Here is a 57,671-nt window from a genome sequence, read left to right as displayed (position 1 = left end):
ACGCCGTCTCGGTGGTGACCGCGGCCTCCACCTCCCGGCTGTCCACGCTGACATCGCCCCGGACCTTCGGCCACTGTCCGGAGCGCAGCCTGCTGTGCTTGTCGAGCGCCGACGGGGTGGCGAAGGTGAGCTTCGGGTCCAGCCCGTTGGGCCGGTCCAGCCACCGCTCGGTCCCGGCGGCGGGGTCCGTGGTGTGCACCCCGTAGGAGGAACGCGGGAGGTCGGGCCGTACCGGCTCCGGCAGCATCTTCCTCAGCGCCGCGTCGACCTCGGCCAGCCCGGCGTCCCGCACCGCGGCGTCCTGCATCTCCGGGCCCAGTTCGGGATCGGGGAGCGGCGAGGTCACCTCCAGGACGCTGCGCGCCGGTGCGGCCGAGACGATGTCGTGCCGCAGCCCCCGCGTCTCGTACGCCTCCACCGAACGCGGGAACGCGGCGGCGAGGAACGAGGTCAGCAGCACCAGCCCCGCGAGCGCCGCCGCGGCGCCCGGAGCGGTACGCAGCCGGGTACGGATCCAGGGGGCGCAGGCCGCGCCCCGTGCGACGGCCCCGGTCCTGTCCGTGCCCCCCGGGGTTCCGGGGGTCTGGTTCTGGTCGTCACTCATGTCAGTTGTCCCCCTGGTGGCGCAGCGATACCGCCGGGTCGGCGCGGCGCAGCGCGATCGCCGCGACGGTCAGCAACGGCAGCGCGGCGACCCCGGCCAGCAGCGCGGCGACCTGGCCGGCCGGCAACTGCACCAGGACCTCGGGCACCGGCTGGGCCGCCTGCCTGGTCAGCACGATGAGCGGCACGACCGCCCTGGTCAGCGCGGCTCCGAGGGCCAGCCCGACCAGCAGCGCGATGGTGATCAGCACGCCCTGTTCGGCGGCGATCATCCGGGCCAGCCGGCGGCGCGGCGCCCCCAGGGCCCGCAGTACCGCGAACTCCGCGGACCGTTCGCGCTGCGAGCCCGCCGCGCTGACCGCGAAGCCGACCGCCGCCAGCGCGGCGGCCACCACCGTCACGGCGAGCAGCGCGGACTGCGGCCCCGCCCCCAGCGGGTCGTTGACCAGGTCCTGGGCGGTCTCGTCGCGCACCTGGACCTGGGCCGGGTCGGTGTCGGGCAGCTCGCGCAGCGCGGCGGCCGCCTTCGAGGAGCCGCCCGGGTCGGTACTCATCCACCACTCGGTGGGGGAGATGGTGGCCCCCGCCCGTTCGGCGAGCAGTTCGGTGACGGACCGCAGGTCGAGCAGCATGCCGCCGCCGTCCTTGGCCCGGGACGCGGAGTCCCCGGATTCCGTCAGGGCATCGGCGCCGGTCGTGGGCAGCTGGCGTACGGACTTCACGAGCGCCACCCGCACCACGTTCCCGGACAGGGTGACGTCGACCTCATCGCCCAGCTTCGCGCCCGCGGCCTTCAGATACGCGTCCGTCACGACCGCCTTGAGCGGTGCCGCCTTCGGGCGGACGGTGGCGATCCGCAGGGTGCTGGTCGCGGGGATGTACTCCGACAGCCCCTCCTGGGAGATCCCGGTGTTGTAGTCGAAGACCGGTGCGTCGCCGGACGTCTTCGCCTCGGCCGGAACCGGACCCGGCCGCTCCTCGCCGAGTTCGTTGATCGTCGTGCCGGCCTGCCAGCGCAGTCCGTCCTGCGCGCGCAGCGGCTGCCGCCCGCCACCGGCGGTCGTGGCGCCCAGCCCGCTCACGGTGAACCGGCGCTGCCGGGTGCGGTCCCCGGCCGGCTGGTCGTCGATCTCGAAGCCGGTCACGGCCAGTTCGGCCGCGGCGGCCACGGGGAGCGAGAGGGGGTGCGGCTTGCCGTCGATGGGTATCTGCCCGGCGAGTATCCGGTACGGAAGGCCGTAACGGTCCTCCAGCAGCACGGTGACCGTCGGCCCCGGATCCGGGGCTCCCGAGGCCGGCTTCCCCGCCGCCCGGCCGTCGATCCGCGCGTCGAACGTCAGCCGCTCGCTGCCCTTGGGCAGCAACAGCCCGGTACGGACGGCCTTCGCCGGGGCGATCGCGTCGAACAGCTGCCGCGGCTTCCCGTCGGCGAGGTCGGCGCGGATCAGCATGCCCTCGTCGGCGTGCCCGGTGTCCAGGGCGATGACCTGGCCCATGCGCCCGCCGGAAAGCTCCACCTCCGTGCGGTAGGCGGGCGCCGCCTCCCGTACCCCGGGAAGTCCCAGGTACGCGGCGGCCGTCGCCGGATCGCCGCTGAGCCCGCCCACCATGCGGACCGAGGCACCGGAGCGGAAGTCCGCCTGGTCGCCCTGCGAGCGGTTCCACGAAGCGCTCTGACCGATCGCCAGCATGCCCATCGCGACCGAGAGGACGAGCAGCAGCACCGGTCCGGCACCGCGCAGCGGCCGGCGGCTGAACTGCCAGCCGGCCAGCGCGGCGGGCAGCCCGCGGCCGCTCGCCGCGCGGCGCTCCGCGAGCTTCGCGGCCGGGGGCAGCAGCCGCAGGGTCAGTACGGTGCCGGCGAGCAGCGCCAGCGCGGGGGCGGCCACCAGCAGCGGATCGATGCCGAGGTCCCCCTCCCGGTCACCGCTGAGCGCCCCGCCGCCGGAGCCGCCGGTCTGGCGGTCCAGCTGCCAGTACGCCACCGCGGCGATCAGCAGCAGTCCGATGTCGGCACCCGCGCGCACCGGGCCGGGGAGGGAGGCGGCGCGCGCCTTGCGGCCGCCGCCCGCACTGGCGGCCAGCGCGGGCGCCACCACGGCCAGTGCGCAGGCCAGCGCGACGGTGGCGGCGACCAGCCACACCGTGCCTGTGGTCGCCTCCCCGAACCGCAGCCCGATCCGCGAGAGTTCGCTGCGCTCCGCGAGCAGCCGGGTCAGCGGCCCCGCGAGCAGCGGGGCGATGACGGCGGCGGGCACCGCGAGCATCAGCGCCTCGATCGCCGCGAACGACGTGATCCGGCCACGCGAACCGCCGCGGGCCCGCAGCAGTTCGGTCTCGCCGCCGCGTTCGCTGCTCAGCAGCCGGGCCACCAGCAGCAGGGCGTACGCGGCGAGCAGGACGAGCTGCACCGCGACGATCATCAGCGTCGAGCGGGCGACGAGGAGTGCCCGCTCGGTCTGGTCGAGAACGGTGGGCAGCCCGATCCGCGCGGTGGCGCCGTTCTTGAACACCGGGGTGGCCAGCAGGGCCTTCGGCCCGTCGGTGGACGCCGTGCGCAGCGCGTCCATGGAGTCGGTGGTCACCGTCCGGAAGTCGGCCGTGGCCAGCCAGGAGGTGTCGCCGGTGCTGAGCCGGCCGGAGCCGAGCAGCGCGGGATCGGTGAGCAGCGGACCGTAGGTGGTGAAGACGACCTTGCGGACACCGCGCCCGCTGAGCGAGTCCAGCTGCCAGTACGCGTCGGTCTGGTCGGACACCTCGTACAGGCCGGTGATCAGCACCTGCTGCCGGGTCTCGCTCAGCCGGTCGGTGAGGGTGAGCCGGGAGCCCGGCTTCAGCTTCAGGGTCTCGGCGGCGACACCGGGCAGGGCCACCTGTACGGGACCCCCGCCCTTCGTGGCCACCGGCAGCCGGCCCTCGGTGAGCCGGACCCGGCTGCGGTCGAGCGCGGCGAAGTGGGTGAGGTCGGGCTCACCGCGCCGGGCGGCCGGGGACTGGAGGTCGCGCGGCAGTGCGTACGGCCCCGAGCTCTCCAGCTTCCGTACGGTCACGGGCAGCCCGGCGAAGGTCTCGCGGGCCGCCTTGCGGGCGGCCTGCTCCGCCTGCTCGCGCTCCTGCCGGTTCTGCTGGTCCACCTGGGCGGAGACGACCAGGGAGGCGGAGGCGGCGGAGCGGTTGGTGAGCGTGTGACGCAGTGCGGCATCGCCCACGGAACCGGAGAACGCGGTGAGCGCCGCCAGTACCGATGTGGTGAGCAGCACCGCCAGGAGCGCCGCGGCGAGAAGGAGCCGGTGCGCCCTCACCCGCAGAAAGACGAAACCCGTCACCTGACCCCCCAGAACCCCTGAACCCGCACGCCCCCCGACGTCCACGTGATGCTTTCAGAGGGCACAGGGTTATGGAAACCGCTTGCGGGGTTACCTTGATCCGATCGTGACCGTTATCCGGGGATGGAGTGCTGTATTCCGGATATCAGTCCTCGGTGTTGATCATCGAGGCGGCGGCGTAGGTGAGGTATTTCCACAGCTGCTGCTCGTGTTCGGGCGCCAGGCCGAGCTCGTCGAGCGCGACCCGCATATGGCCCAGCCAGGCGTCATGAGCGGCCCGGTCGACCCGGAACGGGACGTGCCGCATCCGCAGCCGGGGGTGCCCGCGCTTCTCGCCGTAGGTCCGGGGGCCGCCCCAGTACTGGATCAGGAACAGCGTGAACCGCTCCTCGGCCGGGCCCAGATCCTCCTCCGGGTACATCGGTCGCAGCAGCTCGTCGTCCGCGACCCCCTCGTAGAAGCGGTGGACCAGGCGCCGGAAGGTCTCCTCGCCGCCGACCTGCTCGTAGAAGGTCTGCTCCTGAAGCGTGCCGTGCGGAATCTCTGTCACCCGTCCATGGTCGCAGACGCACCGGCCGAGGACCCGGGTCCTAGGACCCTCGTCCATACGCCCGCCCCCGCAACGCCCGTACACCCGCCCGGCCGCCCCGACCGCAACACCCGCCACGGAGCCCGTCGCGGTACTCGCCCCCGGAGCGCCGCCGCAGGACAGTGGGGGCATGGGAGCACACCACGAACAGTTCGCGGCCGACGCCGAGGCGGCGCGGTGGTCCCTGGCGCGGGCTCTCGCGGCGGCCGGAGCGCTCGGGGACCCCGCCTGGCGGGCCGCCTTCGAGGACGTACCGCGCCATCTGTTCGTGCCGTACTTCTACACCAGCGGTTCCCGCGGGTACGAACGGCTCTGGGGCGAGGACCCCCACCCCGTACGGCGCGGACGCTGGCTGCGCGGGGTGTACGCGGACGCCCCGCTGGCCACCCGGATCAGGGACGGCGAACTCATCTCGTCGAGCAGCCAGCCCTCCCTGATGGCCCGGATGCTCGACGAACTGGACGTACGGGACGGGCACACGGTCCTGGAGATCGGCGCGGGCACCGGATACAACGCGGCGCTGCTCGCCCACCGGCTCGGCGACCGGGCCGTGACCACCGTCGACCTGGACCCCGAGATCACGGAGTCCGCCGCCCGGCACCTCGCCGCGGCCGGCTACCGCCCGGCGGTGATCACGGGCGACGGGGCGCGCGGCTGCCCGGCGCGGGCCCCGTACGACCGGATCATCGCCACCTGCACCCTGCCGTCCGTACCGCACGCCTGGCTGGCCCAGTGCCGGCCGGACGGGCGGATCCTGGCCCCGTTCGCGACCGGGCTGATCTCCCTGGGCGTACGGGAGACGGCGCACGGCCGGTACGCGGAGGGCCGGTTCCTGCACACCCCGGCGTACTTCGTGCATCTGCGCGGTGCGCTGCCCCCGCCCGGCCGGCGCCGGCCCCTCGGCGGACTGCCGAGGGACGTGTTCGACGATGACCTCTTCCATTTCCTGCTGACCCTGACCGAGGGCAGTCTCGATCCGCACGAAGCACTCTCCCTCTGGCGGCGCGAGCGGCGCCCCCGGAGGGAGAGATACGGCATCACGGTCGGGCCGGAAGGGCAGTGGGCGTGGCTGGACGACCCGGAGGGTCCGTACGCCTGGCCGCTGGCCGAGGGCGTGGACCGGGACCCCCGTTAGTCCCGGCGGACCGTGATCGTCGTCCAGGCGCCGACGTGCACCTGGTCACCGTCCTGGAGGGGGACGGGGACATAGGGCTGGATCGGGTCCTCGGCACCGTTGAGCGTGGTGCCGTTGGTGGAGTTCTGGTCGACCACGGCCCAGCTGCCGTCGGGCTGCTGCACCAGCACCGCGTGCTGGTGCGAGACGCCCGGGTCCTCCGGCGGCACCGAGAGGTCGACGTCGGGCGACTCCCCGGTGCTGTGCCGGCGGCGCCCGATGGTGATCTGGCTGCCGGTGAGCGCGAGGCGCTGCTCCGGGGAGTACGCGGGCAGGTTGAGCCCGGTCGCCTCGGGGCCGCTGCGCTGCATCATCGCCAGGAAGTACTCACGGTCCGGGGCGATCACGGCCGTCCAGGTGGTGGCGGCGGCAGGGGCGGCGACGGGCTGCTGGTGCTGCCCCTGGTCGTGTCCCTGCCCCGGGAACTGCGGTGCTCCCTGCGGCCCCTGGGACGTCCGGGGTGTCTGCGGGACCTGAGCCTGGAATCCCTGCGGCAGCTGCGGGATGGGCGCCTGCGGTGCCTGGGGCGCCTGCGGTGCCTGGGGCGCCTGCGGTGCCTGTGCCTGCGAGGGCGGTGACAGCATCCAGTCGTCCCCGCCGGTCTGCGGGGCCTGCGGCTGCGGCGGCGCGGGCGGTGCCGACTGCTGCTGGTGCGGCGGGAACGGCGAAGGCGCCGACTGCTGCTGGAACGAGGGCGGGGCGGGCTGCTGCTGGAACGACTGCGGGGGCGGCGCGCTCTGCTGGAACGACGGCGGAGGCCCCTGCTGGAACGACGGCGGAGGCGGCCCACCCTGGCCACCGGGACCGGGCTGGCCACCCAGGCCGGGCTGCCCAGGACCGGGATGGCCACCGTGGCCGGGCTGCTCCGGCGCGAGCGGTTCGGCCGGGCGGTTCACCTGCGAGGGGCGCGAGCCCTGGTACTCGAACGGATCACGCGGCTGCTGCGGCGGTGCCGACTGCTGCTGCGGGGGCTGCGGGGGCGACGCCTGCTGCGGAGGCTGCTGGGCCTGGAAGCCGGGCGGCAGATTGAGCCCCGGCACCGGGCTGCCGCTCTGGGCGCCGTGCGGCGGGGCGATCGGGGTGTACGAGGTCGCCGTGTTGGTGAGGAAGTTCCAGCGGCACTCCTCGCAGAACGGCGCCATCGCCTCACGCGGGGTGCGGCACTGCGGGCACAGCTCGGCCTGCACGGTCGGCTGCGAGCCGGGGCCGGGGCCCTGTGGGAAGCCGTAACCGGGCGCGGGCGGCGGGGGAGGCGGCGGCGGTACCGCGCCGGCGGGCGCACCCGCTCCGGCCATGCGGTGTCCGCAGACCTCGCACCAGTCCTCGGAACCCGACTGGTGTCCGTTCGGGCAGGTCGGCATGTCGGCGCTTCCCCCTCTCCTCGTCCGGCCCGCAGGCCGTCATGCTCATTCGGTCGCGGTGTGTTGCGCTCTCGCTACTTCTTGACGCGAACGGTCTTGGTGGAGCGGGTTTCGAGGGTCATCTCGTCCGCCTCCGCGACCTTCGCCTTCAGTCGCACAGTACCGGTCGCCGCATCGACGACGTCGACCACCTTCGAAAGCAGTTTCGCGGTGTCCTCGTTCCCGGAGGCCGAGGCGAGCTGCACCGCGCGGCCCAGTTTCGCGGTCGCGCCGTCGAAGTCGCCCGACTTGCGTGCGTCGAGTCCCTGCTGGATGACTTGTGCCAGTTCGGCCTGTCCCGTGTAGTGCGCGACCTGCGGATTGATCGAGGTGGACGCGGCCATGTCGTCCGTCCACACCGCCCGTACGAGTCCCTGCGACAGGGCCTGCGGAGCGCCGCCCGAGGGGTCGGGAAGGATCAGCGAGACGCGGGCCGCCAGCATCTCCTGTCCGATTCCGGCCTGGGGGACCTGGACGCACACGTGATAGTCGCGGGACTCGTCGCCCCAGGAACCGGTGGGGTAGTCCCCGGCGCGCGGCCCCGCCTCGGTGCGCCTGCCGGTCAGGTCGGCGACGGTGGGCGCCACCTGCTTCACGAACCGGATCTCGACCCCGACGGGCGTCCAGAGCCGCAGCGCCACGTCCGCGACCTCCTTGCCCATCGCGTTCTCCATCATCTGTGTGAAGTCCGCGGCCAGGCCCGCCGGGTCGGCGACGATGTCGGCCGTTCCCAGGAGCGCGGAGGCGATGGCGGTGACCTCCTTCACCTCCCAGTCGGTGCCGACCCCGCGGGCGTCGCAGGTGAAGCGGCCCGCACAGGATTCGAGGGCGGCCCGCAGGTCCTGCGGGGACTCGTGCTCGTTGCGGCCGTCGGTCAGCAGGATGCCGTGCCGGATGTCCGCGTCGGCGGCGGCCAGCAGCCGGTCGGTGAGCCGCAGCCAGGTGCCGATCGCGGTGCCGCCGCCCGCGCTGAGCCGGCGCAGCGCGTCCTTCGCCTGTGCCTTGGTCTGCGCGTCGGCGGTGGCGAGCCGCCCGTTGCCGGGATAGATGTCCTTGGCCACATGCGTACCGGCGACCACCGAGAAGCGGGTGCCCTCGCGCAGGGTGTCGATGGCCGCGGCCGTCGCGTCACGGGCGTTGCGCATCTTCGTCGGCGGGTAGTCCATCGACCCGGAGCAGTCGACCATGATCACCACGGCGGCGTTCGGCGCCTGCCCGGGAAGGTACGTGGGCGTGGCCGGCGTACCGCTCAGCGGTATGCCGCCGGTGGTGCCGCCGCCGGTCGAGGTGACCGTGACGATCGCGTTGACCTCACGGCCGCCGTCGGGCAGGAATTCGTTCTGGTACACCTCGACCGAGAACTGCGGCACGTTCGACTTGGAGAAGTTGGCCATCTGATCGGCTCCTAGAGGCGGGAATCAGCCGGAGGACGGGGATACGGCCGGAGGACCGGTGAAGCGGGAACCGGGGCTCACGCGGTGCTGTGGGCCGATCCTTCCCCCTGCGGAGGTACGGCGAACGGCAGCAGCGCCACTGTGATGTTGTCGTGGCCCCCGCCGTCGAGCGCGTGCCCCACCAGTACCTGGGCGCCGTGCAGCGGCCGCGCGTACGCGTCCGGGGGTACGGCCGCGGCCATCTCCGCGGCGGACTCCGCGTAGTTCCAGAGCCCGTCCGTGCACACCACCACCAGACCCGGCCGGTCCGGCTTGAACGAGGCGGTGTGCGGCTCCAGTTCGTAGCTGTCGGCGCCGAGCCAGCCCGTGATGGCGTGGGCGCGCTCGTCCGCGTACGCCTCCGCCTCGTTCATCAGACCGGCCGCCACCATCTGCGCGGCCCACGAGTCGTCCTCGGTGAGCCGGGCGGGCGGGTTGGCGCGGTCGTCCGGGACCCAGTAGACCCGGCTGTCACCGACCCAGCCGATCACCAGCAGACCGCCCGCCATGATCGCGCCGACCAGGGTGCAGGCCGGGGCGTTCTGATGCCGGTGGGTCTCGTGCTCCGGCACCCGCACCGGCTCCTGGGCCAGCGCGTTGACCGCTTCCGAGGCGGCGATGATCGCGTCGTGCATCGCCTGCTGCGGATGCGTACCGCGCGGCAGCGACTCCAGCAGTGTCTCGTTGGCGCAGCTCGCGGCGGCGGCCGAGGCCTCGTCGGGGCGGCTCGCGGAGGAGACGCCGTCGCAGACGATCGCGACGACGGCCGGTGAGCCGTCCGGCAGGGCGGTCGAGGACACCGCGAAGGAGTCCTCGTTGCGGTGGTGGCGCAGACCCCGGTCGCTGACCGCGGCCACCGAGCCCAGTTCCTGTTCCATGTGGTCCCGCTCGCGGGGCTGCGCGTGGCCGCAGTTCTCGCAGTAGCCGTCGGTGTCCACCCGGCCCGAACGGCAGGCCACGCAGAGCTTGGTGCCCGCCGCCGGGGTGGCGGTGTGCTCCGCCGTACGGGGGTCGGGCGCCGCCAGCGCGAAGTCGCCCGAGTCGTCCGGGGCGGCCGCGCCCGCCGGGCCGCCCGGGACGTCGTGGCGCACCGGGTCCGGGGACGGGCCGGGGTCCGGGGCCGTGGTGGGCAGGGGCTTGCCGCCCGAGTCCGTACCGGGCAGGTCGGCCGCACGGTGCAGGGGGGCGGGCCGATCGGAGCTGTCGACCTCGGACGCGGCCGGCCAGTCCACCGCGCCGGTGCCCGGAGCGGCACCGGCGCCCGGAGCGGCACCGGCACCGGGCGCGCCCGTCACCGGCACGCCGATGGGCATCGTCGGGCGGTCGTCCGGCGGTGGGGGTACGGCCGACAGGTCGTACCCGCACGCACCGCAGAACAGGTCGCCCGACTCCAGCGGCTCCTCGCAGCCGGGGCACCTCGACAAGGAGGTCTGCTGGTGGATCTGTGACATCTTCACACCCACGTCCGGGGGCGGAAACGGTTGGCCCGCTCCACCAGTTCGATCCTCTCGTCGCCCCGCTGGGCGAGCCGGGCGAGCATCCGGTACGAGCGCTCCAGCCCGAACCGCAGTCCCCGCTCGTCCAGTTCGGTGCCGAGCAGTCTGTGTGTGCCCGGAGCACCGGCGGACGGACCGACCGGGGCCGCACCGGGACTACCGGAGAGTACCCAGTCCAGTGCCTTGCCCAGTACCTCGGTCGACAACTGCTCGCGGCGCACCGGGTCCAGTCCGAAGCCGGCCAGCGCCGACACCTGGACCGCGGCGGCCGTCAGGTCCGTCAGCAGCTGCTCCCCGGGGGTACGTTCACGCAGCCGTGCCCGCACGGCGGCGACCCGGGCCGCCGTGTAGTGGATCGACGCCTCCGGCACCGATTCCAGGGTGCGCACCGACCCGGCCCGGTCCCCGGCGGCGATCTGCACCCGGGCCAGGCCGAAGGCGGCGCTGACGAAGCTCGGGTCGGTCGTCCACACGAGGCGGTAGTACTCGGCGGCGTTGTCCAGCTGGCCCAGCACCTCCGCGCAGATGCCCAGCGCCAGCTTGGGCGCGGGCTCCCCGGGAAAGGCGTCGTAGACCGCGTCGAAGGACAGCGCGGCGTTCTCGTTGTCCCCGGTCACCAGTGAGGTGATGCCCCGGTACCAGACGACCCGCCAGTCGTCCGGGTGCTGCCCCTCCAGGGTGCTCAGGGTCTGTGCGGCGGCGTCCGGTTCACCCATCTCCAGCCGGGCCCGCAGCTCCCGCAGCCGGGTCTCCAGGGAAGCGGCGGGTACGGAGTGGAGCGCGGCGATCAGTTCGGCGGGTGCGGAGGCCATCAGCCCGGCCAGGAACCCGGCGTTCGGGTCGGCGGTGTCGACCCGGGGCACCGGCAGCGCGAGCGAGGTGCCCCGCGCGTCGAGCCCGGGGAGCCGGACGCCCTGACCGGTGCCGGCCGCCCCCGGCGGGGCGGGCGCGGCCGCCGCCCGGGGCGCCGGAACAGCGGCCTGTGCCGGTGCGTACGCGGGCGCCTGGACGCCGCCCGCGCCGTAGCCGGGAGCGCCGGAGCCGCCCTGCACATGGGTGAGCGGCGCCGAAAGCGGCGCCGACAGCGGGGCGCCCCCCGCGGCGGGGTACCCGGGCGCGGGCGGCAGCCCCGTGGCCGGGCCGCCCACCGGAAGGGCACCCGCCACCGCCGTCGCGGCCGCACCCGGGGCCGGGGGCGGCGCGGCACCGGAGCCGCCGCGGCGCTTGCGCCGGCCCACCGGATCGGTCCGGAAGCCCAGCTGGGACACGTCCCCCGTCAGCGCGAAGAACAACTCCGTGTCCGTCACCCGCAGTTCCGTGCCGAAGAGCGTCGACAGCGCCGGCCGCGGCCGTCCCGTCTGGAGCGCCACGACCTCCCGCAGCACCCCCGTCAGCTGCTCGGCCATCTCGGTCGCCGAGGCGAAGCGCCGCGCCGGATCAGGGTCGGTGGCCCGTACCAGCAGCCGGTAGAACGACTCGTACGTCCGGAACACCTCGATGTTGTCCGGGTCCGGCAGCGAGTCCACGAAGACGTTCGTGTACCCCTGGAAGTCGAAGGTGAGCACCGCGAGCGTCCGCGCGACCGTGTACAGGTCGGAGGCGACCGACGGGCCGACCTCCGCGACCTCGGGCGCCTGGTAGCCCACGGTGCCGTAGATGGCCGACTCCTCGTCGTCCATCCGGCGCACGGCGCCCATGTCGATCAGCTTGAGCTGGTCCTCGGTCTGGATCGCGTTGTCGACCTTGAAGTCGCAGTACAGCAGATTCCGGCTGTGCAGATGGCCGAGCGCCTCCAGGGCCTCGATCCCGTACGCGCATGCCTGCTCGACCGGCAGCGGGTCCCGCTTCCCGGCCGGGGTGCGGCGCTCGTTCGCGATCTCCTTGAGCGCCTTGCCGCCGACGTACTCCATCACTATGTAGCCGTCGAGCGACCCGGTCCGCTGATCGAGGTGCTCGACGAAGTTGTAGATGCGGACGATGTTGGAGTGCTCGATCTCCGCGAGGAAGCGGCGCTCCGAGATGGCCGCGGCCATCGCGTCCTGGTCACCGGTGTCCAGCAGGCCCTTGAGGACCACCCAGCGGTCGGAGACGGCACGGTCCACCGCGAGGTAGACCCAGCCGAGCCCGCCGTGCGCCAGACAGCCCGCGACCTCGTACTGGCCGTGCACGATGTCCCCGCCGCGCAGCTTCGGCACGAAGGAGTAGGGGTGGCCGCACTTCGTGCAGAACCCCTCGGTGCGGCCCGGCCGCTCGCCGCGCGCCCGGCCCACCGGGGCCCCGCAGTCGGACCGGGAGCAGAACCGCTTGCGCTCGGGGACCTCGGGATTCTCCATCACCGCGGTACGCGGGTCGGGGCGCGGCACGTCCGGGACCTGGACCAGGCCCGCGCCCAGCCTGCCCCGGCCGGAGGAGCCGGACGCGGTCCCCGAGGAACGCACCGACACCGAACGGGACGTGGCGGCACCGGACAGCGAGCGCGACAGCCGTCCGGAGACGGAGCGCCGTGAGGTCGAGGACCGTGAGGAGGCCCGTGACGAGGCAGGGGCCGAGGCGCGCGAGGCCGACCGCCGGGAACCGCTGCTGCCCCGGCCGCTCGCCCGGCCGCCGCCCGCGATACCCGTGGGTGGCGAGGAGACCATGCCGTTGGGCGAGACGACCGGCGCCAGCCCGCAGGTGTCGCAGTACAGCTCACCGCCGCCCATGTCCTCGTAACTGCCCTCGCACGCGGGGCGCTGGCACTGCGTACTCATCGTGTGTCCCCCTGTTCGCCCCGACGGTCCTCGGGTGAGGACGGCCGCTGCGGTGTCAGCAGTTCCGCGGCCGTCCGCTGATAACGCAGCACCGCCTGCCCGGCGACCCGCAGATCGCACGGGGCGCTCCACAGCATCCGGCGCGCGGCGTCGTACCGCTCGATCAGGAGCGGGTCCTCCGCGAGCCCGTGCCGGGCCACCTTCGCCCGGTACGCGTCGAGCCGGCCGCGCAGTTCCGCGCGGACCGCGAGCGGCGCGGTGACGGACGTCAGCGACTCCCGGGCCCGCAGCAGCTCGTCCTCGGCCTCCCGCTCCAGTGACTCCAGGAGCGGCGAGAGCCGGTGCCACAGAGCGTGCCTGCGGTAGTCGGACGCCGCCGCGAGCCGCTCCTGAAGAGCCGTCGGCGGGCCGCTCACCGCGGGCACCTCGGACGCGGCGATCTTCGCCAGCACCTCGCCGCGCGCCGCGCGGGCCTCGGCCAGCGTGCGGTCCGCCCGCGAGAGCACGTCCCGCAGCTGGACCAGGCGCTGTTCGGCGTCCTGGCGGACCGCGAGCACCGCCTCGATCTCCCGGCGTACGTCCTCCAGGGCGCGGGCCGCCCGGTCGTACCGGATGGTGTCCGGGCGCCCGCCGCCGGGTGCCGCGCTGCCGGGGCCCGGCAGCCAGAACGCCAGCGGGTCGGAGATCACCTGCACCCGCAGTGTGGTCAGTTCCCGGGTGATCTCCTCCAGGTCGTCGCCCGCCGGATGCTCACCGGGACGCACCCCCACCGAGTGGGCCAGCGAGCGGGTCCGGTGGAGTTCGGCGGCGAGCAGGTCTATCCGGGCGGGCAGCGCGGACCATACGGAGTCCGAGGCGACGACCATGTCCAGCGAGCGGGCGTACAGCTCGTTCATCCGGCCCACCAGCTCCTCCAGCGTGAACCGCTCGGAGAGCCGGGCCGGACCGGTGATCGAGGGGGCGGACAGCGCCGCGGTGCCCGCCACCGTGACGCTCTCCCCGCGCAGCAGCCCGGTCAGGGCGACCAGGTCGTCCCGGTTCGGGTAGCGCCTGCGGGCCCGGACCTCGCGGGCCTCGGCCAGCGCGCCGGCGTACGCGTCGAAGTACCCCCACAGCAGGGTGATCGCCTGATCGGTCGTGGCCCAGCGGTCACGGGTGACACCGGTCAGCTCGGCGCCCTCCAGGAGCCGGCGGCCGGCATGGTCCTGGAGGGCGAGGAGCGAGGTCTCGATGGCCTCGTGCTCCGCGCCGAGCCGGGCCAGCGCACGGTCCGCCTCCTCCCGGTCCATGACCGGGCCGGGGGGCTTCCCCGCGAAGCTGGGGAAGGATCCCGCCACGCCCATCGATCACCTCTCAGCTCTCCCCGCCGGGCCCGTGGGCCCGCGACGGGATCAGTTGCTCCGGTACTTGGGCGCCGGCGGCGCCTTGATCCCGGGCAGCCCGGTCTCCAGCCATTCGCGGTACGAACGCATCCAGGGACTGTCGTTCCCGCCCGCGCGGTAGTCGACCAGCACCTGATTGACGCGGGCCACCAGATCGTCCGCGCCCTTCTTCGCCGCCACGCCGTAGTACTCGGTGGTGAACGGCTTGTCGCCCTTGAGGGCCACCGCCGGGTCCTGCGCCGCCTGGCCCGCCGCCAGGGCGTTGTCCGTGACGATCGCGTCGACCTCACCGAGCTGGAGACGGACCAGACAGTCCAGCTGATTGGGCACGGTCAGCTGGTCCTTGTCCCGCCCGGTGCCGTCGGCGTCGTCCTTGAACACCGCGCCGAAGGACTGCTTCTCCAGCGCCTCGTACGCGGTGGAGCCCTCGGCGGTGCAGACGCGCTTCCCCTTCAGCGAGGAGTCGTACCCCGTGATCGCCGAGTCCTTCGGGGCCAGGACCTGCTGCCCGGCCTGGAAGTAGGCGGTGGAGAAGGACACCTGCTCCAGCCGCTTGCAGTTGATCGTCATCGTCCGTACGACCACGTCGACCCGGCCCTGCTCCAGGGCCGTGATGCGCTGGTTGGTGGGGATGGCCCGGAAGATCACCGCGTCGCGGTCGCCCAGGATGTCCTGCGCGATGGCCCGCACCAGGTCGATGTCGAAGCCTTCGAGCGAGCCGGTCTCCGGATTGCCCGGATTGCGGTAACCCCACTGGTAACTGTTCTGGTCGACACCGGCGATCAGCTTGCCGCGCTCGCGGATCTTCTCGATGTTCGGCCCGCTCTCCTTCGACGCGGGCAGGCTCGCCTCCGGTTCGGTGCACGCCTCCGCCCGCGCGGGCACCACCGAGGTCCTCCCCGGGCCCGCCGGCTCCGCGCCGAACGGTCCCGTACGGCCGTGGGACAGCGGCAGCAGGGTGAGCGAGGCCGTGACGGCACAGGCGACCGCCATGCCCGTCACCCCGCCCCAGCCGCGCAGCCGGCCGCGTGCGGCCCAGTCCTTCGCCCCGGTCATCGCTGCCCCTCTCACCGGTACTCCGAGAGCCTGCGGTTGACGCCCACGACGACGCCCGCCGCGCCCAGCACCGCCAGCACGGCGGCCCCGACCGGCAGCCCGCCCAGCGCCCCGCGCCCGTCCGTCGCCGACCGGGTGAACTCGCCCTGCTCATGGGCGAGCGCCTTCTCCACTGCCGTGTCCACCTGGTGGAACGACTCGCCCGTGGTGCCCTCCGGGCCGATGATCTGCTTCAGCGCGCCGTCGTAGTCGCCGTTGTCGTCGGTCGCACGGGCCTTGCGGTGACGGGCCTGCCACTGGGACACACTGGTGATGGCCTTCGCCACCGGATCTCTCCCCCGGGGGTTGTCGGCGAGCGTCCCGGCCTTCTTCAACTGCGCGCCGAGGGACTTCATGCCGGTGGTGTAGTCGGTCTCGTACTTGTCCGCGGTGCCGTCCTCGGTCAGTACGGCACCGCGGGCGACCAGGGTGAGGTTCTCATTGGCGCGCGCCTTCAGCGAGCTGATCCGCGCGTTGTTGAGGACATCGAGCGACTCCTGCCCGTGGACCATCGCGGCCCGCAGCTCGGTCCGCGCCACCGTGTGGCCCACCGCCATCCACAGCAGCAGCACCGTCGCGGCGGCCGTGGCCGCCAGCAGACCGTGGTTGAAGACCCGGTTGGTACGGCGGTAGTTGCGCCGCTGGAGCCACACCAGCGCGGCCAGCGCCACGACCCCGGCGACGAGGGAGAGATACGGGAACTGCCGGGCGTCGGCGGAGTCACGGCCGAGCCGTCCCGTCTCCGCCACGTACAGCCGCTCGGCGGCGGGCAGCAGCTCGTCGCTCATCTTCTGGTTCGCGTACCGGAGATAGGCCCCGCCCAGCGGCAGGCCCTGCCGGTTGTTGGCGCGGGCCCGCTCGATCAGACCGGTGTACACCGGCAGCAGTTCGTTCAGCGTGGCGATCTCGTGCCCGGAGCTGGTTGTGGCGTCCGTGCCCGCCGCGGCCTTCACCAGCAGCCGCGAGGCGTCCCTGATGTCCCGCTCGTACTGCTCGTGCACGTTCCTCGGCTCCTGGGCCCCCGCCAGGAAGCCGCTCGCCGCCATCGTGTCCGCGTCGGCCAGCGAGCGGTAGATGGCCGCCGCGTCCGCGCTCAGCGGCTGACTGCGGCTGACCACGTCGTCGGCGGCGGAGGCCCGGCCCGAGATCTCCATGGCCGTCACCGCTCCGAACGCCACGACCAGCAGCGCCAGTACGGCTCCGATGATCTGCAGCCGGCCGGGTTCGGTCGTCGCCGCGGCCCGCAGCCGCTCCGTCTGCCCGCTCCAGGCACCACGGCGCTGCGCGGGTACGGTCGCGGAGGACTGGGCGGGCGCGGACGGCTGAGCCGGTGCCCGCTCCGCCCGCGAGCCCCCCATCGGCGGGTGTGTCACTCGACCTCCCCCTCGGTCACTGACGGTGGCCCGGCCCCCCGGCCGGTCGGGGAACTGGTACCCGGCCAGAAGTATGGCCGCAGGGAACGGAGTCCACATGACGAACGCCTGGATCCCGCATCGGTCCCCGCATTCGATCAGGGCGAGCGCAGTCGATCAAGACGACCACCGTAACAAGCCCCGAACATCCTCATGAGCGATGCCGGAGCATCCCCGCGCGAACCAATCCCCCCATCAGGAACACGTCCCCGGCCGATGATCGGTTCCCTCGGAGCAGTGGGGGCGTCCCCCGGCGCGAACGCTGGGAGACGCCCCCACGGGAGTGCTCAGTGTGTCAGGCGTACTGGGCGCGCAGCCTCCGGTGCACCTCGGGCGCCGCACCCACATGGTCGAGACCCAGCAGCGCGGCCCCCAGGACCGGCGGCTGCGACACCACCCGGACCACCGCCTTGGGGGCGCGGGCCGCGAGGAGCCGGGCGATCCCGTCGTCCAGCTGGGGGTGGCGTGCGGCCAGCACACTGCCGCCCAGGACGACCGGTGCCTCCTCGTCCAGCAGACCGAGACGGCCCAGCGCGACCGAGGCCATCGCGACCACCTCCTCCGCCAGCCGGTTCACCACGGAGCCCGCCACCGGGTCACCGGCCGCGCTCGTGGCGAACAGCACCGGGGTGAGCTCATGGCGCCGCTCGTACGGGACCTGCCCCCGGTGCAGCGCCTCGATCAGCGCGTACATCGTGTCGAGCCCGAAGTGGGCGGGCAGCGTACGGACCAGCTCCGTGGGCTCACCGCGGCCGTCCTCGGCCCGCGCGGCGAACCACATGGCCTCCTCCGCGATCCCCGAGCCGCCGCCCCAGTCACCGGAGATCCGGCCTATCGCGGGGAAGCGGGCGGTGCGCCCGTCCGGCACCATGCCGACACAGTTGATCCCGGCACCGCAGACCACGGCCACGCCGCGGGGCTCGTCCACCCCGGCCCGCAGTATCGCGAAGGTGTCGTTGCGCACCTCCACCGTGCCGGCCCAGCCGCGGGCGAGCAGAGCCTCGGTCAGCTCCGCCTCCTCGACCGGCAGATCGGCGTTGGCCAGGCACGCGGAGACATGCCCGATGTTCCCGACGGCCCCGCCGGCCGCCGCGACCGCCCGGTCCAGAATTTCGGACACCACGTCGAGCGCGGCGGCCACCCCGACGGCGGGTGGCTGGAAGCCGCCGCCGCGCGCCGTGCCCAGCACGCTCCCGTCCTCGCCGATCAGCGCCACATCGGTCTTGCTGTTTCCCGCGTCGATGGCGACGACGGAGACATTCACGCCCACGCGAGGTGCTCCCGGTTGTGGGCGATCAGCCGGTCGGTGAGGCCCTCGGCGTACTCGTACTGCCCGACCAGCGGGTGCGAGAGCAGCGCCTTGAAGACCCGGTCCCGGCCGCCGCGCAGCGCCGCCTCCAGGGCGAGGTCCTCGTACGCCGTGACGTTGGCGATGAGACCGGCGTACAGCGGGTCCAGCGTCGGGACGGCCAGCGGGGTGGCGCCGGTGGCGTCGATCCGGGCCTGCACCTCGATCACCGCGTCGTCCGCGAGGAACGGCAGCGTCCCGTTGTTGTACGTGTTGACGACCTGCACCGCGGAACCGGTGCCGCCGAGCAGCGAGGCCGCCAGGTCCACGGCCGCCTCCGAGTAGAAGGCGCCGCCGCGCTTGCCGAGCAGCGCGGGCTTCTCGTCCAGCGCCGGGTCCCCGTACATCTCCAGGAGTTCCTTCTCCATCGCCGCGACCTCGGCGGCCCGGGACGGCTTGGTGCCGAGCTCCCGGACGACCTCGTCGTGCGAGTAGAAGTACCGCAGGTAGTACGAGGGGACGACGCCGAGCCGGTCCACGACCGCACGCGGCATCCGCAGGTCGTCCGCGATGGTGTCGCCGTGCTCCGCGAGCAGCTTCGGCAGGACGTTCTCGCCCTCGGGGCCGCCCAGGCGCACCCCGAGCTCCCAGGTCAGGTGGTTCAGCCCGACGTGGTCCAGGTGGACCTCGCCCGGGGTGACGTCGAGCAGCCCGGCGAACTTGCGCTGGAAGCCGATGGCCACGTTGCACAGGCCGACGGCCTTGTGACCGGCCGTCAGGAGCGCCCGGGTGACGATGCCGACCGGGTTGGTGAAGTCGATGATCCAGGCGTTCGGGTTGGAGCGGCGGACCCGCTCGGCGATGTCGAGGACGACCGGCACCGTGCGCAGCGCCTTGGCGAGGCCGCCGGCCCCGGTGGTCTCCTGGCCGACGCAGCCGCACTCCAGCGGCCATGTCTCGTCCTTGTTGCGCGCGGCCTGTCCGCCGACGCGCAGCTGGAGCAGGACCGCGTCGGCGTCGGCGACGCCCGCGTCCAGGTCGGAGGTCGTGGTGATCCTCCCCGGGTGGCCCTGCTTGGCGAAGATCCGCCGGGCGAGTCCGCCGATCAGTTCCAGCCGGTCGGCCGCCGGGTCGATGAGCACGAGCTCCTCGACCGGCAGGGTGTCGCGCAGCCGTGCGAAGCCGTCGATCAGTTCAGGGGTGTAGGTGGACCCGCCACCAACTACTGCGAGCTTCATGGTCAGCCCTTTACTCCGGTCAGTGTGACGCCTTCGACGAATGCCTTCTGGGCAAAGAAGAAGACGGCGATCACAGGGGCCATGACCAGTACGGTCGCGGCCATGGTCAGATTCCAGTCGGTGTGGTGCGCTCCCTTGAAGGACTCCAGGCCGTAGCTGAGCGTCCAGGCGGCCGGGTTCTCGGAGGCGTAGATCTGCGGGCCGAAGTAGTCGTTCCAGGCGGCGAAGAACTGGAACAGGGCGATCGCCGCGATGCCGGGCTTGGCCATCGGCAGAACGACCCTGATCAGCGTGCGGAATTCGCCGCAGCCGTCGACCTTGGCCGCATCGAGGTACTCGTTGGGGATGGTCAGGAGGAACTGCCGCAGCAGGAAGATGGAGAACGCGTCACCGAAGGCCATCGGGATGATCAGCGGCCAGAGCGTGCCGGACAGGTCCAGCTGCTTCGCCCAGAACAGGTACATCGGGATGATGACGACCTGCGGCGGCAGCATCATCATCGAGATGACGAGCATCAGCGACAGCTTGCGGCCGCGGAAGCGGAACTTGGCGAGCGCGTACGCCACGGGTACGGACGACACCACCGTCAGCACGGTGCCGACCCCCGCGTACAGCAGGGTGTTGCGCCACCAGGTCAGGAAGCCCGGGGTGTTGAATACCCGCTTGTAGTTGTCCCACTCCCAGGTGTTCGGGGTGAGGTCGCGGGTCAGCGCCTGCTGGTCGCTCATCAGCGAGGTCAGCACGACGAAGACGAACGGCAGCACGAAGAAGAGCGCGGCCGCGATGCCCAGCGAGTGGACGGCGATCCAGTGCAGCAGCGCCTTGCGGCGTGCCACCCGCTCGGCGGGCGTCGGCTCGTCGGCCACCGGGGCCGCGGGCTTGTCGAGGAGTTGGGTCATGACTCAGTCACCGGCCTGGAGAAGGTTGTTGCGGCCCCGCATCAGCAGCGCGGTGAAGGTCATGGCCAGGGCGAACAGGACGAGGGCCACGACACAGGCGGAGCCGTAGTCGAAGCGCTGGAAGCCGAGGTTGTAGACGAGCTGCGGAAGCGTCAGTGTCGACTTGTCGGGATAGCCCGGCTCGAAGGACTGGCCGGAGCCGCCGATGATGCCGGAGGCGACCTTCCCCGCGACCAGGGGCTGTGTGTAGTACTGCATGGCCTGGATCACTCCGGTGACCACGGCGAACATCACGATCGGCGAGATGTTCGGCAGCGTCACGAAGCGGAACGTCTGCCAGGGCGAGGCGCCGTCGAGCTCGGCGGCCTCGTACTGCTCGGTCGGCACGTCGAGCAGGGCGGCCATGAAGATGACCATCAGGTCGCCGATGCCCCAGACCGCGAGCATGGTGAGCGCCGGCTTGGACCAGGTGGCGTCGTTGAACCACCCGGGCGTCGGCAGGCCCAGGTCCCCGAGGATCGAGTTGACCGGCCCCGTACCCGGGTTGAGCAGGAAGACGAAGGCCAGCGTCGCGGCGACCGGCGGCGCGAGGTAGGGCAGGTAGAAGAGGGTGCGGAAGACTCCCGTACCCGTCTTGATCTTGGTGATCAGCAGGCCGACGCCCAGGCCGAAGACGACCCGGCAGGTGACCATGACGAGCACCAGCCAGAGCGTGTTGCGCAGCGACGGCCAGAACATGGGGTAGTCCTGGAAGACATACGTCCAGTTCGTGAGGCCGTTGAAGACCGGCGCGCCGAAACCGTCGTACTCCATGAAGGAGAAGTAGACGGTCGAGACCATCGGGTACGCGAAGAAGACGGTGAACCCGATCAGCCACGGTGACATGAAGGCCGCTGTCCGAAGGGCCGACCTGCGGCGCTTGGAGCGGAGAGTATGCGTCGTCATCGTGGGGCTACTTGGCCTTGGCGATGTCGGTGTCGATCTGCTCGGCGGTCTTCTCCAGACCGGCCGTCAGGTCCTTCACCGAGCCCTTCTCGTACTGGTAGCCGAAGTCCTGGATGGTCTGCTGGTACGTCGAGCCGTTGATGGCCCCGTCCGGGGTGTTGGACCCGGGGTGCTGGGCGATGTCCAGGAAGGTCTTGAAGCGCGGGTCGAACTTCAGGTCGGGGGAGTTCAGCGCGGCGAAGGTGGAGGGCACGTTGCGGATCCCGTTGGCGAAGTCGACGACAGCCTTCGTGTCGCTGGTCATGAACTTGACCAGCTCCCAGGCGGCGTTCTGCTTCTTGCTGGCCGGGGCGATGCCCATGATCGTGCCGGAGAGGAAGCCCTTGCCGTAGCTGTCGGCCTCGTCGTCGGCGACGGGCATCGGCGCGACACCGATCTCGAACGGCACCTTGGCGTCCACGGCCATGCCCAGGCGCCACTCGCCGTCCAGCTGCATGGCGACCTGACCGGTGTGGAACGGGTGCTTGGAGCCCCACTCGTCACCGAAGGTGCCGCGGTACTTCTCCAGCTTCTGGTAGCCGCCGAGGTCGTCGACCAGCTTCTTCTGGTACGTGAACATCTTGGCGAACGCCGGGTCCTTGGCGACGTTGGACGTGCCGTTCTTGTCGAAGTACTTGTGGTCCCACGAGGACATGTAGTGGTCGGCGACCGTCTCGTAACCGTGGAAGGTCGGCATGAAGCCGAGCTGCTGGTAGCTGTCACCCTTGTCGATGGTCAGCCTCTTCGCGACGCTTGCCAGCTCCGACATCGTCTGCGGCGGCTTGGCGATCCCGGCCTTCTCGAAGGCGTCCTTGTTGTAGTACAGCCCGTACGCGTCGGCGAGCAGCGGCAGCGCGCAGCGCTTGCCCTCGAACTGCGTGTAGTCCAGCAGGACCTTCGGGAAGGTCTTCTCCAGGTTGAGCTGCGACTTCTCGATGAAGGGCTTCAGATCGGCGAAGGCGCCGGACGAGCAGAACTTGCCGACATTGGCCGTGGTGAAGGACGACACCACGTCGGGCCCCTTCGAACCGCCCGCGCGCAGCGACTGGTTGAGCTTGTCGTCATTGATGTTGCCGACGACGTGGACCTTGATGTTCGGGTGGGCCTTCTCGAACCGGTCGACGTTGTCCTGGACCGCCTTGACCTCGGCGGGCGCGCTCCAGCCGTGCCAGAAGTTGATCGAGGTCTTCGCGTTCGGGTCGTCGCTCGCGGCGGACTCGGACTGGCCGGTACACGAGGTGGCGAGGACCGAGATCGCCGCGACGGCGACAGCGGTGATGGTCAGACGGCTTGTGCGCATGACGGAACTCCCAGGGACAGGGATAGGGGCAGGGGATGGAGGCAGGGGAGAAGCGGTACGAGGGGTGTGGCGGTGAGGCGGTGTGCGGGACTCAGCGAGAGGTGTCGAACACTTCGTCGCGGGTGTCGGCGAGGGCCCTTTCCAGGGCGCCGCGCAGGACCGGATGCCGGTGGATCTCGCCGAGGACGAGACGGGGCCGGGAAGCCGCGAGCTCGGCGAGCTCGGACTGGATCAGGGACCGCAGGAGTTCACCGCCCGAGGAGACCAGCTCGCCGGAGAGCACGATCAGCCCGGGGTCGAGGACGGCGGTGACGGAGGCGAGACCGGTGGCGAGCCGCTGGGCGTACTGGCGCAGCAGCTCGGTCAGCGGCCCGTCCTGCTCGTACGCGGCGGTGGCCCGCACCAGCAGGGCCGCGGCAACCTCGGGATAGGGCTGCTGCGGGGTGTCGATGCCGAGCGACCTCGCGAGCCGCGGCAGCGCCTGGGCGCCCGCCAGCTCCTGGAAGCCGCCGCTGTTGGCCTTCACGACCTGGCGTACGAGCGGAGTGCCCGGCACCGGGAGGAAACCGACCTCGCCCGCACCGCCGGTGAAGCCGCGGTGCAGCCGTCCGTTGATGACGAGGGCGGCGCCGAGGCCCTCCTCGTTCCACAGCAGGACGAAGTCCTCGTCGCCGCGGGCCGCGCCGAGCCGCTGCTCCGCCACGGCGACCAGGTTCACGTCGTTCTCGTACTCCACCGGCATCGGCAGGAACGCGGCCAGCTCGTCCAGCAGGGTGGGGGAGTGCCAGCCGGGCAGATGCGAGGCGTACCGCAGGCGTCCGGTACCGGGGTCGAAGGCACCCGGCGTGCCGATGACGACCCGGTGCACATCGGCGCGGGTCAGCCCGGCGTCCTTGACCGCGCCGTCCAGCGCGTCGGCGACCTGCCGCACCACGCTGGCGGCGCGCCGGCCTGGGGTGCGCAGCTCGAACTCGCCGACGGTCCCACCGGTCACATCGGCGACCGCGGCGACGATCCGCTGGGCGTTCACATCGAGCCCGGCCACATGGGCGGCCCGCGCGTTCACCGTGTACAGCTGCGCGTTGGGCCCGGGGCGCCCCTCGCTGGTGCCGGTGGCCACGACCAGACCGGCCGACTCCAGCCGGGCCAGCAGCTGGGAGGCGGTGGGCTTGGACAGGCCGGTCAGCTTCCCGATCCTCGTCCGGGAGAGCGGGCCGTGCTCCAGCAGCAGGTCGAGGGCGGCCCGGTCGTTCATCGCGCGCAGGACACGTGGCGTACCCGGTGTGGTCCCCGCCATGATCGATGCACCCGCCCTCTGTTAGGAAACTTTCCTATTCGGTGAGAGGACGGTATGGCGCAGGTCACCGCACCGTCAATGGTTCACACCCCTGTGGCAACCAAAGCGTTACCTGAAGGGTGGCGTACCCGCCCGACGCCGGAGGGGCGCCCCGCGATCAGTCGCGGAGCGCCCCTCACCGTTCACCCGGACGGGTCCTACTTCGTGATGTTCGGCGGTGCGATCGGTGTCGCCGCCAGCGACTGCGGGGAGGTGGAGGAGGCGTACGCCGACGGGGCGGCCATCTGGGCCGTCGGGTCCGGGGCCGGAGCGCCGTCCGCCTGGACGGGCAGGGTCCCGATCATCCGGATGCCCGCCTCGTCCAGGGACCGCTTGATCCGCCAGCGCAGCTCGCGCTCCACGCCCAGCGCCTTGCCCGGCATCGTCTTCGCGGTGACCCGGACGGTCATGGAGTCCAGCAGGACGGCGTCCAGGCCCAGCACCTCCACCGGGCCCCACAGCCGTTCCGACCAGGGCTCCTCCTTCGCCATGGTGCCGGCGGCGGTGGTGATCGCCGCACGGACCTCCTCCAGGTCCTCGGTGGGTCGCACGGTCACATCCACACCGGCCGTGGACCAGCCCTGGCTGAGGTTGCCGATCCGCTTGACCTCGCCGTTGCGGACGTACCAGATCTCGCCGTTGTCGCCGCGCAGTTTGGTGACCCGCAGACCCACCTCGATGACCTCACCGGAGGCGACGCCCGCGTCGATGGTGTCCCCGACGCCGTACTGGTCCTCCAGGATCATGAAGACCCCGGAGAGGAAGTCGGTGACGAGATTGCGGGCGCCGAAGCCCAGCGCCACCCCGGCCACTCCCGCCGAGGCCAGCAGCGGTGCCAGATTGATCTGGAACGCGCCGAGGATCATCAGGGCGGCCGTGCCCAGGATCAGGAACGAGGTCACCGAGCGCAGCACCGAGCCGATCGCCTCGGAGCGCTGCCGTCTGCGCTCGGCGTTGACCAGCAGGCCGCCCAGCGCGGTGCCCTCCACCGCCTGGGCGCTGCGGTTCATCCGTTCTATGAGGTTGGTCAGGGCACGGCGGATCACATAGCGCAGCACGATCGCGATGGCCGCGATGAGCACGATGCGCAGACCAGTGTTCAGCCAGGTGGACCAGTTCTCCTCGACCCAGCCCGCGGCGTTGCCGGCCTGCTCGGCGGCTTCGTCCAGCGAGCCGCCCGGCCCGGGTGACGGAGCTGCGGCCAAGAGGGCTGACAGGGACACGGTGAGGACCTCCAAGGGGTACGACGGCTGACCAACCACACTAACGAAGCCGGTGGAGCGGATCGTTGCCGTGTTCGCGGGAGAGACACGTCTCACCCGCGCATACCCGTTCTGTGGCCGATCGCACAGTGCCACCGCCCACCCCGGTGAAGCCGCTGTTCCGGTGGGCCGCCGCGGTGCGTCCGGGCGGGTGGAGAGGAAAATCCTCCCGGCCCGTTACCCGTACGTGGTGGCGCTCCGACCAGGCCGGAGGAGAGACTGAGACCGGATCGTCCCGGCGCGAGCCACGCGCCGCCGGCGTACAAGGAGGCATCCACCGTGCCGCACGTCCTGGTTCTCAACGCGTCGTACGAGCCGCTCGGCGTCGTACCGCTCCGCCGCGCGCTCGTCCTCGTGCTCGAAAACAAGGCGATCTGCCTGGAGGAGTCCGGCTCCCTCCTGCGCAGCGCGACCCGTGCCGTACCGGCGCCCAGCGTCGTCCGCCTCAAGCGGTTCGTACGGGTCCCCTACCGGGGGCCCGTTCCACTGACGCGCCGGGCGCTGTTCGCCAGGGACGGTGGACGCTGCATGTACTGCGGCGCCGCCGCGACCAGCGTCGACCATGTCATTCCGCGCAGCCGGGGCGGACAGCACGCCTGGGACAACGTGGTGGCGGCCTGCCGCCGCTGCAACCACGTCAAGGCGGACCGGCATCTGCCCGAGCTCGGCTGGCGGCTGCGCCATGAGCCCGCCCCGCCGACCGGCCTGGCCTGGCGGATCATCGGCACCGGACACCGGGACCCGCGCTGGCTGCCGTATCTGCAACCGTTCGGCGCGGACGACGCGATGGCCCGGATCGACGGCGTTTCCGCCTGAGACCCGGGCCTCCGTCGTCCTGGACGCGTGGTGCGGGCGCGCCTCAGGGGCTGTCCGGAGCGACGGCGTACGCCTCCACCGACCAGAGCGAGTAGCCGTACTCGGTGGCCCGGCCGTCGCCCTGCACCCTGATGAACCGGGTGTCCTTCGCGTCCATCCGCACCGACTCGCGCCCGCCCCTGCCCTCCCGCACGGTGGCCGCCGTACGCCAGCTGCGGCCGTCCGCGGAGACCTGTATCCGGTAGCGGGAGGCGTGGGCGTCCTGCCAGCGCAGCACGACCTGGCCCAGCCGTACGGGCTCCGCCAGCTCGGTCTGCCACCAGGCGCCGTCCTCGACCGGTGAGGACCACCGGGTGGCGGGGTCCCCGTCGGTGGCCGCCGAGGCGGGGAAGTCCGGGGTCTCGTCGCCGGACGAGGACGCCCTGGCCGTACGGGCCAGGTCGGGCCCCGCCGTCCGCGGGTAGGCCCGTACCGTCAGGGTGCTCTCCTCACCTCCGAAGGTGAACGGCACCGCGTACTCGCCGGCCGGGGTGTCCGCCGGGACCGTGATGTCCACGGGGACGTCGGTACGGGAGCCGCGCGGCACCGTCGTCCGCTTCGGGACCCGCACCTCGATGCCCTTGGGGGCCTTCGCGGTGAGCGCGCCGTGCACCTCCTCGGGCCGCTGCCCGGCCAGCCGGGCCGCCACCCGCTGCGGGCCGCCGCCGATCTCCGCGTCCGTCTCGCCGCGTACGAGTTCGAGCTTGGCCGCCGGTTCGTCACCGAACCACGGGATCAGGTTCCGCACCTTCAGGGCGTCCGGGTCCACGCGCGGGGCGGCGGGCAGGGCCGGGCTCATGAAGGCCGGGGGAGTGTTCCGGGCGGCCCGGGGCACGGTGACACGCACCGCGTTCGCCCGCAGCCCCTTCGCCGCCGTCTGGGTCCAGCCGGCCGCCGAGAGCCTGCCCAGGGGGCGCCAGCCCTCGCCCGGCACATGGGCCTCCAGGACGGCGTCGGTGAACCCGCCGCCCGGCTCCGTCATCGTGGTCACGGCCTCGACGGGACGGGCCCGGTCGAGCCGGACGGTGTAGCTGTGCGCATCCTTGGTGACCGTCCCGGCCGTGCGGTCGGCACCGTTCCAGCCGTCGGCGGCCTTGCGGGCCCGGTCCAGGAAGGGGCCCAGCACCCCCTTGCCGACCGTCGCGCCGCTCGCCGCGATCCGCTCGCGCAGGGGCTCCAGGGCCAGCTGCGCCCGCCAGGCGGCCGCCCCGTCCCCGCGCGCCTGCGCCTGGAGCAGATCGACGGCCAGCTCGCCCGCCTCGCCGTACCGGGCCAGCTGCTCGGTCCACGGCCGCACTTCCTCGTCCAGCCGCCCGTCCGCCGGGGCCTTCAGCCGCTCGGGGGCCTCCCGCATCACGGAGAAGGCCGCCCGCAGCTCGCGCGCCGCGTCGTCGCGCACCGCCGCGTCCGCCGCACGGGACTTCCAGAACGCGGCGAGCAGCGGCTGGAGATAGGCGGACTCGTCGCCGCCGAGCACGGAGGCCGCGCTGTTGCCCGCGAGGGCCCGCAGCGCGTCCCGGGTCCGGGCGTCCCCGCCCGCCAGGTCGTCGATCGCCGCGTGCCAGGACTCCTGCGGCCGGTACCCCTTCGGGTTCCAGGCGAAGTCGGCGGCGGTGAACAGCGGGATGCGGGAGGCGGACGCCTGTTCCATCGCGTTGGCGAGCAGCGCGGCCGAACCGCTCGCCACCGCCGGTTCCCGGCCGGTGTACGGGCCCAGGAAGATCCGGTCCTGCGCGTAGTCGTTGACCGGGTAGTTGTCCATGGTGACCAGGGGGTGCCGGAACGCGGCACGGGCCCCGCCCAGTTCCCGCCCGGTGATGGTCCTCGGCACGACCCCGACGCCGGTCCACGCCACCTGTACCCGGTCGTCCAGCTCGGCGGCGAGCGCGGTGCGGTAGTCGGTGGCGCCGTCCTGGTAGAACTCCGTCGGCAGGACCGACAGCGGAGCCGAGCCCGGGTGACGGTCCGCCAGGTGCTGGGCCAGCGCGCCGGCCACCCGGGCCTGCGCCCTGGCCGCCGCCCGGGGGCCGCTGCCGAAGGTCTCCGCGTCCCGGTCGCAGTGCCACTCGCTGTAGCTGACGTCCTGGAACTGCAGCTGGAAGACCCGTACGCCCAGCGCCCACATGGCGTCGGCCTTCCGGGTCAGCGCCCTGATGTCGCTGTCCGACGACATGCACATCGCCTGACCCGGGGAGACCGCCCAGCCGAGCGTCACATGCTCGGCGCGGGCCTTGTCGGCCAGCGCCCGGAAGTCGGCGCGCCCCTCGGCCGGGTACGGGTCGCGCCAGCGGGCCAGCCGGTAGGGGTCGTCGCCCGCCGCGTACAGGTAGCGGTTCTGCTTCGTGCGCCCCATGAACTCGATCTGCGCGAGCCGCTCCTCCCGGGTCCACGGCTGCCCGTAGAAGCCCTCGGCCATCCCGCGTACGGCGGTTCCCGGCCAGTCGCGCACCACGACCCCGGCCACCGACCCGTCCCGCACCAGCTGACGCAGCGTCTGGACGCCGTGGAAGAGGCCGTCCTCGCCGATGCCGTCCAGTGCGACGGTGGAGCGTCCCGCGACCTGGCCGACGGCGATCCGGTAGCCGCCCGTGGGCAGGTCGGCGCGCTCCGGCGCGCGCAGGGTCCGCAGCGCGTCCAGGGCGCCCGCGCCGCCGATCCGGAAGACCGGGCCGCGGCCCGGCAGGGCCTCGTGCAGGGTCCGTACGCCCGCCCGGCGCAGCACGCCGCGCAGCGCGTCCACGGCGTACGGATCGGCGCCCGCGCCCACGACGACGGTGGCCTCGGTGCCGAGCGGCACGGCCTGCCCGGCGGGCTTGATGCTCTGCGGCCGGGGCCAGACGGACGGCAGCCGCGCGCTGTCGGCGCGGTCGGGCGAGGTGGCGGCCCGCTGACCGGGTACGACGGGGGCGGCCGTCGCGGCCGGGGCGACGGCACCGAGGAGCCCGCCGATCACGGCGACGGCGACAGCCGTCGCGTGCCTTCTGCGCCCGAACTGCACGTCGCTCTCCCCTCGTCCCACTGGTGGGCTCCGAGCCCACCACCCGGGGCCGAGGGTGTCAATGTGCGTGGCTGTTCTGTCGGATATGCCCGGAGTGTTGACGGGTGCGGTTCCTGATGACCTGTAGGGGTGGCTCCGACTGGCCGAAAACGCCGCATAGTCGCCGTACGGGGGAACGGAATGTGACCTACGGCACGTCGGGCTCGTTGTCATAACGCCTGCGTCTCGCCCACGTCTGCTCCCGCCGGGGCTGGGTAGGCCTGCTGTGTCCTGTTCTCCACGGCCAGGAGGCCACCATGCCCGCCGCCGCGCAGCTTCTGCTCTCCGCCCTCTCCAAACAGGTCCCCGGACACGTCCACGGACAGGTGACCGTCCCGCCCGGCTCCGCTCCGCTCACCAGTGAACCGCCCCTGGCGGAGGTGGCTCCGCTGATCAGCGGGCCGCCGCTCGCCGATGTCCCCGGGCCGATCGGTGAATCCTCGTTCGCCGACGCCGCACCCCTGACCAGCGAGCCCCCGCTCGCCGACGCCACCCCGCTCACGAGCGAGCCACCGCTCGCCGCCGTCGCCCCTCTGACCAGCGAGCCGACCGCACCCGGCACCGCAGGGGGCATGGAGTTCCCTGGAGTCTGAATGGGCTTGTCCCGGCTCGCCGCACTGCACGGCGTCGCCACCTCCTGCTCCCCGTCCCCGGATGTCACGGTGTCCGTCCCCGACGGCACGGTCACCGCCGTGCTCGCCGCGCTGGGCGTGGACGCCGGCACCCCCGAGGCCGTACGGAAGTCGCTGACGGCCGCCGAATCGGCGGCGGCTTCGCGGCTGCTGCCGCCGACGGTGGTGATCTGGTCCGGCGAACCGCTGCCGCCCGCCCTGACCACGCTGCCGCCCGGCACGACGCTCACCGTCGACCCGGAGTCCGGGCCCGGCCCGGCCGACGGTCCCGCGCCGCAGCCCCTGCTGATGCGGGTGACGCGGGAGGAGGCCCGGCCCACGGACCGCCCGGCCGGCCCGCCCGCCGCGGACCGGCCGGAAGTCCTGCCCGCCCGGGACGGGGCCGAGGAGCTGCCCGCGCCCTCCTGGTGGACCGACCCGCCCCTCGGCGTCCACCGCCTCACCATCCATACGGCCGGCCTCGCGCGGGCCACCGCCACGCTCGTCGTCGCCCCGCCCCGCGCCCCGCAGCCGCCCGCCCGCACCCACGGCTTCCTCGTCCAGCTCTACTCCCTGCTCTCCGCGCGCTCCTGGGGCATGGGCGACCTCGGCGACCTGGCCGACCTCGCCGCCTGGTCCGGGCGGACCCTCGGCAGCGGCTTCGTCCAGGTGAACCCGCTCCACACGGCCGTACCGGGCAGCCCCACCGACCCGTCCCCCTACCGCCCCTCCTCGCGCCGCTTCCCCGACCCCGTCCACCTGCGCGTCGAGTCGATCCCCGAATACGGCCTCGTCCAGGACCGGACCACCCTGGACGACCTCCGCCAGGACGCCGCGTCCCTGCGCGAGGCCGTGCTGAACAAGGGCGAGCTGATCGACCGGGACGCCGTCGGCGAGCTCAAGCGGCAGGCCCTGGAGCTCATCCACGAGGTGCCGCTGACCCCCGGCCGGCGGGCCGCCTACTGCGACTTCCTGGCCGAGCACGGACAGGCCCTGGAGGACCACGCCCTGTGGTGCGCCCTCGCCGAGGTGCACGGCCCCGACTGGCACACCTGGCCCGCCGGGCTGCGCGACCCCCGCTCGCGCGAGACCGCCCACGCCCGCACCGGGCTGCTGGACCGGGTCGACTTCCACTGCCGGCTCGTCTGGCTGACCGCCACTCAGCTCGCCGACGCCCAGCGCGCCGCCGAGGACGCCGGGATGGGCATCGGGATCGTCCACGACCTGGCCGTCGGAGTGCACCCCCGAGGCGCCGACGCCTGGGCCCAGCAGGACATCCTCGCCCGCGGGATGTCCATCGGCGCGCCCCCCGACGCCTTCAACGCGCGCGGCCAGGACTGGGGGCTGCCCCCGTGGCGCCCCGATGCCCTCGCCGCCACCGGATACGCCGCCTACCGCGGCCTGCTGCGCGGGCTGCTGCGCCACGCGGGCGCCCTGCGCATCGACCATGTGATGGGCCTCTTCCGGCTCTGGTGGGTTCCCGAGGGCCGCCCGCCCACCGAGGGCACCTATGTCGCCCAGGACGCCGAGGCGATGCTCGCCGTCCTCGTCCTGGAGGCGCACCGGGCCGGGACCGTCCTGGTGGGGGAGGACCTGGGCACCGTCGAACCGGGCGTGCGCGAGGCACTCGCCCTGCGGGGCGTGCTCGGCACCTCCGTGCTCTGGTTCGAGCGCGACTGGAACGGCACGGGCCGGCCGCTCCCGCCGGAGAGATGGCGCCGGGACTGCCTGGCCACGGCCACCACCCACGACCTGCCGTCCACCGCGGCCCGGCTGACCGGCGACCATGTGCGGCTGCGGCACCGGCTCGGCCTGCTCACCCGCCCCCTGGAGCAGGAGCTGACCGAGGACGCCACCGGCACCGCCGAGTGGCTGGCCCACCTCGCCCGGCTCCGGCTGCTGCCCGAGGGCGAGGGACAGGAGGAGGCCGCCGTCCGGGCCGTCCACCGCTTCCTGCTGAGCACCCCCGCCCGCATGGTCGGCGTCTGGCTGCCCGACACGGTCGGCGACCGCCGCCCGCAGAACCTCCCCGGCACCTGGGACCAGTACCCCAACTGGCGGCTGCCCGTGGCCGACGCCGAAGGGCACCCCGTCACCCTGGAGGAACTGGCCCACTCGCCCCGACTGCACGGCCTGATGGACGTTCTGAGGCCCCGAAAGGGTCATACGGCACCCCCGGGCGCGCGACGCTCCTAGGCGTTCGCTACGTTTGCACCGTGGACAAGAAGAACGCTATGCGCGCCGGCGCCGTCGCGGCCGGTACGACGCTGATGATGCTGCTCATGTCGTCCCCGGCGCTCGCGCTCACCCGCGATGACGGCGACGACCCGGGCCCCGGCCTGAGCGCGATGGAGACCATCGGCCTCTATGTCGTGGCGCCCATCGCCCTGTTCGTGGTGATCACGGGCCTGGTCATGGTGCTGGACAAGTCCAAGAAGCAGGCCTGAGCACTGCCGTAAACCCTGACGGGTGCGCCGCCGGTACGAGCTGCCGTGCGGCGCTTCCGTGCGCCCGGACACCGGGGCCGCCCCGCCCGGTAGGTTGCGCCCATGACCGAGTGGGACGTCAAGAAGCTCCGCATCCTGCGCACCCTGCGTGACCGGGGCACGGTGACCGCGACCGCCGAGGCATTGCGTATGACCCCGTCCGCGGTCTCCCAGCAGCTCACCAATCTGGCCGGACAGCTCGGTGTGCCGCTCCTGGAGGCCCAGGGGCGCCGGGTCCGCCTCACCGACGCCGCCCACCTCGTGCTGCGCCACGCCGAGGCGGTCTTCGCCGAACTGGAGCGCGCCGACGCCGGACTGGCCGGCTATCTGCGCGGTGAGGCGGGCGAGGTCAGGGTCGGCGCGTTCTCCACCGCCGTGCCCGCCCTCGTCGTCCCGGCCGTCCGGCTCCTGCGCGCCGAGGACCGCCCGGCGCCGGACGTACGGGTCCGGGAGGCCGAGGCGGCGCAGGCGTACGAGCTGCTCACCTCCGGCGACGTGGACCTGGCCCTCTCCCTCGCCGCGCACGCCCCGACGGCGCGCGATTCCCGCTTCGCCCTGCTGCCCCTGCTGGCCGACCCCCTGGACGTGGCCCTCCCGGCGGACCACCGGCTGGCCCGCGCCCCCGCCCTCCGGCTGGCGGACCTGGCCGGTGACCCGTGGATCTTCGGCGGCTCGGGGCCCTGGTCGCAGATCACGACGGCGGCGTGCGAGGCCGCGGGCTTCGTGCCGGAGCAGGCACACAGCGCCGCGGGCTGGACGGCGATCCTCTCCCTGGTCGAGGCGGGCATGGGCATCGCGCTGATTCCCCGCATGGCCTCGCGGGAGCGCAGGGAGCGCAGGGAGCGCCGGGAGGGCGTGGTGCTGCGGGTCCTGGAGGCGGACCGGCCCCGGCGGCATGTGGTGGCGGCGGTACGGCAGGGGGCGGAAGGGGGCCCGGCCGTGGCGCGGGTGCTGGAGGCCCTCGTCCGGGCCGCCCGATCGTTCAGCTGAGCTGAACATCATCTGCGAAAACTTTCGATGGACCTGATGGATTCGGCGTAGGACAGTCGGCCCATGAGCTTCGACGCGAGCGAGACCGCATTCCAGGACACCGATCCCCATGCCCGTGACGCGGCCCCCTACGGCGGCGGCGACCCGTACGCCGACTACCGCACCGCCGACGACCTCCCCTTCACCGACCTCGTCGACCTCGCCGACCGCCGCCTCGGCGCGGGCGTGATCGCCGCCAACGACGAGTTCTTCGCCGAGCGCGAGAACCTCCTGATCCGCGAGCCGGCCGTCTTCGACCCCGAGCGCTTCGGGCACAAGGGCAAGATCATGGACGGCTGGGAGACCCGCCGCCGGCGCGGTGCCGACGCGGCCCACCCCTTCCCCGCCCCCGGGGATCACGACTGGGCCGTCGTCCGGCTCGGCGCCCCCGGCATCGTCCGCGGCATCGTCGTGGACACCGCCCACTTCCGCGGCAACTACCCGCAGCGCGTATCGGTCCAGGCCACCGCGGTCGAGGGCGCGCCCGGCCCCGCCGAGCTGCTGGCCGACGACGTGAAGTGGGAGGAGATCGTCCCGCCGTCCCCCGTACGCGGCCACGCCGCCAACGCCTTCGAGGTCACCGACGGCCGCCGCTACACCCACATCCGCCTCTGCCAGCACCCCGACGGCGGCATCGCCCGCCTCCGTGTGCACGGCGAGGTGATCCCCGACCCGGCCTGGCTCGCCGCACTCGGCACCGTCGACCTGATCTCGGTCCTGAACGGCGGTACGTACGAGGACGCCTCCGACCGCTTCTACTCCTCGCCCACCCAGATCATCCTGCCCGGCACCTCCCGCAAGATGGACGACGGCTGGGAGAACCGCCGTCGCCGGGTCCGCGACACGAACGACTGGGTCCGCTTCCGGCTGCCCGCCCAGGGCGCGGTGCGGGCGGTCGAGATCGACACCGCCTGCCTCAAGGGCAACGCGGCCGGCTGGATCGCCCTCCACGGCCGCAACGGCGGGACGGGCGAGTGGTTCGAGATCATCCCCCGCACCCGGCTCCAGCCGGACACCCTCCACCGCTTCGTGCTGGGCGCGCGGGCCGTGGTCACCCATGTCCGCCTCGACACCTTCCCCGACGGCGGAGTGGCCAGGATGCGGCTGCACGGCACGCTCACGGAGACCGGTGCGGCCGAACTGACCCGTCGCTACGAGGAGTCGGGCGCCTGATCGCTCGCGGAGGACAGTCGTTAGTCTGCCGTCGGTCCCGTTACTTCGCTTCCCTGGGGATGGCAGATGGCAGAGCTCGTACTGTGCACCGGGCTGGATCCGGACGATCCGGACTCCGTGACGCCCGTGGTGATCGTGGCCGAGGGGAGCACCCCGGCCGAGGACGCCGTCACCCGGCTCGGGGCGTACGGATACGAAGGCGACGACTGCCTCTACATCGTGCAGACGGACGGCTGGGCCGAGCGCCGGCTGGAGGGTGAGCTGCTGACCGTGGACATCGTCGCGTACCCCGCTGTACTGAAGGGGCTGGAGACCGACGCGGACCTCTTCCCCGAACGGTCGGCGGCCGATCCGGAGGCGCTGCGGCTGCTGCGTGTGAGCGCCCGGGTCAGCCCCGGCACCTACGCACGGGCCACGGACATCACCGCCGTACTGACGGCACCCGCCGGGACGCCGGCCGAGGAGGTCGTGGACGAAGCCCGGTCCGGCGAGAGCTGGCCGCTCATCCTGGCACCGCGGCCCGAGTAGCCCGAACGGCCCGGAACCGAAGGGGCGCCCCCCCAGGGAGGCGCCCCTCACGCGTGCGGCGGTCCGGCGACTACGCGGACGCCGCGTCCGCGGCCTGGGCCTTCAGCGCGCGCTCCACGCCCGACCGGGACTCCGACATCAGCCGGCGCAGGGCCGCGCTCGGCTCCGCCGAGGCCAGCCAGGCGTCGGTGGCGTCCAGAGTGGCCTGCGAGACCTGGAGGGCCGGGTAGAGGCCCACCGCGATCTGCTGGGCCATCTCGTGGCTGCGCGAATCCCAGACGTCCTTCACCGAGGCGAAGAACTTCTCCGTGTACGGTGCCAGCAGCTCGCGCTGGTCGGTCTGGACGAAGCCGCCGATCACCGCCTCCTGGAGGGAGTTCGGGAGCTGGTCGGACTCGACGACCGAGGCCCACGCCGCGGCCTTCGCCTCCGCCGAGGGCTGCGCGGCACGGGCGGTCGCGGCGTGGCGCTCGCCCGCCGCCGTCCGGTCACGCTCGTACTCGGCGGCGATCTCCTCCTCGTCCAGCAGACCGGTCGCGGCCAGCCGCTGCACGAACGCCCAGCGCAGCTCGGTGTCGATCGCCAGGCCCTCGACGGTCTCCGAGCCGTTCAGCAGGGCCTGGAGCAGGTCCAGCTGCTGCGGGTTGCGCGCGGTCGCCGCGAAGGCGCGGGCCCACGCCAGCTGGTGGTCGCTGCCCGGCTGCGCCGCCCGCAGGTGGGCCAGTGTGGCGTCCGTCCACTGGATCAGGACGGCCTCACGGGACTCCGGCGCCGCGTACAGGTCCAGAGCCATCTTCACCTGACGGTGCAGCGACTGGACGACGCCGATGTCCGACTCCTTGCCGATGCCGGACAGGACGAGGGAGAGGTAGTCCCGCGTCGCCAGCTCGCCGTCCCGGGTCATGTCCCAGGCGGAGGCCCAGCACAGGGCGCGCGGCAGCGACTCGGTGAAGTCGCCGAGGTGCCCGGTGACGACCCGCAGCGACTCCTCGTCGAGCCGGACCTTCGCGTACGAGAGGTCGTCGTCGTTGAGCAGGATGACGGCCGGGCGGGCCGTGTCCGCCGGGAACGGCACGGCCGTGCGCTCGCCGTCGACGTCCAGCTCGATCCGCCGCGTACGCACCAGCCTGCCGTCCGCGTCGAGGTCGTAGCAGCCGATCGCGATGCGGTGCGGGCGCAGCGTCGGCTCGCCCTTCGCACCGGCGGGCAGGGCGGGAGCCTCCTGGAGGACCGCGAAGGACGTGACGTGGCCGTTCTCGTCCGTCTCGATCTCCGGGCGCAGGATGTTGATCCCCGCCGTCTCCAGCCAGGCCTTCGACCAGGTCTTCAGGTCACGGCCGGAGGTCTCCTCCAGCGCGCCCAGCAGGTCCGACAGGCGCGTGTTGCCGAAGGCGTGCGCCTTGAAGTAGGTCTGCACGCCCTTGAAGAACTCGTCCATGCCGACGTACGCCACGAGCTGCTTCAGGACCGAGGCGCCCTTCGCGTACGTGATCCCGTCGAAGTTGACGAGGACGTCGTCGAGGTCGTTGATCTCCGCCATGATCGGGTGCGTGGAGGGCAGCTGATCCTGCCGGTACGCCCAGGTCTTCATGGAGTTGGCGAACGTGGTCCAGGAGTGCGGCCACTTCGAGCCCTCGGCGTACGCCTGGCAGGCGATCGAGGTGTATGTGGCGAACGACTCGTTCAGCCACAGGTCGTTCCACCACTCCATGGTGACGAGGTCGCCGAACCACATGTGGGCCAGCTCGTGCAGGATGGTCTCGGCCCGCACCTCGTACGCGGCGTCCGTCACCTTCGAGCGGAACACGTACTGGTCGCGGATCGTGACCGCGCCCGCGTTCTCCATCGCGCCCGCGTTGAACTCCGGGACGAAGAGCTGGTCGTACTTGGCGAAGGGGTACGCGTATTCGAACTTCTCCTGGAACCAGTCGAAGCCCTGCCGCGTGACGGCGAAGATCTCGTCCGCGTCGAGGTACTCGGCGAGCGAGGGACGGCAGTAGATGCCGAGCGGGACGGTCTGGCCGTCCTTCTCGTAGCTGCTGTGCACCGAGTGGTACGGGCCGGCGATCAGGGCCGTGATGTACGTCGAGATGCGCGGCGTCGGGTCGAAGGACCAGACGTTGTCCTTCGGCTCGGGCGTCGCCGAGTTCGAGATGACGGTCCAGCCCTCCGGCGCCTTCACGGTGAACCGGAAGGTCGCCTTCAGGTCGGGCTGCTCGAAGCTCGCGAACACCCGGCGCGCGTCGGGCACCTCGAACTGCGTGTACAGGTACGCCTGCTCGTCGACCGGGTCGACGAAGCGGTGCAGACCCTCGCCGGTGTTGGTGTACGCGCAGTCCGCGACGACCTTCAGCTCGTTGGCGCCCGCCAGCAGATGCGGCAGCGCGATCCGTGAGTCACGGAAGACGGCGGCGACGTCGAGCGACTTCCCGTTCAGCTCGACGTCGTGCACCGCCGGGGCGACCAGGTCGATGAAGGACTCGGCACCGGATTCGGCGGAGTCGAAGCGCACGGTGGTGACGGACCTGTAGGTGCCGCCCTCCTGTGCTCCGGAGAGGTCGAGATCGATCTCGTACGCGTCCACGGTCAGCAGGCGCGCCCGCTCCTGTGCCTCTTCGCGGGTCAGATTCGTGCCAGGCACGCGGTCATCTCCTTGGTATGCGACGTTTCCGGCCATCCTTCCACGCGGCACGCACCCAGCGCGATGTCCGATTTCCGCCCGGCACGGACGGCGGCCCGTATCGCCCCGGACCATGCGCGGCTCCGCATACCGATGCGCCCGCATGCGCCGATGGGCGGCCACCGGTACCCGGTGACCGCCCATCGGAGTGAGCGAGGTGAGGCGTGAAGGGTCAGCCCTGGAGCTCGGCCGCCACCAGCTCCGCGATCTGCACGGCGTTCAGCGCCGCGCCCTTGCGGAGGTTGTCGTTGGAGACGAACAGCGCGAGGCCGTGCTCGACGGTCTCGTCGACCCGGATGCGGCCCACGTACGAGGCGTCCTTGCCGGCCGCCTGGAGCGGGGTCGGGATCTCCGAGAGCTCGACGCCCTCCGCGTCCTTCAGCAGCTCGTAGGCGCGCGGGACGCTGATCGGACGGGCGAAACGGGCGTTGACCTGGAGCGAGTGCCCGGAGAAGACCGGGACCCGGACGCAGGTGCCGGACACCTTGAGGCCCGGGATCTCCAGGATCTTGCGGGACTCGTTGCGGAGCTTCTGCTCCTCGTCCGTCTCGTACGAGCCGTCGTCCACGATCGAACCGGCCAGCGGCAGCACATTGAAGGCGATCGGACGCTTGTAGACACCCGGCTGGGGGAAGTCCACGGCCTCGCCGTCATGGGCGAGCCGGTCGGCCTCGGCGGCGACCTTGGCGACCTGGCCGTGCAGCTCGGCGACACCGGCGACACCGGAGCCGGACACCGCCTGGTAGGTGGCGACCGTCAGTGCTTCGAGGCCGGCCTCGGTGTGCAGCGGGCGCAGCACGGGCATCGCGGCCATCGTGGTGCAGTTCGGGTTGGCGATGATCCCCTTGGGCCGGTGGAGCGCCGCGTGCGGGTTGACCTCGGAGACGACCAGCGGGACCTCGGGGTCCATGCGCCAGGCGGACGAGTTGTCGATCACGACGGCGCCCTGGGCGGCGACCTTCCCGGCCAGCGCCTTCGAGGTCGCGCCGCCGGCGGAGAAAAGCACGATGTCCAGGCCCGTGTAGTCGGCCGTCGAGGCGTCCTCGACGGTGATGTCCGTGCCCTGCCACTCGATCGTGGAACCTGCCGAGCGCGCGGAGGCGAACAGCCGCAGCTCGGCGACCGGGAACTTCCGCTCGGCCAGGATCCTGCGCATGACTGTGCCGACCTGACCGGTGGCGCCGACGATTCCGACCTTCACAGGAGCTCCTCTGTACGTTTGTGCGGCCCGCTTGCCGCTCCATGATGCGTATGTCCCTGCCCGCCTTGTCCAATCCATTGTCCGGCCTGCGGAATCCTGGGACACGGACCGGACATTCTGTGGCGTTCCGGCCCCGGAGGGGAAACATCTCCGGGGTCCCGGGACCGGGCGGCGCAGACGTACAGCGGGGCGGGAGCTCCCGGGAGAGCGCCCGCCCCGCTGGTTGTTCCATGGATCACACAGCCGTTACGGCGCGACCTTCTCGATCACGACGCTGCCGGTGCCCGCCGCGGTTCCGCGGGGGTTCACCAGCCGGACCTCACCGAAGAACTGCCGGCCCTCGGGAGCCGCTCCGGCGACCAGGACCTCGGCGCCGACCTGGGCCGAGGCGCCGTTGGCCAGGTTCACGGCCTTCGACTCGTCGACCTTGATCGTGCCGAGCGACGGCGAGTAGAACACGTCGCGGTAGTCGTACTCGGTGGTCCCGGCCGGGACCGAGTAGCCGTCGATGACGACGGTGTACGTACCGGCGGCGGGCTTGACCAGGCTGACGGTCTCCTCGGAGCCCGCGGTGGTCGACTTGCCGGCCTCCGCGCTGCCCTTGAAGACGTACAGGTCCAGGTCGGCGTTGGCGTCCGTGGTGCCGCCGATGGCGACGTCCAGCTTCTCGACGCCCTCACCGATGGTGACCGTGGTCTCGTAGGTCTCACCCGTGGAGATCGACGGACGCTCGACGTTGGCCGAACCCAGCGCACCGCCCTTGAGCTTGCCCTCCAGGGCGGCGGCGTTGTTGGTGACCGTCCAGTTCACCGCGGCCGGGCTGCCGATCTTCGCCTCGGCGATGGTCTGCACGGCCGGGTCGAAGGACGCGCCGAGCAGGCTGACATCCAGCTTGTACGGGTTGTCCAGCAGCGGCGACGTACGGCGCGACTCGACCTCGATCTCCCAGACACCGGGCTGCGGGTCCTTGTAGGACCGCACGTCCGGGCGGCAGGTGTTGGCCGGGTTCTCGTAGTTCGGGTAGCAGTAGATCGTGGCGCTGTCCTCCATCGTGACCCCGTACGGGTGCAGGGAGATGAACCGCGTCTGGCTGCCCGAACGCAGGGCACTGAGGGCGACCTCAAGGGTCTTGGCGCCCTCCGGCACGTTCAGGAAGTACGACGTGGTGCTGTTGCGCTGCACCGAGCCGGACGACTTGAACGCGTAACCCGGCTTCTTGAGGTCGGTGGCCACGACGACGGTGGTGAGGATCTGGTGGTCCACGCCGACGGTCTTCTTGTCGTCCACCGTGAGGATCGCGCTGTGCACACCGGCCGAGCCGGGCTTCGCCTGGACCTTGACGGTGACCGGCTTGCCGAGCGGCAGCGAGACGGTGCTCGGGCCGGTCAGCTTGAAGGTGCCGTCGTTGTTCTTCCACTTCAGCTTGTGCTTGACGTTACGGTCCGGACCCGTGGTGCGGGTGACGGTGACGTCGTACGACTTCTTCTGGCCGGCCTTGAGGCCGCCCTCACGGTCGTACAGGCCCGTGCCGAAGCCCGGGTCCTTCAGCGCGAAGTCGATCGCGGTGTCGACCGGGGCCTTCACCGAGTACTCGTGCGCGGTGGCACCCTTGCCGATGGCCTTCCAGGCACCGACGATGTCGATGAGACCGGCACCCTGGGCGTGCGCGGGCACTCCCTTGATGCGGGTGGCGGTGCTGGTCAGCGCGGTGCGCAGATCGGCCGGCGGCAGCTCGATGTTCTGCTGCTTCGCGGCGGACAGCAGCAGCGCGGTGGCACCGGCGACCTGCGGCGAGGACATCGAGGTGCCCTGGAGCATGGAGTAACCCGCCGGCAGGTCGTAACCCGCCTCCTTGACCGGTCCGCCCGGCAGCCAGGTCTGGGTGGTGTTGATGGAGGAGCCCGGCCCCGTGATGACCGGGGCGAAGCCGCCGTCCTCACGCGGACCGCGCGAGGAGAAGGGCAGCATGTCGTACTTCTTGGTGACGTTCGAGCCGTAGTTGGCGGCCCATGTCTCCTTGGAGATGGACGCGCCCACCGAGATGACGTGGTCGGCGAGACCGGGGTCACCGATGGTGTTGACACCCGGACCGTCGTTGCCGGCCGAGATGACCAGCTGGACGCCGTAGATGTCGATGAGCCGCTTGTAGAGCTCGGCACGGGCGTTGTTGCCGTCGTTCAGCGGCGGCAGGCCGCCGATCGACATGTTGACGACATCGACACCGCGGTTCACGACGAGGTCGATCATGCCCTCGGTGAGCGCGATGTTGGTGCAGCCGCCGGTCCAGGTGCAGGCGCGCGAGGAGACGATCTTGGCGCCGGGCGCCGCACCGTTCATCTTGCCGCCGAACAGGCCGTTGGCCGCGGTGATGCCCGCGACATGCGTGCCGTGCGCGCCCTCGATGACACCGATGCTGACGAAGTCGGCCTTGGCGCCCGCGGCGTTGTAGACGACGTTCTTGCGGGTCTCGACGACGAACGGGATGCGCTCGACGACGTCGGTGCGCGGGTCGTCCTTGCCGAAGTAGGAGACCTGGTGCTTGTCCTTGTACGGCTTCAGGACGGTGTCGTTGGAGAAGTCCGCGTCGCTGTTCAGGTCGACGCGGGTGGTGCCGGTGACCGGGTCGTACAGCACGCCCCACGTGTCGGTGGTGTCACCGTCACGGTTGAGGTCGCCCGCCATCTCGCCGCCGAGCGTGGCGGACTCCTTGAACAGGCTGAACCGGTACGAGCCCGCGGGCGCCGAGTACGTCTTGCCCTGGGCGGTGAACGTCGGGCCGGAGACCGACTCGGTCATCCGCAGCCAGGTGCCGTCCTCGTCGTCGACCGGGTCGGTCGCGGTCACCCAGTCGACGATCTTGCGCTCGCCGGTGGTGGTCTTCTGGAGGGCCGGGTGACCGAGGTCGACGCCGGAGTCCAGGACACCGATGGTGATCCCGCGGCCGTCGGCCTTCGGGTGCTGCGCGACGAAGTCGACCGCGCCCGTCTCGAAGGAAGGGTTGTACGGGTTCTTCGCCGGAGTCTTCTTGCCCGGGGCCGGGTGACTGCCCGTGGCCTTGGCCTTCTTCGCCCCGGCGGCCCGGTCGCCCGAGGGCGTCGGGTCGTCCAGCTTGATCTCCTGCTTGAGATCGATGCCGAGGACGGACGACAGCTTCGACGCCGCCTTGATCGTCGACTCGGCCGAGGCGGTCGGTACGGTCGCGCGGACATAGCCGAGCTTGTCGTACGTCTGCCCCAGCACGGACCCCTTGACGGCGTCCAGCTGCTTGGTGACCGCCTCGGTCGCACCCGGAGTGGTGGCGACCATCATCGTGACGTTCTTCTCGCCCTTGGCCTCGGCCTTGGACAGCACGTCGGCGTCGGCCTTGCCGAGCTTGTCGGTCTTGTTGCTCGTGGCGGACGGCTTGACGGCGGGGGCCGGGTCGTCGGCGGCGAAGACCGGGGCGGCACCGGAGGCGGCCAGCGCGGCCACCAGACCGGCGGCGGCCGCGATCCGGGCCGCTCGTCTCGCCCCGGGTATGGAGCTGGGGGATTCCTTGGTCATCAGCATCCCTGGTATCTGAAAGAGAGAGTCCGGAATTGGGTACCGGATGACCGCTCACCCTTTCGTAAATGACAGGGGTTTGTGGAGAGTTGGCGGAGACGAGAATTGGACATGGCAGAGATCCGCCAACGCGGCTGATGCGTCACGAGGGATGAATGGGGCGAAAGTTGCCTCCCCGGAGCCCCGGAGCCCCGGAGCCCCGGAGCCCCGGAGCCCCGGAGCTCGGAACCCCGGAGCCCCGGAGCTCGGAACCCCGGAGCCCCGGCGCGCGGGTGGCGGCTCCCGGGGCGGAAGAGTCGTCGCGTACACGGCCGGCCTTCAGCGCGGAAGGACCATCACGTACGCGGCCGGCTCACGGCCGGCCGCCGCCATCAGCGCCGTACGCACCACCGTCGCCTGCTGCTCCGGCGACTCGCCCAGCTTCTTCGGGGTGACATGGACGACGGTGATCCCGAGCCCTTCCAGGTGATCCCGCCCGGTGGCGTACGCGGACCACTGCGCGTCGTGCTCCTCCCGGGCACCGGCGTCCGGCGGGCTGTGCCGGGGCGCCCGGGTGTCCAGCACCACCGCGACGGCCTGGTCGGGCCAGTAGGCGTCGACCCCGCCCAGCCCCGGGCCGCCCGGCAGCCGCAGCTCCACGTTCCACAGCGGGTCCGGCAGCCCCTGCTCGCGCACCATCCCGTACAGCCGCCGCTCCGCCACCGCCCGCCCCTCGGCCAGCAGCGAGTCCACGGCATCGGCCACCGGCGCCCGGAACAGCAGCTGCGCCGCGCTCAGCTCCCGTACGACCGCGGCGGGTTCGCTGTGCCCGCCCCGGACCGCCTCGGTCAGCAGCCGGCGTACGGCCGCCGCGTCCGTCAGCTCCGCCACCGCGTCGGCCAGCGCCCGCTCCACCGGCGCGACCGGCATCCCGGCGACCTGCTCGGCGCCGGGCAGTCCGGCGGACCGCAGCACCTGGACGAACCGGGTCGAGCGCAGCCGCCGGGTGCGGGGCACGAGCACATCGATCCGGCGCAGTGACATCAGGGCCGGGGCGGACCCGAAGCCGTACAGCGTGAGCGCCGCGAGACCCGTGACCATCGCCGCCCCGTACCCGGACCCCGCCCGCGCGGCCGCGGCCTGCGGGGACCCCGCCCGTCGTCCCGGGGCCGGTGTACGCCCCGCGTAGAGAAGTGCGCCGTGCAGCCGCTCCGCACCTGTGGGCGGCTCCGGGTGCAGCAGATAGACCCCTGGCAGTAACTGCTGCCAGGGTCCGCCCGGCAGACACTGTGCGGCGGTCTGCGCGGCGGACACCCCCCGCGCCCGCAACTGGGCGGAGGACAGCACGCGTTGGCGGACCTCGTGGAGATGGTTCAGGGGGTAGGAGGGGAGCGGGGTGTTCTGGGTCATGCCCGGGGGCTTCCCGCTCGACGCGGGAGCGCTAACCCCTGTTACACGCCCGTCGACAATTCAGGACAACGCTGTCCTAAAGGACGGATGTTCGACGGCCGAAAAGAGCCGTGACGCAGCGGATTGTGCCGGGGCGCCACGAGCAGGTGTGCGAGCGCCTCCCGAGCGCCCTTCGCGCACCCCTTCCACAGACTCTTCGCGCAATCCCCTCACGCAAGACGCCCGTGCAAGCCGCCCCTCCCGGCTGCCGGTGCAAGCAGCCCCTCCCGGCCGCCCCGTCCCACCGCGAGGGCGGAGACGCGCTCGCGCGGGAACCCCTCATGTGAGGGTTCCCACCGCGAGCGCGTCTCCTCCGTGCGGCTCAGGCCTTCTTGTCGCACTCCTGGGCGCGCAGCGCACGCGCCAGGTCGTCGCGGGCCTCCAGCACCAGACGGCGCAGCGCCGGTGCCGCGTCCGGGCGCGCGGCCAGCCACGCGTCCGTCGCCGCGAGCGTGGCCGGGTCGTCCTGGAGCCCCGGGAAGAGCCCCTTGACCACGTCCATGCCGATCTGGATGGAACGCTCGGCCCACACCCGCTCGATCGCCTCGAAGTACGCGGCGGAGTGCGGCGCCAGCAGTTCGCGCTGCGAGGGCTGCACGAAGCCCGCGATGGTCGCCTCGACCAGCGCGTTGGACAGCTGGTCCGACTCCACGACCGCCGCCCAGGCCTGCGCCTTCACCGCGGCCGAGGGCCGCGAGGCCAGACAGCGCACCTGGTGCCGCTTGCCGGACGCCGTGTCGTCGCGGGCCAGTTCGGCGTCGATGACCGACTCGTCGGCCACCCCGTGCGAGGCCAGCGGGGACAGGAACGCCCAGCGCAGCTCCTGGTCGACGTCCAGACCCTCGATCCGGGCGGTGCCGTCGAGCAGTCCGCCCAGCAGCTGGAAGTCCGCCTCCGAGGTGGCGGTCGCCGCGAAGAACCGGGCCCAGGTCAGCTGGTGCTGGCTGCCCGGCTCGGCGAGCCGCAGCTCGTGCAGGGCGCCCTCGGCCAGTGCCGTGCCGCCCTCCTCGCGCCAGGCGGGATCGGCGTAGTGCGTCAGCGCCGACTGCGTCCACGCGTGCAGCATCTGGAGCACGCCGATGTCCGACTCCCGGCCGGAGAACGCCAGCACCAGGTGGACGAAGTCGCGGGCGGGCATCAGCCCGTCGCGCGTCAGGTTCCACAGGGCCGACCAGCACAGCGCCCGCGCGAGCGGGTCGGTGATGGCGCCGAGGTGCTCACGCAGGGTGGCGAGCGAGACCTCGTCGAAGCGCACCTTGCAGTACGTCAGGTCGTCGTCGTTGACCAGGATCAGCTCGGGCCGCTCGGCCCCGGCCAGCTCCCCGACCACCGTGCGGGGCCCGGCGACGTCCACCTCGGCGCGGGCGTAGCGCACCAGGCCGCCGTCCGGGTTGCGCCGGTACAGACCCACCGCGACGCGGTGCGGGCGCAGCTCCGGGTGCGACTCGGCGGCCTCCTGGACCACGGCCAGCTCGGTGATCCGCCCGGCCCCGTCGTACGTGGCGACGGGGGTGAGCACATTGACACCCGCGGTCTGGAGCCAGGAGTGGGACCAGGCGCTCATGTCGCGGCCGGACGTCTCGGCCAGCACCGAGAGCAGGTCGCCCAGCTGGGTGTTGCCGTACGCGTGCTGCTTGAAGTAGCGCCGTGCGCCTTCCAGGAACGCGTCCCGTCCGACGTACGCCACCAGCTGCTTCAGGACGGAGGCGCCCTTGGCGTACGTGATGCCGTCGAAGTTCAGCTTGGCGTCCTCCAGGTCACGGATGTCGGCCGTGATCGGGTGCGTGGAGGGGAGCTGGTCGGCGCGGTAGGCCCAGGCCTTGCGGTTGTTGGCGAAGGTGATCCAGCCGTTGGTGAAGCGGGTCGCCTCGACCATGGAGAAGGTCCCCATGAAGTCGGCGAAGGACTCCTTCAGCCACAGGTCGTCCCACCACTGCATGGTGACCAGGTCGCCGAACCACATGTGCGCCATCTCGTGCAGGATGACGTTGGCCCGGCGCTCGTAGGAGGCCGAGGTGACCTTGCCGCGGTAGATGTACTCCTCGCGGAAGGTGACACAGCCCGGGTTCTCCATGGCGCCGAGGTTGTACTCGGGCACGAAGGCCTGGTCGTACTTGCCGAACGGGTACGGGTAGTCGAAGTGGTCGTGGAAGAAGTCCAGACCCTGCTTGGTGACGAGGAAGATGTCGTCGGTGTCGAAGTGACGGGCCAGCCCCTTGCGGCACATCGCCCCGAGCGGGATCTCCAGCTTGGAGCCGTCCTCGAAGGTACGGGTGTAGTGGTCGGTCTCGTAGTGGTACGGACCGGCGACGACGGTCGTGATGTACGTGGAGATCGGCTTCGTCTCGGCGAAGGTCCACACCTCGCCCTCGTGGGACTCCTCGGCCCCGTTGCTCCACACGCGCCAGCCCTCCGGCGCGGTCACCCGGAAGCGGTACGGCGCCTTCAGGTCGGGCTGCTCGAAGTTGGCGAAGACCCGCCGGGCGTCGGCCGGCTCGTACTGCGTATAGAGGTAGACCTCGCCGTCCTCCGGGTCGACGAACCGGTGCATGCCCTCGCCGGTCCGGCTGTAGGCGCACTGTGCGTCGACCACCAGGACGTTCTCGCCCTCGACGAGGGAGTCCAGCGCCACCCGGGTCCCGTCGAAGACGGCCGCCGGGTCCAGGGCCGTACCGTTCAGCGTCACCGCGTTGACGCTCGGCGCCACCAGGTCGGCGAAGGACGAGGCCCCGGCGCGGGCCGCGCGGAAGCGGATGGTGGTCAGCGAGCGGAAGGTCCGCGGACCGGTGCCGCCGGCCTCCCCGTCGCCCCCGTCGGGCTCACCGACGGCGGAACGGAGGTCGAGCGCGACCTCGTATCCGTCGACGGTCAGCAGCTCGGCCCGCTCATGGGCCTCGTCGCGGGACAGGTTTTCACCGGGCACGGGCACTCCTTCGTGACGCGCGTTTTGTGTCGTGTTCGAACACCTTTGATCCTCGCATGCGGCCCGGAGCGCCGGTATCCGGGAATGGGCGAACCGCCCTGCGGTGTTCTGCCGCACAGGTGGGAACCGCCCTCTTGAGGAGAGACATGTCTGACAACAGCACGGTGAACGGCAGGACTCCGGTCGACTTCTGGTTCGATCCGCTCTGCCCCTGGGCGTGGATGACCTCGCGCTGGATGCTGGAGGTGGAGAAGGTCCGCGACGTCCAGGTCCGCTGGCACGTGATGAGCCTGGCCGTCCTGAACGAGGACAAGCTCGACGAGCTGCCCGAGGAGTACCGCGACCTCCTGGCGAACAAGGCCTGGGCCCCGGTCCGTGTGGTCATCGCCGCCCGGCAGAAGCACGGCGACGAGGTCGTCGGCCCCCTTTACACCGCGCTCGGCACCCGTATCCACAACAACGGCGAGGGCCCGACCCGCGAGGCGATCGCCGGAGCCCTTGAGGACGTGGGCTTGCCCGCGGACCTCCTGGAGTACGCCGACTCCGACACGTACGACACCGAGTTGCGTGCCTCCCACAAGGAGGGCATCGACAAGGTCGGCCAGGAAGTCGGCACCCCGGTGATCGCCGTACCGGGCGCGGACGGCGAGCAGATCGCCTTCTTCGGCCCCGTCGTGACCCCCGCTCCCAAGGGCGAGGAGGCGGCGAAGCTGTGGGACGGCACGCTGCTGGTCGCGTCGATCCCGGGCTTCTACGAGATCAAGCGGACCCGGACGCAGGGCCCGATCTTCGACTGAGCTCGTCCCGCGGTCCGGTTCGTGGCCTGTTTCATGGTTCGTTCCGCGGTTCGTGTCCGAGGGCGGGCGGGTGGTGCGGGGTTCCGGCCGGAGCCCCGCACCACCCCGGAGCCGGCGGCGGCTCCGGGGGATAGCCCCACCAGGAACGGGCAGCTAGCGGGATCGCTCCGGACAGCCGCTTCCGGAAATGCTGGGGGCCCGGCGACACCGCCGGGCCCCCAGCATTTCCGTAGGAGTTGGCGCGTGCGCAAGCAGGCATGGCAGAAGTCTTTTTCTTCCGGGCGACGGCTGCGGGGTGGCCGGCGCGGAGCCGTGTCCGCCGCGGCCGCGGTGGTCGTGGGCGTCATGACGGTGGGGGTCCTCGCGCCGCCGGCGTTCGCCGCCTCCCGGCCGGACGCCCCCCGGCCGGACGCCGTCCAGCGGAATCTGAACTCGCTGGTGAACACCCATGGCATGCCCGCCGCGCTGGCGAGCGTCACGGACCGCGCGGGCCACCACCGGACCTACACGGCAGGGGTGGGCGACCTGGCCACCGGGGCGAAGGTGCCCAGAGACGGTCAGGTGCGGGTCGGCAGCAACACCAAGACGTTCACGGCCGTGGTCGCGCTGCAACTGGTCGGCGAGGGGAAGATCCGCCTCGGCGCCCGGGTCGAGACCTATCTGCCCGGCCTCGTCCGCGGGGACGGGATCGACGGACGCCGCATCACCGTCCGCCAGCTCCTCCAGCACACCAGCGGACTGCCCAACTACACCGACTACGACATCCAGCCCCGGTACTACGACCCCCAGGAGCTCGTCGGCATCGCCCTCCAGCACAAGGCCGAATTCGACCCCGGGAAGAGCTGGAAGTACAGCAACACGAACTACGTACTGGCCGGCCTGATCATCGAGAAGGTCACCGGCCGCCCGCTCGCCGAGGAATTGGACCGGCGCATCATCAAGCCCCTCGGGCTGCGCCACACCTATTTCCCCGCCCCCGGTGACGTGACCATCCGGGAACCCCACCCCAAGGGCTACTACCCGCTCTCGGAGGGCGCGCCGCTGACCGACTTCACGGAGACGGACCCCTCCTGGGGCTGGGCGGCGGGTCAGCTGATCTCCACCAACTCCGACCTCAACCGGTTCTTCTCCGCGCTCCTGGGCGGCCGCCTCCTCCCACCGGCCCAGCTCGCCCGGATGCGTACCGACACCCGCCCCGCCGACGCCACCTTCGGCACCGGTGCCCGCTACGGACTGGGACTCATGAGCAAACCCCTGTCGTGCGGCGGCGTCTACTGGGGCCACGGCGGCAGCTTCCCGGGATACGAGACCCGGGGCGGCGTGAACAGGGAGGGCCGCGCCGTGAACATCGCGGTGACCACTCAGCCGTCCGCCGAGGCGGACAAGGTGCTGGAGAAGGCCGTGGACACGGCGCTGTGCGGCTGACCCTCTCCCGAACTCCATTCGCCGGGGCGGCAGAGAAAAAGGACTGGCGGACTCGGCCACTCACACCCGAGCATGACGCATGAGTGATCAACCCGCACGATGGAGCCAGGCAACGGTCTACCCCGACATGTGGGCCGACCCGGACAACGACCCCCGCGAGAACAACGGCGGCAGTCCGGACGGCGAGCTTCCGACGCTGCTGGACTTCCTGTCGGGATACCGCCTGACGCTGCGGATGAAGTGCGAGGGACTGGACCCGGAACAACTGGCCCGCCGTTCGGTTCCGCCGTCGACGATGTCGCTGCTCGGCCTGATCCGGCACCTCGCCGAGGTGGAGCGGGACTGGCGCAACTGGATCAGCCACGATGAACCGCTGCCGAAGCTGTACGGCAGACGCGACGCGGACTTCGACGGGGCCGTCGCCGATCAGGCCGTGGTCGACGCCTCGTACGCCGATCTGGAGCGCGAGCAGGCCGCACTCGACGCCGCGCTGGCCGAACACCCGGATCTGGGCGAACGCCTGGGCAGGGAAGACATCGCGGTCCGGGAACTGATGGTGCACAGGATCGAGGAGTACGCCCGCCACTGCGGGCACGCGGACCTGCTGCGCGAGTGCGTGGACGGCAGGGTGGGCCAGTAGCGGAGAGCCGGTGGCGGGCACCGGCGGCGGGCACAGGCCGGCCACCTGCGCCCCGGGCTCATCGCCGGGCCCGTTCACCCAGGGAGGCGCGCCAGTTCCCCCGGGACAGGTGCACCACTCCGTCAGGGGTGATCCGGGCCCGCGCGCCGAGCAGAGGCAGCGAGCCCTGCGTGTTCGAGAGCGTGCGGATGCGTTCCAGAGCGGTCCACAACCTTCGTGGGCCGCTCTGGTGCACTTCCGGCGGGTCGGTCCGCTCGGCGGATGCCCGAGCCCAGGAACCGTCCGGATGCACCAGGTACGCGGTGCGTTTCCTCCCCTCCGTACGGAAGCCGAGTTCCACACCAGGGGTGGTGACCTCCAGCATGGACCGGAGCTCCCACGCCTCGGCCACGTTCACCACGGGATAGCGGCCAGTGGAGGTGACCTCCCCGTCGGTCTCTCCGGCCAGGGCGAACAGCCCGGTGAGCGGAGGCGGGTAGTCGTCCCCGGACCGGGCGGGCATGAACCCGGCCATGTCCCGTTCCACCTGTCCCACCACGTCGCCGTTGGCACGCTTCCACCCGGTCACGATGAGCGTCGTCCCGCTGAGGGCCGTCACGATCCGCCCACCCGGCACCAGAGCGGCGAGCACCGGACGGAGCCCCGGTCCGGCGGGCAGCCCGACCGTCGAGACGATGCGCTCGTACGCCCCCGGCACCTGGTCGGTCCCGTCTGCGGTGACGAACTCCGGGTACAGCCCCATTCCGGCGAGCCGTGCACCAGCCGTGCCGGTCAGACAGGGGTCTATGTCCAGGCTCGTGACGTGCTGGTCGCCCAGCCGGTGACAGGCGTACGCGGTGAGCCCGCCGGCCCCGGTGCCCAGAGCGAGCATCGGCAGTCCCGCTCCGAGCCGTGCGTACCGGAGCACCCGCACGACCAGGCTCGGCATGGTGGCCGATGATGTGGGCAGCCCCTCGGCCCGGTCTCCGGGCTTCGCCCGGTCGGCGTGCGACGCGCCAACCCTGGTCACCAACGACCGGTCGGAGTAGGCAGCTTCGGCCCATCCCCTGGGGTCGCCCGAGCCATCGTGGAGTACCCATCCGCCGCCGGAGCCGTCACGGTCCCACCAGCGCGGGACCAGCTGATGACGGGGTACGCGGGCCATCGGGGCGAGCCAGCGTGAATCGGGGTCGGTCACGCGATCCGCGAGTGCGACTGCGGATTTCTGCCAGTCCATGCGAGGCTCTCTCCTTCGTTTCTGTTGGTGGTCCGGTTCGGCGGGGTGGGCCGTCCGGCGAGCGTGAGGTGCAGGCCGGTGGCGGGGTCGGTGACGGTGAGCAGGGGGGGGTGTGGGGGTCGGTTTCGAGGCGGTGCAGGGCGTCGGCCTGGTGGTGGTCGTGGGTGGCCCAGGTGCGGAGTGCTTCGGGGGCGTCGGTGCTGTGGACGCAAGTCGAGTTGGGGGAGCACATGAGGTGCTCCGGAACGCACATTTCTGCCGTTGAAACTGGTCGACGCTCTCCAACTACCCGTTTCGCGCGAAGTGCTGACCGGGCGCTAGGTACGGGGGACAGGCTCGAACGTCAGAGTCGGGCTGTTCGGCATACGGCACTTCTCGACGGCTTTCCGGAGTACGTCACACAGGAGGCTCGCGCGGCAGAGATCCGGCTCTACGAGGTCGGTGTGATGCCCGGAATACTTCAGACATCCGCGTACGCTTCGGCACTCACCGCCCGCACGGTCGAGCGCGGAGCTATCACGTCCGAGCAGGGTGATGAGCGAATCGCGCTCGTGGCGGAGCGTCAGGCATCCCTGAAACGGACACCGCCACCGTTGGTGTTCGTTGTGCTGGACGAAAGCTGCCTGAGAAGGCCTGTCGGCAGCTCCACCACCATGAACGGTCAGTTGGAGCGGCTGATCGAGTTCGCTGGCCTACCGAACGCAGTCCTTCAGGTCGCCCCGTTCGACATGGGCGACCGTCGTCCGCTCAGCTTGCCGCTCTACGTTCTGACGATGGAAAATCGCTCCCTCGTCTCGTACGCGGAGTCCGCGCAGCGTGGGCGGCTCGAACGGGAAAGCACAGCCGTAGTGCCCCTGTTGACCGCCTACCATCAGTTGCAGGCCGAAGCGCTCTCGCAAGCGGCATCCGTGGCCATGATCGAGCAGTTACGAAAGGGCACTCTGTGACGACCGAATCCCCTCATTGGTTCAAGTCTTCATACAGCGAGAACGGCGGCGCCTGTGTGGAGGTAGCCGCCAACCTCGCCGCCTCGCGTGGCGTGGTTCCCGTACGTGACTCCAAGGATCTGTGCGGCCCTACCCTGGACCTTCGCGCTGACACGTTTGCGTCGTTCGTGGCAGGCGTGAAGGCCGGAGAGTTCGGCACCGTCTGAACATCCGATTCATCACACCCGATTCAGCGTCGCCCCATTGTGCCGGGGCGAATTCCAGAGGTGGTCGCAACACGTGATCACTGACGTGTGGTGGCGAGCAGTTTAGACAGACGCTCGGCTGGGGTTTCCCAGCCGAGCGTTTTGCGTGGTCGGCTGTTCAGCTCGGCGGCCACCATGTCGAGATGCTCGCGGCTGTGCTTGGACAGATCGGTGCCCTTGGGGAAGTACTGCCGGAGCAAGCCGTTCGTGTTCTCGTTCGAGCCGCGCTGCCAGGGGCTCGCCGGGTTGCAGAAGTAGACCGGCATGTTCGCCGCGGTGGAAAAGGGCTGGTGCCCTGCCATCTCGCTGCCCTGATCCCAGGTCAGTGACCGTCGCAGGTGGGGCGGCAGCTGGCTGATGGTGGCGGCGAGTGCCAGCCGTTGCGCCATCTCTTCCCTGTCCGCCGGTTGATCCCGACGATCCGGCTGGCTTCGCTGTTGCCGTAGCCCTGCTGCATGAGCTGAAGGTATGCCTCGCGCTCACGCGTCAGACGGCGCCCCCCCCGGGCCCCCGGGTCTCCCGGATCTCAAACTCCATCGCATCCCCTGAGCTGGGGTGTTGCGACGACCACTAGAACTCAAGTCCGCATGGTGGGGCTTCGTGCTGCCCGGACCGCCCCAGGTCCTACGCCGAGCCCGCCCAGCCTGACTGATTGGGCCGGAAAGCGCTTCTCCGCACCGCAAGTTGGCGTCCCTACCATCGGCTACAGACCACCCCGACCTGCTGACCGGTGGCCAGATCCCGCACCCGCACCGTTCCATACCTGCTGCTGGTGACGGCGACCGGACGGCCCTCCCACACCCCCGTCGCTACTGCACTCACCGTGCTGGTGTGACCGGTGAGGGGCTGCCCGAGGCTGCGATCGACCATGCCGCCAGTCGTCCACTCAACCCCCCACCGCGCGGCGGGTTCGCTCTCCACCAGTACGGCGGTGATCCGTGCCGCCAGTCCCCGATCCCCGTACCGGGTCGCGTCCAACGCCAGCAACTGCCTCCGCACCCCCGCGCCGGCCTCACGGTGCAGGTGCGCCGACGCCCCGTACACCGCCCCCGCCAGCCGCCCAGCAGGCCCCGAAGCCGCACCCACCAGCCCCAGCGCCTCCTCCGGGTCGGCATTCACCAGAAACCCTGGATCCGCCAACCGCCCGACCGCGCCCGCGCCCGCAAGCACGGCCTCAACCCCGTCAACGTTCAGGTCATCGGACATGCCCGGATCCTCCCGGCCTACCTGGCGACCCTGGACTCTGTTGACCGTGGCCTGTACCCGCTCGGCGCAGGGCCTGCGCGCCTGCGAGCTTCTTGTAGCAGGTCAGGGCGGCGGCCACGGCCAGGCCTCGGCTCTGCCAGTCGTTGCGGACCGCGTACGGGACCTTGAGACCACGAGCAGCCCATGGCAGGCTCATGCCCCATGATCGATGAATTCGCGAAGGACAGTCTGCACGGGAGACTGCGGCGGGACCGCGAGGCGCTGCTCTGGAAACTCGACGGCTTGTCCGAATACGACGCCCGCCGGCCGTTGACAGCTACCGGGACCAACCTCCTCGGCCTGGTCAAACACGTGGCCACCGTCGAGGCCGGGTACTTCGGCGAGGTCTTCGACCGCCCTTCCCCGGAGCCGCTGCCCCGGTGGCAGGACTCCGACGGCAGCGATCTGTGGGCGGCCGAGGACGAGACCCGCGATCAGATCATCGGGTTCTACCGGCGCACGTGGGAACACTCGGACGCGACGATCGACGAGCTTCCCCTCGACGCCCCCGGCCACGTGCCGTGGTGGCCGGAGCCTTATGCCGACACGAACCTGTTCGCCGTCATGGTCCATGTCCTCGGCGAGTCCAACCGGCATGCCGGGCACGCCGATATCCTGCGCGAGGGCCTCGACGGCCGGACCGGGCTGCGCCCCGAACACGAGAAGCAGATCGACGAGGAAGCCCGCGCAGCCTACTGCGCGAAGATCGAGCAGGCCGCCAGGTCGGCCGCACCGATCAAGGCTTAGACCGTGTCCTATGTGGTGAGGTGGTCGTTGGGCTCATCATGGGGCGGGGTACGTGGAGTTGGATTGTTCCGGACGGGCTGTGGGAGATCGCGGAGCCGCTGATCCCGCCGTCGAAGGTGCGGCCGCAAGGTGGCGGCACGCAGGACACGCCTGATGAGACGGTGTTCGCGGCCATCATCTACGTGCTGGTCAGCGGCTGTGCCTGGCGCGCGTTGCCGCCATGCTTCGGGATATCGAAGTCGACGGCTCATCGCAGGTTCGTGATCTGGTCGCGGGCCGGCGTGTGGGGCCGACTGCACGAGGAGATCGTGCACCGGCTCTACGACGCCAGCCTGCTCGACTTGTCGCGCGCTGTCCTCGACTCCGCCCACGTGCGCGCTAAAAAGGGGGCGAACACACAGGTCCAAGCCCCGTGGACCGGGGCAAGCCGGGCTCCAAGATGCACGTCCTGTCGGACGCGAACGGACTGCCCCTGGTCGTCGGCGTCTCCGCGGCCAACGTCCACGACAGCCTCGCGCTGAAGCCCATGGTCGCCGGTCACCAAACGAGACACGACCCACACCGTGGCCGGCACTTCAAGCCTCAGCGACTTCACGCTGACAAGGCGTACGACGTTCCTCACCTGCGCAAATGGCTACGCGGCAAACGCATCGGCGTCCGCATTGCACGCAAGGGCATCGAGTCCAGCGAACGACTCGGCCGCCGAAGGTGGGTCATCGAGCGGACCATGTCCTGGCTCACGGGCTACCGCCGGCTCAACCACCGCTACGAACGAAATCCCCGCAACTACCTGGCCTTTCCCGGCCTCGCCGCAGCCCTCTGCTGCTACAAGCGACTCGTCCGACTCACCACATAGGACACGGTCTAAGCCCAGTGCGTCCATGGCGAGTGGCAGTGCGAGGCGATCACCGTGGTCAGCGGCCAGCCCGACTCCTGGTCGGCGGCATCGGCGAGGAAACCGCTATGGCTCACCGCCACCACCACGTCGGCCCCCGCCGACCGCAGGGCATCGGCCTCGGCGGCGACCAGCGCGGCCGTCGGAGCCCGATAGGTGAACCCTGCGCGCTCAGCCGGAGGAATCGCCTCGTACGCCTGCTCGCCCAGGTACCCGACGATCCCGACCCGAAGTGACGCCCCGTGCAGCACCAGCCCGGCCGTCCAGCGGCCGGCGAAGGTGCGCGGCGGAGAGACGTTGGCGCAGACGACCGGAGGGAAAGTCTCGGGATGGCGCAGCCGCATCAGATCGGGCAGGTCGTGGTTGCCGGGGACGACCGCGTCGTACAGCTCGGCCAGGAGGGCCTCCTCCACCCGGCCGGCGGAGTAGGTGTGGAAGGCACTGCCGGAGAAGAAGTCTCCGGCGTCGATGGTGAGGGCCCCGGCCTTCCGCGCGATGCGCAGAGCCGACAGGGCGCGGTGGCCGTCGGGCAGCGAGGAGTGGAAGCAGCCCGTGGCGATCAGCTCCTGCATGTCGACCTCCGGCTGATCGCGAGGACCCGCAGCACAGTGGGCGCAGGTGGCCAGAAGGAGGACCGGGCGATGCCGTCGACCTCTTCGACTACCAAGTCCGCGCAGCTGGTGAGTAGCTGGGCGCTGGCACTGGGTACGACCACGAGCCCGTACTCCACGCGGGGGCAGGTGAACACATGCCGGATCAGGTCGGCGGACAGCTCGGGGTCGAACGGCATGATGGACACCAGCGCGCTGCCGAGATCCAGGCCGTCGTCCAGCTCGACGCGGCGTACGTCGTCGAAGGTGACACGGGCCCGGGTCCCGAACGGGGCAAGTCGCCCCGTCAGGTGGTCCCGCAGCCGCTCGTCCTTCTCCACCGCCCAGATGCGGTGTCCGGCGGTCGCAATCGCGGACGAGAGCGTGCCCAGCCCCGCTCCGACCTCCAGCACCTGCGCTCCCGCCGGAATGCCCGCTCGCTCCAGCAGGACGTGAGCTGCGTTCGGGGTCCGCAGGAAGTGCTGCCCGAGATCTCCACGGGTCTGGAAACCAAGAGCGGCGTAACGGTCGGCCACGCCGACGACTTCGTCCACCGTCAAGGGTCGCTTGATCACCGAGGAAGTCCTTTCGCCAGGCACCTGCTCGGCGTCGAGGGACGCAGCCGGGTGCGCAAACAGGGGCGCCGCGCATACGGAACCGGGGTGTTGCGCCGCAGCGCTTGAAAGTTCGCTGGGGTGCTTGAGTGTCGGCCAACTGTGTGTAGGGCCAAAGGGTTTGGCGGGAGTCCCGCGGGAGTCCCGTCGCCTGCGGCAGCACGCTCAGACCGTGCCTGACTGATTGGATTTGGTCGTGGACGAGTACGAGCGCACACCCCACCCGCTGGCTGCGCTGCGAATCGCGCTGGGATTCACCCGCGTTGAGTTCGCCGAGGCCGTGCACGGCGCTGCCGGTCGTCGCGGCCTTCGCTCCGGCGTCGACAAAGCCCGGGTTCGCAAGTGGGAGGTCAACGGAGTACGGCCCGACGCCGTCTCCCAGACCTACATCGCGGAGGTCCTGGGCATCCCGGCCGGTGACGTCGACCCTGCCGCCTGGCCGGCCTGGCTTCCAAGCGTCGACAGGGGTGTCGTACCGCTCGGCCACGCCAACACCGTGCCCGCTCTGCGAGAGGCCCTGCACACCATGGACCGTCGTACCCTCCTCAGCACCATCCCCGGATCCGCACTTATCGTCCTGGCCGGAAGCTGGGCCGGAACCGAACCCACGGCTCTCGCCGCCGGGCCCCCACGACCCGGCGCCGCGGTGGGCGACGATGTCGTGGCTCTGCTGGAGGAGGCCAGCGCCCGCCTCAACGCGCTGGCCACCGAACAACGCCAGCACATCGCGCCCCTCTACGACGCGCACCTCGCTCGCGTCACCGACCTGCTCGACGAGCAGCGCTACTCCCGCCCCGTGGGAGTGCGCCTGCACAAGCTCGCCGCCAGCCTCTCCCAGACGGTCGCCTGGATCCGCTTCGACCACGGCCAGCACGGCCCCGCCAGCCGGTACTGGATCGCCGGGCTGCACAACGCCCATGCCGGGGACGACCGGGACATGGGCGCGGCACTCCTCAGCGACCTCGCCTACCAGGCCTCCTGGCGGGACGATCCCACCACCGCCGCTGGCCTTCTGACCAAGGCGCTGAGCCGCACCACCCACCCCGCAGCCAGCTCGCTGCTGCACCTGCGCCTGGCGCGCGCCCAAGCCGCGCTCGGCGAACGCCGTGCCACCCTGCACTCCCTGAACACGGCAGAACGCCTGCTCAGCGCCGGGGACGCGGGCGACATCCCCGCCTGGTGCTCGTGGATGTCGCACGCCGACCTCGCTGTCGACTCCGGCCGCTGCCTGCTCGACCTCGGCGATACCACGCAGGCACACAGCCTCATCGCCGAAGGCCAAGCGCTTCTGCCGGCCAGCCGAGACAAGACTCGCGGCATCTTCCTGGCATACCGGGCTCAGGGTCACCTCAGCCGTCGCGAGCCCGAAGCCGCAGCTGCCGATGCCCTCGAAGCGTTCCACCTGGCCGAACGGATCGGAGCCCCGCGGTGCGTTCAGCTCGTCCGTGATCTGGTCCCCGCCTTCACTCCTTACCGGACCGCGGACGGCGTACCTGAACTGCTGCACGCCGTCGCATAATCTCGGGCAGGAAAGGCACGCGGATGCCGTCGTTGCCGTACATTCCTCGGGCTTCCCGTCCACCTGGTGACCGAGCTGCGGTGCCGCTGCGCGCCCGTGATCTTTCTTCGTGAGTTGTGAACGTGGCGGCTACGGCCACCGGAGGGACCTAGACAGGAGTCGACCACCGGACTCGCACCCCTCGGCGCCATACGCCCCGCTCAAGCAGTTGGCACAACTGCTGGTCCATGACGCATGACGGCGGCCGTGGCAAAGTCCAGGTGTGCGGCCAGCCGAGTCCAGGCTGATGGCCACCGGAAATCCAGGTGGACGGCCGTCTGATCAGTGGTG

43 protein-coding genes and 2 pseudogenes (1 of these 45 running past the window's edge) are annotated in these 57,671 nt (G+C 71.6%); 16 read left to right on the top strand and 29 right to left on the bottom strand.

Annotated elements, in window-relative coordinates; genetic code table 11:
• The 3 genes from ACIGJO_RS18325 to ACIGJO_RS18315 form a co-directional block, all read right to left on the bottom strand.
• Nucleotides 1–604: the start of an FtsX-like permease family protein gene (locus ACIGJO_RS18325; protein WP_399959113.1), read on the bottom strand. It extends 2,258 nt beyond the left edge of the window; the window shows 604 of its 2,862 coding nt (coding positions 1–604); its start codon is at nucleotides 602–604; its stop codon lies beyond the left edge, outside the window.
• A gap of 1 nt (nucleotide 605) precedes the next feature.
• Nucleotides 606–3,929, bottom strand: a complete 3,324-nt coding sequence (locus tag ACIGJO_RS18320) for an FtsX-like permease family protein (protein ID WP_399959110.1) — start codon at nucleotides 3,927–3,929, stop codon at nucleotides 606–608.
• 145 nt (nucleotides 3,930–4,074) lie between these two features.
• A complete protein-coding gene (locus tag ACIGJO_RS18315) occupies nucleotides 4,075–4,479 on the bottom strand; it encodes a globin (protein WP_399959108.1) in 405 nt (134 codons plus the stop codon).
• Nucleotides 4,480–4,648: 169 nt separating this feature from the next.
• Here ACIGJO_RS18315 and ACIGJO_RS18310 point away from each other — a divergent pair, with 169 nt between their 5' ends.
• Nucleotides 4,649–5,653 (top strand): methyltransferase domain-containing protein, encoded by a 1,005-nt coding sequence (locus ACIGJO_RS18310; protein WP_399959106.1) that lies wholly within the window; start codon nucleotides 4,649–4,651, stop codon nucleotides 5,651–5,653.
• Here the strand turns inward: ACIGJO_RS18310 and ACIGJO_RS18305 are convergent.
• The 14 genes from ACIGJO_RS18305 to ACIGJO_RS18240 form a co-directional block, all read right to left on the bottom strand.
• A complete protein-coding gene (locus tag ACIGJO_RS18305; protein WP_399959105.1) occupies nucleotides 5,650–7,053 on the bottom strand; it encodes an FHA domain-containing protein in 1,404 nt (467 codons plus the stop codon). The two genes, ACIGJO_RS18310 and ACIGJO_RS18305, sit on opposite strands and share 4 nt — an antisense overlap.
• Nucleotides 7,054–7,127: 74 nt before the next feature.
• The gene (locus tag ACIGJO_RS18300; protein ID WP_399959102.1) at nucleotides 7,128–8,486 is read right to left on the bottom strand and encodes a VWA domain-containing protein; all 1,359 of its coding nucleotides are present in this window, start codon (nucleotides 8,484–8,486) and stop codon (nucleotides 7,128–7,130) included.
• Nucleotides 8,487–8,563: 77 nt separating this feature from the next.
• The gene (locus ACIGJO_RS18295) at nucleotides 8,564–9,976 is read right to left on the bottom strand and encodes a PP2C family serine/threonine-protein phosphatase (RefSeq protein WP_399959100.1); all 1,413 of its coding nucleotides are present in this window, start codon (nucleotides 9,974–9,976) and stop codon (nucleotides 8,564–8,566) included.
• Nucleotides 9,977–9,978: 2 nt separating this feature from the next.
• Entirely contained in the window at nucleotides 9,979–12,771 is a 2,793-nt protein-coding gene (locus ACIGJO_RS18290) for a tetratricopeptide repeat protein (RefSeq protein ID WP_399959098.1), read from the bottom strand.
• Nucleotides 12,768–14,114: a hypothetical protein gene (locus ACIGJO_RS18285; protein WP_399959096.1), complete on the bottom strand. Its 1,347-nt coding sequence runs from the start codon at nucleotides 14,112–14,114 to the stop codon at nucleotides 12,768–12,770. Before ACIGJO_RS18285 ends, ACIGJO_RS18290 begins: the two co-directional genes overlap by 4 nt.
• A gap of 48 nt (nucleotides 14,115–14,162) precedes the next feature.
• A complete protein-coding gene (locus ACIGJO_RS18280; RefSeq protein ID WP_399959094.1) occupies nucleotides 14,163–15,209 on the bottom strand; it encodes a glutamate ABC transporter substrate-binding protein in 1,047 nt (348 codons plus the stop codon).
• Nucleotides 15,210–15,220: 11 nt separating this feature from the next.
• Nucleotides 15,221–16,621 (bottom strand): hypothetical protein, encoded by a 1,401-nt coding sequence (locus ACIGJO_RS18275; protein WP_399959092.1) that lies wholly within the window; start codon nucleotides 16,619–16,621, stop codon nucleotides 15,221–15,223.
• A gap of 334 nt (nucleotides 16,622–16,955) precedes the next feature.
• Nucleotides 16,956–17,930, bottom strand: coding sequence for an N-acetylglucosamine kinase (locus tag ACIGJO_RS18270; protein ID WP_399959090.1), 975 nt, complete (start codon nucleotides 17,928–17,930; stop codon nucleotides 16,956–16,958).
• Nucleotides 17,921–19,186: a 6-phospho-beta-glucosidase gene (locus ACIGJO_RS18265; RefSeq protein WP_399959088.1), complete on the bottom strand. Its 1,266-nt coding sequence runs from the start codon at nucleotides 19,184–19,186 to the stop codon at nucleotides 17,921–17,923. Before ACIGJO_RS18265 ends, ACIGJO_RS18270 begins: the two co-directional genes overlap by 10 nt.
• A 2-nt stretch (nucleotides 19,187–19,188) precedes the next feature.
• Nucleotides 19,189–20,085: a carbohydrate ABC transporter permease gene (locus ACIGJO_RS18260; protein WP_266930738.1), complete on the bottom strand. Its 897-nt coding sequence runs from the start codon at nucleotides 20,083–20,085 to the stop codon at nucleotides 19,189–19,191.
• Nucleotides 20,086–20,088: 3 nt separating this feature from the next.
• On the bottom strand, nucleotides 20,089–21,030 hold the full coding sequence (locus tag ACIGJO_RS18255) for a carbohydrate ABC transporter permease (RefSeq protein WP_399959086.1): 942 nt from the start codon (nucleotides 21,028–21,030) through the stop codon (nucleotides 20,089–20,091).
• A 7-nt stretch (nucleotides 21,031–21,037) separates the two neighbouring features.
• Complete coding sequence (locus ACIGJO_RS18250; protein WP_399959084.1) at nucleotides 21,038–22,369, bottom strand: ABC transporter substrate-binding protein; 1,332 nt, start codon at nucleotides 22,367–22,369, stop codon at nucleotides 21,038–21,040.
• Between the two features lie 91 nt (nucleotides 22,370–22,460).
• Complete coding sequence (locus tag ACIGJO_RS18245) at nucleotides 22,461–23,666, bottom strand: ROK family protein (protein ID WP_399959082.1); 1,206 nt, start codon at nucleotides 23,664–23,666, stop codon at nucleotides 22,461–22,463.
• Nucleotides 23,667–23,863: 197 nt separating this feature from the next.
• Nucleotides 23,864–24,928, bottom strand: coding sequence for a mechanosensitive ion channel family protein (locus ACIGJO_RS18240; RefSeq protein ID WP_399959080.1), 1,065 nt, complete (start codon nucleotides 24,926–24,928; stop codon nucleotides 23,864–23,866).
• 318 nt (nucleotides 24,929–25,246) lie between these two features.
• Here ACIGJO_RS18240 and ACIGJO_RS18235 point away from each other — a divergent pair, with 318 nt between their 5' ends.
• Nucleotides 25,247–25,783 carry an HNH endonuclease gene (locus ACIGJO_RS18235; RefSeq protein WP_266930731.1) on the top strand — a complete coding sequence of 179 codons (537 nt, stop codon included), beginning with the start codon at nucleotides 25,247–25,249 and terminating at the stop codon, nucleotides 25,781–25,783.
• Nucleotides 25,784–25,826: 43 nt separating this feature from the next.
• Here ACIGJO_RS18235 and ACIGJO_RS18230 read toward each other — a convergent pair whose 3' ends face one another.
• Complete coding sequence (locus ACIGJO_RS18230; RefSeq protein WP_399959077.1) at nucleotides 25,827–28,820, bottom strand: beta-N-acetylglucosaminidase domain-containing protein; 2,994 nt, start codon at nucleotides 28,818–28,820, stop codon at nucleotides 25,827–25,829.
• Between the two features lie 296 nt (nucleotides 28,821–29,116).
• On the opposite strand from ACIGJO_RS18230, the gene ACIGJO_RS18225 reads away from it, so the two are divergent.
• From ACIGJO_RS18225 to ACIGJO_RS18200, 6 genes are all read left to right on the top strand, one after another.
• Nucleotides 29,117–29,452, top strand: coding sequence for a hypothetical protein (locus ACIGJO_RS18225; protein WP_399959075.1), 336 nt, complete (start codon nucleotides 29,117–29,119; stop codon nucleotides 29,450–29,452).
• Nucleotides 29,453–31,666, top strand: coding sequence for a 4-alpha-glucanotransferase (gene malQ, locus ACIGJO_RS18220; RefSeq protein WP_399959073.1), 2,214 nt, complete (start codon nucleotides 29,453–29,455; stop codon nucleotides 31,664–31,666). It begins immediately after the preceding gene.
• Between the two features lie 20 nt (nucleotides 31,667–31,686).
• Complete coding sequence (locus tag ACIGJO_RS18215; protein WP_399959071.1) at nucleotides 31,687–31,917, top strand: hypothetical protein; 231 nt, start codon at nucleotides 31,687–31,689, stop codon at nucleotides 31,915–31,917.
• A 102-nt stretch (nucleotides 31,918–32,019) separates the two neighbouring features.
• The gene (locus ACIGJO_RS18210) at nucleotides 32,020–32,946 is read left to right on the top strand and encodes a LysR substrate-binding domain-containing protein (protein ID WP_399959069.1); all 927 of its coding nucleotides are present in this window, start codon (nucleotides 32,020–32,022) and stop codon (nucleotides 32,944–32,946) included.
• Between the two features lie 63 nt (nucleotides 32,947–33,009).
• The gene (gene alc, locus ACIGJO_RS18205) at nucleotides 33,010–34,158 is read left to right on the top strand and encodes an allantoicase (RefSeq protein ID WP_399959067.1); all 1,149 of its coding nucleotides are present in this window, start codon (nucleotides 33,010–33,012) and stop codon (nucleotides 34,156–34,158) included.
• A 66-nt stretch (nucleotides 34,159–34,224) separates the two neighbouring features.
• Nucleotides 34,225–34,686 carry a hypothetical protein gene (locus ACIGJO_RS18200; protein ID WP_399959065.1) on the top strand — a complete coding sequence of 154 codons (462 nt, stop codon included), beginning with the start codon at nucleotides 34,225–34,227 and terminating at the stop codon, nucleotides 34,684–34,686.
• A 70-nt stretch (nucleotides 34,687–34,756) separates the two neighbouring features.
• Here ACIGJO_RS18200 and pepN (ACIGJO_RS18195) read toward each other — a convergent pair whose 3' ends face one another.
• From pepN (ACIGJO_RS18195) to pepN (ACIGJO_RS18175), 5 genes are all read right to left on the bottom strand, one after another.
• The gene (pepN, locus tag ACIGJO_RS18195) at nucleotides 34,757–37,327 is read right to left on the bottom strand and encodes an aminopeptidase N (protein ID WP_399959063.1); all 2,571 of its coding nucleotides are present in this window, start codon (nucleotides 37,325–37,327) and stop codon (nucleotides 34,757–34,759) included.
• Between the two features lie 211 nt (nucleotides 37,328–37,538).
• Nucleotides 37,539–38,567 (bottom strand): aspartate-semialdehyde dehydrogenase, encoded by a 1,029-nt coding sequence (locus tag ACIGJO_RS18190; protein WP_399959060.1) that lies wholly within the window; start codon nucleotides 38,565–38,567, stop codon nucleotides 37,539–37,541.
• Between the two features lie 246 nt (nucleotides 38,568–38,813).
• Nucleotides 38,814–42,116 (bottom strand): S8 family serine peptidase, encoded by a 3,303-nt coding sequence (locus tag ACIGJO_RS18185; RefSeq protein ID WP_399959058.1) that lies wholly within the window; start codon nucleotides 42,114–42,116, stop codon nucleotides 38,814–38,816.
• A gap of 312 nt (nucleotides 42,117–42,428) precedes the next feature.
• Nucleotides 42,429–43,499 carry a hypothetical protein gene (locus ACIGJO_RS18180; RefSeq protein ID WP_399959056.1) on the bottom strand — a complete coding sequence of 357 codons (1,071 nt, stop codon included), beginning with the start codon at nucleotides 43,497–43,499 and terminating at the stop codon, nucleotides 42,429–42,431.
• A gap of 361 nt (nucleotides 43,500–43,860) precedes the next feature.
• Nucleotides 43,861–46,461, bottom strand: a complete 2,601-nt coding sequence (gene pepN / locus ACIGJO_RS18175; RefSeq protein WP_399959054.1) for an aminopeptidase N — start codon at nucleotides 46,459–46,461, stop codon at nucleotides 43,861–43,863.
• A gap of 146 nt (nucleotides 46,462–46,607) precedes the next feature.
• Between pepN (ACIGJO_RS18175) and ACIGJO_RS18170 the strand changes: the two genes are divergently transcribed.
• From ACIGJO_RS18170 to ACIGJO_RS18160, 3 genes are all read left to right on the top strand, one after another.
• A complete protein-coding gene (locus tag ACIGJO_RS18170) occupies nucleotides 46,608–47,258 on the top strand; it encodes a DsbA family protein (RefSeq protein ID WP_399959052.1) in 651 nt (216 codons plus the stop codon).
• A gap of 312 nt (nucleotides 47,259–47,570) precedes the next feature.
• Entirely contained in the window at nucleotides 47,571–48,683 is a 1,113-nt protein-coding gene (locus tag ACIGJO_RS18165; RefSeq protein ID WP_399959049.1) for a serine hydrolase domain-containing protein, read from the top strand.
• 79 nt (nucleotides 48,684–48,762) lie between these two features.
• A complete protein-coding gene (locus ACIGJO_RS18160) occupies nucleotides 48,763–49,323 on the top strand; it encodes a DinB family protein (RefSeq protein ID WP_399959047.1) in 561 nt (186 codons plus the stop codon).
• A 58-nt stretch (nucleotides 49,324–49,381) separates the two neighbouring features.
• Here the strand turns inward: ACIGJO_RS18160 and ACIGJO_RS18155 are convergent, their stop codons facing one another.
• A complete protein-coding gene (locus ACIGJO_RS18155; protein WP_399959045.1) occupies nucleotides 49,382–50,539 on the bottom strand; it encodes a methyltransferase type 11 in 1,158 nt (385 codons plus the stop codon).
• A gap of 203 nt (nucleotides 50,540–50,742) precedes the next feature.
• Here ACIGJO_RS18155 and ACIGJO_RS18150 point away from each other — a divergent pair.
• Nucleotides 50,743–51,486 (top strand): annotated as a pseudogene (locus ACIGJO_RS18150) (helix-turn-helix transcriptional regulator); the annotation flags it as partial.
• Entirely contained in the window at nucleotides 51,483–51,692 is a 210-nt protein-coding gene (locus ACIGJO_RS18145) for a DUF397 domain-containing protein (protein WP_399959043.1), read from the top strand. The pseudogene ACIGJO_RS18150 and the gene ACIGJO_RS18145, both read left to right, overlap by 4 nt.
• A gap of 77 nt (nucleotides 51,693–51,769) precedes the next feature.
• Here the strand turns inward: ACIGJO_RS18145 and ACIGJO_RS18140 are convergent.
• From ACIGJO_RS18140 to ACIGJO_RS18130, 3 genes and pseudogenes are all read right to left on the bottom strand, one after another.
• Nucleotides 51,770–52,105: pseudogene (locus ACIGJO_RS18140) on the bottom strand (IS30 family transposase); the annotation flags it as partial.
• Nucleotides 52,054–52,188 (bottom strand): helix-turn-helix domain-containing protein, encoded by a 135-nt coding sequence (locus ACIGJO_RS18135; RefSeq protein ID WP_399959040.1) that lies wholly within the window; start codon nucleotides 52,186–52,188, stop codon nucleotides 52,054–52,056. The pseudogene ACIGJO_RS18140 and the gene ACIGJO_RS18135, both read right to left, overlap by 52 nt.
• Before the next feature lie 236 nt (nucleotides 52,189–52,424).
• Nucleotides 52,425–52,937 (bottom strand): hypothetical protein, encoded by a 513-nt coding sequence (locus ACIGJO_RS18130; protein WP_399959039.1) that lies wholly within the window; start codon nucleotides 52,935–52,937, stop codon nucleotides 52,425–52,427.
• A gap of 201 nt (nucleotides 52,938–53,138) precedes the next feature.
• On the opposite strand from ACIGJO_RS18130, the gene ACIGJO_RS18125 reads away from it, so the two are divergent.
• Nucleotides 53,139–53,723, top strand: a complete 585-nt coding sequence (locus ACIGJO_RS18125) for a DinB family protein (protein WP_399959037.1) — start codon at nucleotides 53,139–53,141, stop codon at nucleotides 53,721–53,723.
• 38 nt (nucleotides 53,724–53,761) lie between these two features.
• Nucleotides 53,762–54,579 (top strand): IS5 family transposase gene (locus ACIGJO_RS18120; RefSeq protein WP_399959729.1). Its coding sequence is split into 2 segments (ribosomal slippage): nucleotides 53,762–54,104 and nucleotides 54,104–54,579, totalling 819 coding nucleotides; the frame shifts between segments, so codons are not numbered across the junction.
• An 8-nt stretch (nucleotides 54,580–54,587) separates the two neighbouring features.
• Here ACIGJO_RS18120 and ACIGJO_RS18115 read toward each other — a convergent pair.
• Together ACIGJO_RS18115 and ACIGJO_RS18110 are read right to left on the bottom strand one after the other, a co-directional pair.
• Nucleotides 54,588–55,190 carry a metallophosphoesterase gene (locus ACIGJO_RS18115; RefSeq protein WP_399959035.1) on the bottom strand — a complete coding sequence of 201 codons (603 nt, stop codon included), beginning with the start codon at nucleotides 55,188–55,190 and terminating at the stop codon, nucleotides 54,588–54,590.
• Nucleotides 55,178–55,783 carry an rRNA adenine N-6-methyltransferase family protein gene (locus ACIGJO_RS18110; RefSeq protein ID WP_399959033.1) on the bottom strand — a complete coding sequence of 202 codons (606 nt, stop codon included), beginning with the start codon at nucleotides 55,781–55,783 and terminating at the stop codon, nucleotides 55,178–55,180. The genes ACIGJO_RS18115 and ACIGJO_RS18110 overlap by 13 nt, the downstream gene beginning before the upstream one ends.
• Nucleotides 55,784–56,018: 235 nt before the next feature.
• Between ACIGJO_RS18110 and ACIGJO_RS18105 the strand changes: the two genes are divergently transcribed.
• Entirely contained in the window at nucleotides 56,019–57,341 is a 1,323-nt protein-coding gene (locus ACIGJO_RS18105; protein WP_399959031.1) for an XRE family transcriptional regulator, read from the top strand.
• Nucleotides 57,342–57,671 lie beyond the last annotated feature (330 nt).

The organism is Streptomyces sp. NPDC079020 (genome assembly GCF_044542225.1).
Classification (GTDB): domain Bacteria; phylum Actinomycetota; class Actinomycetes; order Streptomycetales; family Streptomycetaceae; genus Streptomyces.
The sequence above is the reverse complement of the archived record's forward strand: the minus strand, read 5'-3'. Positions and strand labels throughout refer to the sequence as shown.

What these genes read in the sequence shown, in the direction of transcription:
- ACIGJO_RS18155 (WP_399959045.1), bottom strand. Translation starts at nt 50,539, where the DNA reads ATGGACTGGCAGAAATCCGCAGTCGCACTCGCGGATCGCGTGACCGAC.
- ACIGJO_RS18200 (WP_399959065.1), top strand. Translation starts at nt 34,225, where the DNA reads ATGGCAGAGCTCGTACTGTGCACCGGGCTGGATCCGGACGATCCGGAC.
- ACIGJO_RS18250 (WP_399959084.1), bottom strand. Translation starts at nt 22,369, where the DNA reads ATGCGCACAAGCCGTCTGACCATCACCGCTGTCGCCGTCGCGGCGATC.
- ACIGJO_RS18210 (WP_399959069.1), top strand. Translation starts at nt 32,020, where the DNA reads ATGACCGAGTGGGACGTCAAGAAGCTCCGCATCCTGCGCACCCTGCGT.
- ACIGJO_RS18255 (WP_399959086.1), bottom strand. Translation starts at nt 21,030, where the DNA reads ATGACGACGCATACTCTCCGCTCCAAGCGCCGCAGGTCGGCCCTTCGG.
- ACIGJO_RS18285 (WP_399959096.1), bottom strand. Translation starts at nt 14,114, where the DNA reads ATGGGCGTGGCGGGATCCTTCCCCAGCTTCGCGGGGAAGCCCCCCGGC.
- ACIGJO_RS18160 (WP_399959047.1), top strand. Translation starts at nt 48,763, where the DNA reads ATGAGTGATCAACCCGCACGATGGAGCCAGGCAACGGTCTACCCCGAC.
- ACIGJO_RS18115 (WP_399959035.1), bottom strand. Translation starts at nt 55,190, where the DNA reads ATGCAGGAGCTGATCGCCACGGGCTGCTTCCACTCCTCGCTGCCCGAC.
- ACIGJO_RS18295 (WP_399959100.1), bottom strand. Translation starts at nt 9,976, where the DNA reads ATGTCACAGATCCACCAGCAGACCTCCTTGTCGAGGTGCCCCGGCTGC.
- ACIGJO_RS18125 (WP_399959037.1), top strand. Translation starts at nt 53,139, where the DNA reads ATGATCGATGAATTCGCGAAGGACAGTCTGCACGGGAGACTGCGGCGG.
- ACIGJO_RS18135 (WP_399959040.1), bottom strand. Translation starts at nt 52,188, where the DNA reads ATGCAGCAGGGCTACGGCAACAGCGAAGCCAGCCGGATCGTCGGGATC.
- ACIGJO_RS18305 (WP_399959105.1), bottom strand. Translation starts at nt 7,053, where the DNA reads ATGCCGACCTGCCCGAACGGACACCAGTCGGGTTCCGAGGACTGGTGC.
- ACIGJO_RS18185 (WP_399959058.1), bottom strand. Translation starts at nt 42,116, where the DNA reads ATGCTGATGACCAAGGAATCCCCCAGCTCCATACCCGGGGCGAGACGA.
- ACIGJO_RS18225 (WP_399959075.1), top strand. Translation starts at nt 29,117, where the DNA reads ATGCCCGCCGCCGCGCAGCTTCTGCTCTCCGCCCTCTCCAAACAGGTC.
- ACIGJO_RS18170 (WP_399959052.1), top strand. Translation starts at nt 46,608, where the DNA reads ATGTCTGACAACAGCACGGTGAACGGCAGGACTCCGGTCGACTTCTGG.
- malQ (WP_399959073.1), top strand. Translation starts at nt 29,453, where the DNA reads ATGGGCTTGTCCCGGCTCGCCGCACTGCACGGCGTCGCCACCTCCTGC.
- ACIGJO_RS18130 (WP_399959039.1), bottom strand. Translation starts at nt 52,937, where the DNA reads ATGTCCGATGACCTGAACGTTGACGGGGTTGAGGCCGTGCTTGCGGGC.
- ACIGJO_RS18310 (WP_399959106.1), top strand. Translation starts at nt 4,649, where the DNA reads ATGGGAGCACACCACGAACAGTTCGCGGCCGACGCCGAGGCGGCGCGG.
- alc (WP_399959067.1), top strand. Translation starts at nt 33,010, where the DNA reads ATGAGCTTCGACGCGAGCGAGACCGCATTCCAGGACACCGATCCCCAT.
- ACIGJO_RS18260 (WP_266930738.1), bottom strand. Translation starts at nt 20,085, where the DNA reads ATGACCCAACTCCTCGACAAGCCCGCGGCCCCGGTGGCCGACGAGCCG.
- ACIGJO_RS18265 (WP_399959088.1), bottom strand. Translation starts at nt 19,186, where the DNA reads ATGAAGCTCGCAGTAGTTGGTGGCGGGTCCACCTACACCCCTGAACTG.
- ACIGJO_RS18180 (WP_399959056.1), bottom strand. Translation starts at nt 43,499, where the DNA reads ATGACCCAGAACACCCCGCTCCCCTCCTACCCCCTGAACCATCTCCAC.
- ACIGJO_RS18290 (WP_399959098.1), bottom strand. Translation starts at nt 12,771, where the DNA reads ATGAGTACGCAGTGCCAGCGCCCCGCGTGCGAGGGCAGTTACGAGGAC.
- ACIGJO_RS18245 (WP_399959082.1), bottom strand. Translation starts at nt 23,666, where the DNA reads ATGGCGGGGACCACACCGGGTACGCCACGTGTCCTGCGCGCGATGAAC.
- ACIGJO_RS18300 (WP_399959102.1), bottom strand. Translation starts at nt 8,486, where the DNA reads ATGGCCAACTTCTCCAAGTCGAACGTGCCGCAGTTCTCGGTCGAGGTG.
- ACIGJO_RS18280 (WP_399959094.1), bottom strand. Translation starts at nt 15,209, where the DNA reads ATGACCGGGGCGAAGGACTGGGCCGCACGCGGCCGGCTGCGCGGCTGG.